Raw genomic sequence first — 56104 nt, 5'->3', positions numbered from 1 at the left:
TTGTGCTTGGTGCCATGCGGTCCGTCTTCGGCATAACCCTGTGCGGCCACCAGCATCGCGATGTGGCCGGCACGTCCGGGCAGCGCGAGCGCATCCTCGTCGAGCCACGGATGATCGATCGCTGTCGCGGCGAGCGGTTTCGCATCGATATGGAGGAAGCGGAGATCGGTGGGCCAATGTGATGGCTGTCTGGCCCGTCGTGACCGGTGGAACGCGCGCCAGGCGACAGTCCAGCGCGAGGTTTCGGCGAGCCGGCCGATATCGCCGCACAAGCGCCAGAAGTCGGGGCGCCCCTGGAGATCGAGCAGACAGTCGGCCGCCGGTGAGGCCGATTGCAGCGAGCAGAAGACATTGTCGCCGCCGCCGCCATCGACCAGCGCATCGCAGCCGAGCGCCGCCGCCTGCTCGAGCGCGAGGCCATAAGCGTGCTGCTCGAAGCTCCGGGCCACCGGGCGAGGCAGGCGTACCGCTGCCAGCCGCACGATATCGGGGAAGCCCTCGGCCATGTCACGCTCGACAAGGTGTCGATTAATCCGTGCGGCAACCGCGCGGGCATAGCCACGCTCGTCGCCGGCCGGGTTGAGGGTTGTCAGGTTGAGACAGGCGAAATCGCGGCCCGCAGCGGCGAGGCTCGCGGCAACGATCGAGGAATCGAGCCCGCCCGACAGCAGGAGCAAGGGCTTTGCCGCTGCATGGGTGCGCCGCGCGACGCAGGCCAGCGCCTGGTCGCGCAGGCGGCGTTCCGCCTCGGCCTGGTCGTCGATCCGCCGCGCCGGCGCCGCGAAGGTCCAGGGCGTCCAGATCCGCTCACGGACGATCGCGCCCTTGGTGACCGTAACCCTGTCGCCGCCGCGCATCTCCTCGATGCCCGTAAGACAGGTCGCGTTGCGGCGCAGGTCGCCGGCGATCAGCTGCCGCGCGATCGCGTCAGTGTCGAGCGAGAAGGGCGGGGCGCCGCCGAGCCGCAGTGCGTCGATGTCCGACGCGGCGATCCATCCGCTCTGCTGTCGAACCAGCAGGCAGGGCAGGCGTCCGAACGGCCCGCGCACGAGGACGACCTCCTCGCCGCGGTGCAGGACCGCGATATAATCGCCCCAATAAGCCTGGATGAGATGCTGGCCCGACGATCCGAGGATCGCCGCGCTGGCGCTGGCGGACACGGTGTCGAGTGCTTGTGGTGTGCCTGGCGCGAACAGCGATCCGATGACGCAGCCACGTTCGGCAAGCCCGATGACGCGGGTGCCGGGCGCGACCGCGATGATCCGGCCCGGTTCGTCGGTGGCGAGCCTAAGGCCCGCGGCCGCTACGCGCTGCCGCAGCCGGCGTTCGCCATCCCCGCCAAAGTCCAGGCCGAGGATGAACCGCGCCCCGGTCACAGCACCAGGATCGGCGTGAACTGACGCACGACCTCAAGCCGCTCGTTGACCAGCGCCTCGCCGCACTGGATCCAGGCATGCGCCCGGAACGGCGCAAGCTTTACGCCAAGCACCAGATCGGGCGCTGCGCCGACGTCGATCAGCCGATGCGCGACGGCAAGTGAGCGCGGCAAGCAGCGGTCATGCGCGCTGACCAGTGCGTTGGCGGCCTCGAACGCCGCGGCCACCCGTGCGACGCGCTCGAAGCACGCGTCGCGGCGCAGACGGTGTTTGCGGCGGCTGATGCGCGCCAATGCCCTTGCCATACCGGCGATGCGGAGCTCGATCCGCGCGAGCGACAGCGATAGCAATGCAGCGGCGCAGCCAGCGACGCGGCGTTCGGCGGTCGGCGCGTCGATCAGGCTGTAGGTAACCGGCGGCGCGGCCGGGCAGGGAGCAATCATGGCGCGGCCGCTGTCGACGATCAGTCCGGCCGCGATCAGCCGGGCGAGACGTGCTTGGTCTGCCGCATCGAGCGGCTCCGCGCGATAGAGCCGGAAAAAAGCCCGTTCGGCCTCGGTGGACAAGCAGAAATAGCGGTCGACGATGAGATCGAGGAACAGCAGCCGTTCCTCAACCCTGCAGAAGCTGAGACCTGCGCGCAACGCATAGCTCATCGGGGGCGTCCGGGAGAAGGGGACGGCGAGGATGCGCGGCCTCAAGACCGCGCATCCCGTGGCGATCAGTCGTCGGCGAGGCCGGCCGGGACCTTGCCAAGCCCGATATCGGGCTCGGGCCCGCGCGGGCCCTTGGTCTCGATGCTGGCGGTGCCGAGATCGATCAGATCATTATCGCGTTCCATGAGGCGTTCCTCGTTGGTGCCGCGGGATTGCGGCAGGAGGAATCTAGGGGCGCGTTCCGGCTATCCGAACTTTATAAGTCGGCAATAGACCGATTGTTGGCGCGCGCGCGATAAAGTGCCCGCACGATGTCCGGCGCCGCCGCGGCCCGGCGGCGGTGATAGGTCCGCAGCAGTTTCAGCAACACCGCCGGCGGGTCATGATCGAAGGCCAGGGCGAGGCCGCGGATTTCGGTTTCGACCGCCGCAAGCGCGCTGCCCTCGGCCGCGCGGGCTGCCGCCAGCCGGTCGCTGCACGCGGCGATCTGCGCGCCATGCTCGGGGTTGGCCGAGCGGGCGCCGATCAGGCCGAACAGCATGGCGGTCGCACGCCCTGCGTCCGCCGCGAGCGTATCGGCGCGGACCGTGCTCGGCGTTTGCCGCCAGCTCTGCACGGCGAGATGAAGCAGCGCGGTGTTCCAGGCATAAAGATCGCGCAGATGCGCCTCGGTCACCAGCGGAAGGTGGAAACCATCGCTCGCCCGGGCTTCGACGAGGCGTTCGCCGGTGAGCCGGTGCAGCGCATCGCGCACCGGCGTGACGCTGCTCGCCAGTTCCTCGGCGAAGCGGGCCGGTTCGAGCCGTTCGCCCGGCAGCAACGCTCCCGACAGCAGCCGGGATTTGAGCGCATCATAGACGCGCTCGGCAGTCACGCCCGAATTCACCGCCGCTGATCGGCGACGAACGCATCGACCAATGCGGTCTGGTCGGGGCGAAGCGCGTCAATCGCGCCGAGCGGGCTATCAGGCGGCCCGTCGAGCAGCACCGAGGGGCATTGTCCCTCATAATTGCCGAGATTGGGGCGATGCTGTCGGTATCCGACCAGGTCGGCGAGCGCGCGGGGAAAGGTTCGCGCCAGCGTCGGAGGGTATGCAAGCCACTGATTCTCGTACGGCTTGAGCCAACCCAGGCAATAGCTGACGATCATGCCGCGACGGACATCGCTGCTGCGGTTGCCGCCCGCGCCGTGCAGGGTCGAACCCAGGAATATCAGCGCGTCGCCCGGCGCCATTTCGGCGACCACCGGCGGCGCCTCGGGCGGCGCTGCCAGCGCGGCCGCGCCGTGGCTGCCGGGCCAGATTAGGGTCGCGCCATTGTCCGCGCGATAGTCGGTCAGCGGCCACATCACGTTGACGAGATACTCGACCTCGCCGATCGTCCCGCGCCACATGTCCTGATCGCGATGCGGCAGTTGCGATGGTGCATCCGGATGGAGCGCGATCGCCTGGCTCAAATTGAGCTGGATCGTGTCGCACCAGGGGGCGAGGATCCGCTCGGCCAGAGCCAGGATCTGGCGATGGCGCACGAAACGATCGGCATCGCGTGATCGCGCCAGCAGGCGTCCGAAGCGCTTGGTCCTTTCGCCATAGAAGCCGCCTTCGCAAAAAGGCGTCTCCGCGAAGGCGGGGGCGAGCGCGCAGTCGAACGCGGCGACCTCCGCCGCGGGCAGCGCGCCGCGCAGGATGCAGTATCCGCGTTCGCTGAGTTCTTCAGCCGGTCCCGCGACGATCCTGTCACGCCGCATCGGATATCTCGCGGGCAAAGACCAATGTGCCGCAGATGCCGGCACGTTCGAGCAGCCGGGGCGTGTCCGCATCAATCGCGATCTCGACGGCGCCCAGGCGGGATCCGCCGATCGTGCGCTGCTGACCAAGCAGGCGTGCGCGCCAGCCAAATCTCAGAATCTGCTCGATCCAGCCGGGCCCGGCGACGCCGGTATAGCGCGTGATGCCATGGGCGGCAGCGAAGCGCGCCAGCGCGCTGATCAGTTCATCGCGCGTCGTGCGTCGATCGCGCGCGGCAAGCCTGCGCTCGAGGCAGAAGCGGGTGATCTCGAATATCGCCGGTCCGCTCGGTGCCGGGCCGTCGCACAGTTCCGCGAACATCGTGTCGAGGATATGCGGGCGCGTCGTGGGCAGCAGCCGCACCGAGGCCCGGTGGCCACCACCAGCGTCGGTGATCACGATATAGAGCGCATCGGGCGTGTCGAACTGGTCGATCTCGTAACGGCCGGCCTGCACCGGCACGTCCCAGCCGAGCAGGTCGACAAAGACACGCTTGCGCGCTTCGAACATGTTGCGCAGCACCGCGTCGTCGAGACGCGGTCGCGTTCCGTCAATCAGATGAAGCATCGCGAACCTCCGGGAAATATCCCGTCAAGGTCGCGGCTTGGAGCGGTGGCCGCTATCCCGGAAAAGGGGGATATCAGCGCCGGGCGATATCGGCGAAGCTGATCGTCCCGTCGAACAAAGCGTGGATGATCAGCGATGTCCGCTTCTGTACGCCGTACCGCTCGCATGCCTGCCTGATATGCTGCGCGACGGTTTCCTCGCTGATCCCGAGGATACGGCTGATCTCCCAGTCGCCCTTGCCGCGCGCCGCCCAGATCAGGCAATCGCGCTGCCGGTCGGTCAGCCGGGCTGCCGTACCGCCTCTGGCCGGGCGCACGCGCCACAGCCGCCGGGCAGCCTCGAACGCGAAGCCGCCGACCAGTTGCGCCAGCGCGAGGTTGCCCACCGGCAGGGGCCTGCCGGCGGCGGTCGCGAACGAGCACGATCCGTTCACTTCGCCCGGCACGTTCGCCGGAATGGTGAATCCCTCGCCGATGCCATGATCGGTTGCAAGCGCGAGAATGCGGCGATCCCCCGACGTCAGCGGGATCATCCCGGGCACGCTGCGCCAAGCGAAGCCGACCACGGTGCGCTGACTGGCGCGATGGATCGGGTCGACAGTGGCGAGCCCGTTCCGGTCGAAATAATCGACCCAGCGCGGCGGGTAGTTGTGCAGCCGGATGGTCGACGATGGCGCGCTGTGCACGTCGGCATGATGGGTCAGCGCGAAAAAGTCACACCCGATCTCGGCGGCGACTCTGCCAAGGGCATCGGTCAGCTCGTCGGGGCCGGTGGCAGCTGTGAGGAACTCGAGGACTCGAGAGAACGCAATACACATGCCCATGGGGCTCACCGGCCCCGAGCGGCGTCTCAAGCTGCCGTTGCTCCCGGACCCGTCCTTTCCTTGACCATACGGCCCGCCACCCGGTCTTCGCACCGGGCTCGGGACGTGGTTGAAAAGCGGAGGCATTCTAGGAATTCTGTCCCAGCAATCAAATCTATTCCGGACCTAATTCGGCGATTCTGGACTTTTTTCCGGCGCGGACGCGAATGACGCGAGACGAAGAAGGACGGTGAAGCTGGCGGGAGGCCGCGCGCTATCGGCGCTTGGCGAGCATCGATCGCGCCGGACTGATGTGGGAATGGCTGCGCCGCGATCCCGAATATGTCGCCTGGCACGCGCGCGCCAGCGCGGTGACGCGCGGTAGTGAGGGGAGCGCTCCCCACGACGCGCGGTTCTGGGGGCTGCATTTTCGCAGAGGATCCCACCATTGCGGCCCCCCAGGCGCGCCTGGTCTGGCACGCCGATCTGGATCCCGGCACCCTGGCGGTCGAGGCGGTGCCGGCAACTGGCCCGGATCCCGACGCGATTGATCCGGCCGGACTCGGCGCCTGGCTGACGGTCGTAGCTGATAGCGATGACCGCGAACATGCTGTGCTCAGTGATGGGTGGCATCATATCCGCCTGGACATAGCGACCGGGACGCTGTCGGGCGGGCCGGTGATCCTGCGCTACCGGCTTGCGGGCAGCGTCTCGGCGCGAGCCAAATTGCTGCCGCTGCGCCGCCTGGTCGACTTCTCGCTTCACCGGCGTTTCGCGCGCTCGCTCTTCCCGGCCGATCCGCGCATCGCACGCTGGTTGTGCGCGCTTCAGATGCATGACGGTCTGGCCGTGGGCGCAAGCCTGCGCGAGATTGGCGAAGTGATCTGCGGCGGCGCGCGCGTCGCCGCCGATTGGGACGGGCCGTCCGACTCGTTGCGGTCGCGCATGCGCCGGCTGGCGCGCGAGGCGCGTCGGCTGTCGCGGGGCGGCTGGCGAGCCCTGATGCGACGGAGCTGACCAGGTTACCTGGGCAAATATCGCTGCCGCGGCGTGATAACCGATCTCGGCAGTGCGCCTGCCGGTTTTTGCGAAACCTCGCATACCCCGGCAGGCCGCGCGGCCCCTGTACCAACTGACCTCGCCGAGCGGGACCGCAAACGGGCGATCAGGCCGCATCTCTCGAGCCGAAGCTGCTGAATGATCATATCCGCCGGGAGGCAGGAAGCGAGAATAATCAGGAGAAGTGGTCAAGCCGACTCAGGTGTCGTGTCAGGTGCGGGCAAAGTTACCTCAGCAAGGGGATTGTCAGCGCCAAAAGAAGCGCAAGATATCCCGCAATAACGAAGAGAACGGTATGCGATCGCTCTGACTTCTGCTTGTTCATACTATCCATCGGCCGTTTTTAGGACGGTCCGCTCGATATCAAAATGATTTCGATCAATTGGCATCAGGTGGTCGCATACCCGAGTTCGCTGCAGCTATAACCATTTTTCCGGCTGAAGCGACATTGTGCATGAAGCCAAATACCGGCGTCAGGCGTCCCGTGTGATCGCTTACGAAGCGCCATGCAGCACGGCAGGATTCCCATGATTGTTCGCAAGGTTGCCATGGCGGATGCATCGTTCGAGCGATCTCCCGGGCAGGACGGGAAGGTGTTCACCGGAAATGTGATCGACCAGCGCGATGGCGGGCCTATCACCATCGGCTACGGCCGCTACGATCCCAATCAGAGCCTCGAGGAAACGCTTGCCGTTGACGACGTCATGATCGTCCTGGAGGGGCGGCTGTCGGTCTCGAGCAATGCCGACACGGGCGCCGCCGGGCCGGGCGAGATCGTCTATAGGCCCAAGGGCGCGCCGGTCATTATCCGCTCGCACGAGCAGGGGGCGGTCACTGCCTATGTCACCTATCCGCATTGGCAGGAAGCGTTCGACTAGCCGCCCCGATTGCATCGTCGGCGCGGTCTATCGAACCGATCGACCTGGACGATGTTCCTGTCATGATTGTTTCCCGGATTGACCAGCAGGCAGCTTGGTTCCGCGATATTCGATGCATGGCAGGATATTGTCGGCTTCCGGCTTTCCCGCGCTTTCGTCGTTCTTGCCAATAGCTGCGCCCGATCGGCGCGTGTCGATAGGATCGAACAGCGTCGATGCGGTGCGACCTGCTCTATGGCTTTGCCGCCGAGCCGCGGTCGACGGTCTCGGCCTGCGGTGACGATCGGCTGGCATGTCTTGGCCGCACCCAAACCGGTCCCGCCAATCGTCCAACAACTCGATCGGACCGGCACTTATGGGGAGCCGTGCTATGAACTCGATTATTATCCCGCTCGCCAAGCTGGTCGTGAGTTGGACATTTGGTCAAGGGGGCTGCCATCTCCACGCAATCTCGCTCGCCATAGTCGTGAATCTTGCTTGATTCGCAAGTTGCGCAGGACTTGAACGACGACCGGTCATTGGACGACAAAGTCACGAGCATTGGGGAGAAATATCTTGAAATGGTCGCTTGCGCTTGCCGTTATGCTCGCGGTCCCTGGGGGCGCATCGCCGGCCAAGGCGCAGATCCGGGCCACGCCCGTCTACAGCGCAGGCGGGACGCTCTCGCCGGGGCAGAAGACCGAAGCCGTCGAGGCGATCATTTCCGCAATCGAGCGCCAATATGTCTTTCCCGATCGCGTGCCCGCGATCGTCCAGGCATTGCGGGCCGGCAATGCCGCGGGACGTTATGACACGAGCGACCCGGCGACCTTCACGACGCGGATCACCGAGGACATCAGCCGCGCGGGCAAGGATACCCACCTCTATCTCGAATATGATCCGCAGCGCTTCGACGCATTGAACCGGGCGCCATCGCGCGAGGCGACACCAGGCGCCGATATTCAAGCGCTGATGACGGCCCGGTACCGCCGAACCCATTATGGACTTGAAGACACCCGCCTCCTTCCGGGCAACATCCGCTACCTTCGCATTTCCGCCTTTGACTGGGTCGAGGACGAGACAGGCCAAGCCTATGACGACGCCATGCGTTTCCTGAAAGGTGGCGATGCCGTCATCATCGACATCAGGGGCAATGGCGGGGGATCGCATGATGCGGTGCGCTATGCGCTCAGCCACTTCCTGCCGTCGGGCCGGCTGCTGATGACGTTCCTGGAAGCCGGCAAGGCCCCGGAACAATCTCACACATTGGCCAACCTTCCCGCCGGCCGGATGATCGACAAACCGCTCTATGTGCTGACCGATGGCAGCACCGCGTCCGCCGCCGAGGATTTCGCGTATAGCGTGCAGCAATTCAAGATCGGCCGACTGATTGGGGAGCTCACCGCGGGGGGCGCCAACAACAACCGGCTCGTGCCGATCCCGCCCGGATTTCTCCTCAGCGTTTCGTTCGGACGACCCATCCATGCGGTCAGCAACGGCAATTGGGAGGGGACAGGGGTGACACCCGATCTCCCGGCCGCCACGGGGAGCGCGCTCGACTACGCCGAGTTGCAGGCACTGGACGGGCTGATCGCCAGCCCCGCCGGCAAAGACCCGGAACGCCGGGCGGAATATGACTGGGCGCGCGTCGCCGTGGAGGCCCGGCTCCGCCCGGTTGCGCTCGCGGTTGCATCGCTTCATCCCCGGGCGGGGCACTATGGCGAAGCGACGGTGGACTATCGGGACGGCGCATTGTGGCTGAGAACACGACCGGGCGCCCCAACGCGGCGGATGTTGCCGCTTACAGCCGACGGGCGTCTCTTTGCGCTTGAAGGGCATGAAATGCTGCGGGCCCGTTTCGATGGCGCAAATCTGGAGACGTTGTGGCGCGGTGTTCCTACCCCGCGCGTCTACCGCCGCCTGCCTTTTAAGTGATCGCGGGAGATCGGCCGGGCACGTCATGCACCGCCTACACCGCGGCAGCCTTACGCGACTGCCTCCCAGACCCTATAGTCGCTATCGTGTCATGAGGGCCATGATCTGCTATCGGCGGCGCCCGGCGCATGGTCCTTGCTTTCGCCGCTGCCATCGCGTCACGCGGAACGCGGTGCGGATGCAGGTCTTGCCGCCGAGACACGACTAAAGTGCCAGTATTGGGGCGTGTCGAGCGGGATGACCTGATCGCCGGGAACGGCGAAGGTGACGCCAGCACCGACCTGCACGCGAAATCGGCTCGCGCGGCGGGTTCCCCGCGACGTAAAATGCGAAAGGCACCGTGATGGCGATAACGACCTAACGATCCTCACGCTTGGCGAAGCGGCCGCGCGAGTACTCCCGCGCGGCTGAGATTGTCAAAAAGGGAAGCCGATGCCGACTGCGCCTTGGTGACGGCCATAACCGCTCTCATCGGGCCGGTGGCACGCCGCCGGCCGGTGATGCGGTCGCCGCGCTCGCGCGCGGCAACGTTGCTGGTGGTCCCTTCCGGAAAGCGGGAGATGGGCGCCGCGCCCTGCTCGGCCCGCCGACAGCCGCGCTTTCAGCAAAAATCCAGGCTCAGCGCAGTGGTGCTTTTGAAACTTTCCAGCACGATGCTGGAACGGACATTGTCGATCTCAGGTGCGACCCGAAGTTTGGCCGAGAGAAATCTATTGTAGGATTCGAGGTCCCTGGTCGAAACGCGGAGCATGAAGTCGGCCTCCCCCGTCAGGCTTTCGCACGACGTGACCTCCGATAGCGAGGCCACACGCTCCAGAAAGGCGTTCTCATTCTCGGGCCCATGCGATCGAAGCTGAACGGCGACATAGGCGGAAAAGCCTAAGTTGAGGTGCTTGGGGCTCAGCAACGCGACAATACGCTCAAGATAATTTTCTTGCTTCAATCGTTGCAAGCGCCGTGAACATTGGGACGGGGACAGGTTGACGATGGCGCTGAGTTCGGTCGAGCCGAGATCGCCGCAATCCTGGAGCGCGGCGAGGATCTTGCGATCGAAGATATCGAGACGATCCCTGTTCATGCGCGACCTACACTATCCTCTTGTTTATACCGGTACCAGACCGCGGTGATCGCATTTCGACCTGATCGACATGGCAGAGCGGCTAGACATGCCACACCGTGCGAAAAAGCCGGTCGAAATTCCCGCCGATGACCTTTTCAATTGTCGAGATCGGGTATTTTGCCTTGTCGAGTTCCGCTGCGATAAGCTCGATTCGTCGCGCACTGTTGAGTTCCGGCACGGTGATCGGGCCGTCTGCCTCGCCGGGCGCACCGATGCCGGCAGCCTTGCGCGCTGCTGCCGTCTTCCTGACCATTGCCATATAGGTCGGCGATATATCGATCGGGGTGATGCTCTGGTCGGTGCCGATACCGACATGATCCTCGCCACAGATATCGATCGCATGCCGAAGATGCCGCATGAACAGTGCCTTTGACGGTGCGATTGGATCGTTGCCGAGGAACGGCATGAGATAGATGCCGACGACGCCGCCCTTTTCGGCAACCGCGCGCAACACGGGATCGGGCAGGTTGCGTTGGCTGTCGAAGACGGCGCGGCAACCGGTGTGAGAGATGGTCACCGGGCCGGAGGACGCGCCGGTCGCATCCAGCGCGGTGGTCGGATTCGCGTGCCCCAGATCGACCAGTATGTTGCGCGCGTTCATGCGTGCCACCGCCTCGCGACCAAGCGCAGACAGGCCCTCCTTCTCAGGCATCGAACTGCCGGCGCCGAGGGCGTTTTTGTCGTTATAGGTAAGTTGCATGATCTTCACCGAATAATCGGCGAACGTATCGATCAGCGTCAGGTCCTCTCCGATCATCCCCATGCCTTGAAAACCGAAGATCACCGCGAGCTTTTTCTGCGCCTTCGCCGCGGCGATATCGGCATGGCGACGGACCAGCAACAGGCGGTCGGGGTGCAGTTCGATCTGCCGCAGCCAGAGGCCGATCTCGCGCACGGTTTCGATCAGCGTGCCGGGCTTTCCCACCGTCAGGTTGATCGCCGTGAGGCCGGATTTGCGGATGTTGTCGAGTTGCTCGGCCGTCAACGGGCCCGGCGCCGGATAGAAGACGTTCCACGTCGAGGGCGATGCGAGCGCGTCGATGACGATCGATCTGTCGTAAAGGGCGCGTATCCGGGGCTGGATCGGCGCAGTCGAGGGGACAGCCCAGGATTCGGCCCGTGCCGCCGGGGCGAACACACTTGCGGCGAGTGCCGCAGCCCCGAGTGAGAAGTGGCGCCGATCGATCAAAGCGTCATTCGTCATGGATATACCCTTGGTCACAGATCTTGATTCGCCGATCACACCGCCGATGACACCCGCGCTGGCCGGCGATCGACGCGTATCGACGTCAGAACGAGGTTCGCAAATTGAGGCCGATCGTACGAGGTGCGGCGCTCGTGACGAACGTTTCGCCGACTTGCAGTCCGCTCGACGTCGCGCGCGTGATCGCCGTGTCGTTCAACAGGTTGGTGGCGAACAGGTACGCGCCCCAACGTCCCTTGTCGCCTTCGATCCCGACGCGGATGTTGACCAGTTCGTAGGAGCCCACCTTGCGCGTGAAGGTGGCGGCTGGGCGGAAGTCCGAGAAGGACGATCCGACGTGATTGACGTCTATCCGGAACAGGCCACCGAGCCGCTCGGAAACGGGCCAGCTATACTGCGCATTGGCGCCCGCCGAAAACTTCGCCACGAAGGGAATGCGGTCGCCCTTCAGGCCGGGCGCGCTCACATTGGCATTGGCCTGGTTCTCGGTAAGCTTGGCGTCGATATACGACCCGTTGACCTGGATCGACAGGCCGCGGAATGGGTGGGCCGTCATCTCCGCCTCCACACCCTTGACCCGAGCGGCACCGGCGTTCGTGATATAGCTGAACGCTCCATTGGGCGTGCGACCCGTCACCTGCATATCCGACCAATCGATCTGGAAGAGGTCGACATTGAGCAGCACCTTGCGAGCGAACATCGCGCTCTTGATGCCGACCTCGTAGTTCCACAGACTGTCCGACAGATACGGCGTCAGCGCCGCGTCGAGGCCGAGCACCTGATTGGCGCCGCCGGGCCGGAAGCCCTGTGCGGCTTCCGCATAGACCATGACGGCGTTGGTGATCTTGTAGGAACCATTGAACTTCAGAACCGTGCCATGCTCTTCGGACTTGACGTGGGTCGGCGGCGTCACGCGCGCGCCGACAAGGATCGAGCCCAGCGTCGTCTCGCCGACGATGCGCTTCTCATAGTTAAAATAGCGTGCGCCAGCGGTCAGATTCAGCTTGTCGGTAATATCCCAGGATACTTCACCAAACGCTGCGAGTTGAGTCAGCCGATCATCGATGAAGCGCACCGTCGACGTCTGTAGCGGGGAGATGATATTCCCCGAAACAGGGTCGGCATTAACCTGTGGATTGGTGACATTTGATTTTCGATGCGAGTAAAAGCCGCCGACGGTCCAGTTGAACGATCGGGCGCCTGAGGAACTCAGGCGGAACTCCCCCGTCAGCGTGTTCATGTCCTGCTGCGGAAACAATGTGCTCGTCGATTGACTGTCCACCAGAGTGTAGAAATCGGCCAATTGGGTCGCGCTGCACGGCGCGCGCCCATTGGCGAGCGCGGCACAAGCGGTCGGCGTTCGGTTGGTTCGAATATAGCGTGACACGTCCGTGGTATTGGACAGTTTGCGGGTCAGATACGAGCCGATCACCGTCGCTTCCACAGGGCCAAGGTCCCAAGCGGCGGTCAGGCTGTAGAGGTTCAGATTGTCGATGATCGGTTGGCGGACGAGCGCGTCGCTATTGTACTTGCCGGCTCGCGGGTTCCAGGAGGGCGTGTCGACCCGCGACCGATTGATATAAGCGGCCGCATCGATCGTCAGATCGGGAGTGGGCGTGAAACGGACCATCCCGCGACCGCCATAGGTCTTCTCGTCGTTGATATTCTTGATGCCGAGCGCGACGTTGTCGATATAGCCGTTCCGGTTGCGATAGAAACCGACGGCCCGGACCGCGATCTTGTCGTCCACGACGGGCGTATTGATGACGCCGTTGAACTCGTAATTGATCCCCCCGTCATGTGTGCTGGAGATCGTCGCATCTGCTGCGCCCGACGTCTCGAACGACGGCTTGGCATAGATGATCCGCAGCGTTCCGCCCATCGAGCCGGAGCCGTACAGCGTCCCCTGTGGGCCGCGCAGCACCTCGACCCGCTCCACATCGAACAATTTGAGTTCGGGCGTAGTGCCGCCGGCATCGTTGGTCGTGCCAATGCTCCCGGTAACCGGAGTCTCATCGTAATAAACGCCAACCGTCGGTTCGCCGACCGCCTGGATGCCACGGATCACCACCCGGCGCTGCGACGGCCCGGCATCGACGAAGCTCAGACTGGGGACGGAGGCGGCAAGATCGGCAACGCTTTGCACGCCGGAATTGGCGAGCGATTCACCCGTTACAGCGGAGATGGAGATCGGCGTTTCCTGCAGGCTGGTATTTCGTTTCAAGGCAGTGACAATGATATCGCCGCCCTGCTCGATCTCGGGGCCTGCCGCATCGCTCGTGACGGCAGCGGGATTCTGTGACGAATTTTCCTGCGCGGTGGCGGGCAGGGCAACGCTGCCCATGACGCTGGCCAGCAGCATAATCCGCAATCGGCAGTTCGACGCCGCGCTCCTAAAACAACCTGCCATGATAATCCCCCCCAATTGGCCCGAGCCGGGCCCTTACAAGCGCGATACGACGAGATCCGTGACCCGGATTTCACGCCGCTGCACCACAAACTGAGACCACGAATGTCTATGGTCAAGACAATTCCGTGAATTTCACGCACGCAAATTGCGCAGCTCGCGAACCCATCGCAACATTAATTCGATAAATGCGGATTCTGTGCACGTTTTATGTAAATCAAAGGTTTCCGTTGCGCCTCTATCGGCATTGCTCCCGCAAAATGCGCTGCACGCGCGTGGCTTATCCCCTAGGGTGAGGCCCTCGACGGTCGACAGCTATGTGTTTCTTGCTGCAACGAGCGATGCACGTCTCCGCGTTCGCTCGGGCGCGCTTGAACGATCAATTTGGCGGATGCCCGCAGCGACCGACATGGACGATGTAATGCCTGGGGAGGGTATATGCCGACAGAAGCCGTGGCGTTCGTAAACACCATATTCGTGCCGATTGGCCTGATGCTGATCATGTTCAGCCTGGGTCTGACCCTTGCCTTGAATGATTTCAGGCTGGTGCTGGCCAGGCCCAAGCTGGTGTTCGCCGGGCTGGGTGGTCAGCTCCTGTTGATGCCGCTGCTGGCGCTTGCCCTCGGTGTGGCGTTCCGTTTGCCCCCCGAACTCGCTCTCGGTTTGTTCATTCTGGGCATCTGTCCGGCCGGGACCACGTCGAACGCCCTAACCTTTGTCGGACGTGGCAACGTGGCGCTTGCGGTCGTACTGACTGCTCTATCCAGCTTCATCACCGTCTTCACCATCCCGCTGGCATTGAGTTGGGCGCTGCAGCATTTCACCATTCCCGGGACGCTCCCCAAACTCTCGATTTTGGGCACTGCGACGCAGCTAGTGCGGATCACCATCCTGCCGATCGCGATCGGCATGCTCGTACGGCGCTTCGCCCCCGCGACCACACCCCGGCTCGTGGTCTGGCTGCGGCCGACCTCGCTCATCGTGATGATCGGGGTGATCGCCTTCTCCGTGCTGGTTAGCTTCGATATGGTCATGATGAACCTCGTCCGCGCCGGACCCGCCATCTGGGCGCTCAACGTCGTTGCGACCTTGGCCGGGCTGTTGATCGCCAAGGGAATAGCGGCCGATGCGCGAGATGCGATGACGCTGGCGATAGAGGTGGGCGTGCACAATGTGACGCTCGCGATTTTCATCACGCTGAGCGTCCTCGACAGCCTGCCACTGGCGGTCATGCAGAACATTTACGGGGTGATCATGCTGTTCAACGCTGGACTGCTTATCCGCTGGTGCCAGTCGAAGATCGCGCGCGAAGTTGCGGTGCGGCGGACGTGACTCTCGCCATGATCTCCGCACAAGATGTGGCACGGGACCTCTCCTACGAGGTGTGCATCCCGCTGATGCGCAAAACGATGATCGCCTTGTCCGAAGGGCGCACCCGCCAGCTGCTTCGTGGCATCATCGATCTGCCGGGCGATCGGGCGTTCGGCGTCATGCCGGGGTTGCTCCTGGAGAGCGGGGCGTTCGGGGCCAAGCTCGTCAGCGTCTATCCTGACAACTTCAGTGCCGGTAAACCGTCGCACCAGGGCGTGATCGTGCTGTTCGATCCGGACAGCGGCGCGCCGGTCTGTATCGTCGATGCCGGCGAGGTGACCGCCATCCGCACCGCCGCTGCGTCCGCGGCCGCGACCGATATTCTGGCAACGCCGGACGCCGGCCACCTCGCGGTCCTGGGCTATGGTGAGCAGGCTTGGCGGCATATCGAAGCGATCCGCCATATACGCAGGCTGGAGCGCGTGACGATCTGGGGTCGCTCTCCCCAACGTGCCGACGCGCTTGTCCGACGCGTCCAGGCAACCGGGATCGATGCCACGGCTGCTTCCGACGTAGCGGCTGCCGTCGCCGATGCCGATATCATCTGCACGGTCACTGCCGCGTCCGAGCCTGTCCTGATGGATCGATGGGTTCGTGCCGGCACGCACATCAATGCGGTTGGATCGAGCCGCGCCGGACCGCGCGAGATCGACGACGCGCTCGTTGCGCGATCCCGCTTCTTTGCGGATCACGGCGTCGGCGTCCTGGCTCAGGGTGCCGAATTCCTGCACGCGAAAGAGGCCGGACTGATCGACGATGATCATCTCCTGGGCGAAATCGGAGAGGTGATGACGGGAGCCACCACGGGTCGGGTCACCGATAACGACATTACCCTATACAAGTCGCTCGGCAGCATCGTGCAGGATCTCGCCTGCGCTTGGCATCTGTACAGCCGTCGGAAGACGCCGGACGGCGTCCCGCTGGAGGATTCGAAATGAAGCTCAGCCATGTTCGCGGCAGCACCGACGTGCCGTTGCTGACCAAGACGATCGGGCAGGCGCTCGATCACGCCACTTCGGTTTGGGGTGACGTGCAGGCGGTTCGATCCTGCGAGCAGGATGTCAGCTTGACCTGGGGCGAGTTGGCTGACCGCAGCCGTGCCTTTGCAGCCGGCCTGTTGGACCTTGGCCTTTGCCCGGGCGATCGGATCGGAATCTGGTCGCTCAATTGCGTCGAATGGACGATCACGCAGTTCGCGGCCGCCCGGGCCGGCCTGATCCTTGTGACGATCAATCCGGCCTATCGCCTGTTCGAACTCGATTATGTGCTGCGCGACGTCGGTTGCGCCGCAATCGTGATCGCGCCGCCGTTCAAGACCAGCGACTATCCCACCATGATGGCGACGCTGGTGCCGGAAATTGCCTCTTCCGTGCCCGGTCACCTGTGTTCGAGTGCGCTTCCGGCACTGAAGCTGGTCGTTCAGATCGGCCAGGTGGTGACGCCGGGCATGATGCCGTTCGACGCGGTGCTGGCAAAAGGTGCCGCCGCCGATCCGCGCGAGCTGGAAGCGGCGGAGGCGGACGTCCGACCGGATCATGCGGCCAACATCCAGTTCACCAGCGGGACGACCGGAAGTCCGAAGGGCGTTACGCTCAGCCATTCGAATATCCTGAACAACGGGTATTTCACCGGCCTGCGCGCGGGCCTGCGCCCGGGCGACCGATTGTGTATTCCGGTGCCGCTATACCATTGCTTCGGGATGGTCATGGGCAACCTGGCGTGTGTCACGCACGGCATGACGATGATCTACCCCGGTGTCGGCTTCGATGCCGCAGCGACACTCCGCGCCATCGAGCAGGAACGCTGCACCGCGCTCTATGGCGTGCCGACGATGTTCATCGGCATGCTGGATCATCCGCGATTCGATGACTTCAGCATGGTGTCGCTGCGCGCGGGCATCATGGCGGGATCGCTGTGCCCCCCTGCTGTGATGCGCCGTGTCCACGACAGGATGAACATGCGCGATGTCACGATATGCTACGGCATGACCGAGACGAGCCCGGTGAGCTATCAGAGCGCCATCGGCGACACGATCGAGCGGCGCGTATCGACCGTGGGCCAGGTTCACCCGCACCTCGAGTCCAAGATCGTCGATCCTGACGGCGTGACGGTACCGCGCGGTGCGCCCGGTGAAATTTGCACGCGGGGCTACGCCGTCATGATCGGCTATTGGAACGATCCGCAGCAAACCGCTGCGGTGATGGACCAGGAGGGCTGGATCCGAACCGGCGATCTTGGTGTGCTGGACGAGGATGGTTACTGCACGATCGTCGGACGACTGAAGGATCTCGTCATCCGGGGCGGCGAGAACCTGTATCCGCGGGAAATCGAGGATTTCCTCCACACCCATCCGGCAATCAAGGACGTGCAGGTCTTCGGCGTCAGCGACGACAAGTTCGGCGAAGAACTCTGCGTGTGGATCGCGTTGATGAATGGGGCATCCTTGAGCGAAGGCGATGTCCGCCAGTTCTGCCACGGCCGGATCGCGCACAATAAGATTCCGCGCTACATCCAGTTCGTCGATACCTTTCCGATGACGATCACCGGAAAGGTTCAGAAATTCGTCATGCGGGAAGAAATGGAAACCGCGCTGAAAAAGTGACAGCGGGGAAACGTCTGTCGTTCGGGCCCGGCCACCGAGCGGTGCCAAGTGAGCGTCAAAATTCGGTCCCTACCTTCCAAAGCTCGGGGAACAATACGGTGTCGGGCATGCGGCGCAAATAGGAGGCGCCGCCAGTTCACCGGGTTCCGGTCTTGATGCTGATGATCCGCTCGACGGTCATAGCGTGATTGAATTGCCGTCTGCGGGAATAGTCTTCGAGATCGACCATTTTTCGGCACATTCGCAAAATGCCCAATATTCCTCGGGCCCGCGGCAGATCGCCGCCCAACTCGCCAGCACTTCTGGGCTTTCCAGCCGTGCGCCACGCCATCCATTTCTCGTCGCATCGGCACCGATGTCGAAACCCCTCCGCGCCAGCAGGCCAAGGGTTTCATCGTACAGGCTCGGCGCCGTTCTAAGGCTGGTGCTGCGTGCTCAGCCGAGCACCAGCCTGAAGCGCCGCCAGCAAGCGGGGCCGTAGCGCAGCGCGAGCAGGAACATTGTCTCCAGAACGACGACGATGACAATGATGCGAAAGCCGACCGTGATCGAATCCTGGCTACCGCCGCGCATCAGATAGCCGGTAATGAGAAAGCCCGCGTTCCACAGCATGGCGCCAAGCAACGTGCCGGTCGCGAAGGGCAGGACGGGCAGGCAGAGCGCGCCGGCCGCGATCGGCAGGTAGTTGCGCACCGTCGGGATGAACTGCGCCAGCAATGATGCCCTAAGATGATTGCGGCGATAGGACTGACAGAGCCGGCGATAGGTTGCGTGACGCAGGAAGACATATTTGCCGAAGCGCACGACGAGCGCATCGGCACGGTCGGGTCCGATTCTCCGGCCCGTCGCGTACCAGAACAAGCAGCCGGTCGTGGAGCCGAGCGTGGTCACCAGCAGCAGCACGCCAAGCGTCGCGTCGTCGGGTGCTGCCGTCATCCCGAGGAACAACAGCAGCACATGCGATGGTGGAACCGGCAGAATCTTTTCGGTGACGGCGAGGCAGAAGACGCCGAACAGACCGAAACCGAGGATGGCCGACAGCGGTCCCGTCATGCGAAACGCCAGTCATCGGCGCTGAGCGTCTTGATCGTCGCGACGCGATAGACCGTCGCCAACCTGGTGCTGGACGGCGCGACAGACGCAACGCGCAGCGGCGCAAGGACCCAAGCCAGGAGAAAAGACAAAGCGTCGCTTGCAGGCATACCCAACCTCGATTCTGCTGCGAGCGAAGCACTCGCCGACAGTCACGGAGCTCTGTTTGCTGCGGCTGAATTACATAGACATGGCAAGATTCCGGGCTTCGCAAAAGAAAGCGATGTCCGCCGCCGGGTTTCAACCTCGCGATGCTCGCGCAGTGCCGGCGCTGTATTCTGGCAGCGGGCCTTTATAAGCCATATTTCTGGCGCCCATCTCATTCCATGGTCGAGCGTCTGCGCCGGGCCGGTGCGCAACGCGCATCTCGACGGGGCCGCCGCAAACTCGAAAGCAGCCCTTCGTTCAGGCTGATCGCGAACCTCCGCTAATGGGCGGATTCTGTTGAAAAACTCGGACTTGAAGTGGTGTTAACGGTCTGATTCACTCTTCGCGAGAAGCGGAGGCGGGTCGATGGGCGAGCGGACGGTGGCGCAGGAAGCGTTGTTCTACAGCTTCAACCTGGAGCGGCATGTGCCGGCGGATCATCTTCTGCGTTCGATCGACCGGTTCGTGGACCTGTCGGATATCCGGTCGTCGGTTTCTGGGGCGCGCCTCTTGATGTTCGGGACCCATCGATTGGTCTTCGCCCATGTCGAACCGTAAGGGCGGCCGTAAAGCAGCCGCGCCAATCGAGTCTGATTGCACAGCGTACGGGGCTGAGCTTCAGCCAGTTGCGCACGCCCGGCGATCAGGAAACTTTCCGCGCGCGGATGACACAGAGGGCGCAGGCATATGTCGAGCGCCTGCCGGAGATGGTCGCCTCCTTGCAGCAGCCCTTCAGAGACCATGACCCGGAAGGGCTGATGGCTTCGACCGCATATTATGGCCTGCAGCGCGGCATGCGCGAGGACGGATCGACCTCCTCCAGTACGAGGGGTTGGAACAGTTTCAGGTCGAGCTTCTGCAGGCGATCATGCTGACCGTACCTGTGAAGGAACCGTACCTGTGAAGGAATGGTCAGTGACGCCATCCGGCCCCTGTAAATTATTGGGACACCGATTCACGGTAGGCGCTGTCGCCGTCTGAGCGGCTCGTTCTTACCGCATAAGCAGACGTGCCGATTTTACGCTGAACTCTCAGGCGTAACCGGAAGATCGATCACATATCGCCATGCGCCGTCTGGCGCCCGCCGGGCCACTTTGGATGATGTTCCACCCATCGCAATCGGTTCGCCAGAAGGAGCCTTGCCAACGAAATGCCATGCCGCATGAAGAAGCGCGATATCGCCCTCACGGACGCAGGAAAGCTGCGTTGCCGTCAACTCACCGTCGAGATCCACCAAGGCGCGCATCTGTCCCCTTATGGCGTCCGAGCCCGTGAGGAATTGTCCAGGCGCCGGAGATAAGGTCGCGTCGCTCTCGTATAGCGCGACAAGGCCCTCCACGTCGCCCACCCGAAACAAATCATTGTAGTGATCGTTCAGTTGCTCGGGATGAGTAACCGCCATAGGACCAACTCCATAAGCCAAAAGGAATGAATAGTCTGTTTGAACCCACCACATGGCGAGACGATGACGCGGTTATTCCTGCGCGATCCAGAAGACGTCCGGTTCGACGAGCATTTCCGGAATCGCGGTGCCACCGAAAATCTGGCGTTCCAGACCGTGCTCGAATGACGCTCATTTGATGAGTTCGTCGCGTTTCGCGATCGGAACATTGGCCTCGCAAAAATAGGCGACCGCGTCGGGAGGGTTGGAGGCCGCGATCGTCGCCAGGTCCGACTTGATCTTGGACGCGAACTTCACCTGAAGTGTGCAGTTAAAGCCGACGCGCCGCGATCCCGAGTTTCGTTCATCCCGGATCGCGCGCATCGCGGGCGCGATTGTGCTTTTGGAGGTCTCGAAATCCCGTCCGGCATCATCTCCCGCGCCGACGGGGCCTGTCGCGGGAAGGATAATGCTGTGTAGCTTGGCGCGCGCATCTCGCCGAGATGACACCGGATCATGTTTCCGGGCTGTGCTTTGTTCATAAGCGGATCCGGCGCGTTCGATTCAGTGCGCTAAAGTCGGATTCCCTTCTCAGGAGCCACCAATCGCCTTCAAATGCGGTAGCATCCTATGCCATAGCCTCTCGTCCCAAACGACTTGGGATTAGAACAATAGCGGAGCATATACCCTTGACGCCAGACCGGGAACGTTGGGCCGAAGCGCTGGCCGTCGAGCGGCAGCACGGCGATCGTGCGCCAGCTTTCATTGCCGAGCGGATCGCCGCGCTCGCCTTGGCTGGCGATATCGCTGGAGTTGCGCGATGGAAGGACATCGCGGCGAGGATCGACCAATTGCGAGGCGCTGATGTGTAACCTCTATAATCTGCGCACCGCGTGCGAAGAATGCCGAATATTTCAAGGTGGCCGGGGACTGGCACAAACAACTCTCCGTCGAGAAGGATTATGCCACGCTGGGGAAGCGGGGTGAGCGAGCCAAGAGCCAGGCCGCCTGGACCACGCATGGGCGCGCGAGTCCGGATCAAGTCCCAGCATCAACGCGATGTTGAAGCACTGTTCAATGAAGCGATGATCGCGCCCATCTATAAGGAGGTGCGAGAGGACGGGGACGTCTCCTATTGGTTCGGCAAGGAGCAGATGCCGGCACTTATTGAATGCCGCGTTCTGGAACGGATTTTGGTGGACCACTGGGTTCACTATGCGGTGTTGGGTTCGCCGTAATGCGCCGGCGACGATCCTAACCCAGGATAATGCGGAACCAAATTTAGTCGTTATGGTTTCGACTCGCTGAAGCGGGAGGCTTGTCGGAGGTCGAGATGTCACCACGGGATGACAGGACATATTTTGCCAGGCGCGCGGAAAAAGAACACCAGATGGCTGAGCGATGCTCAGACCCGGCGATTGCGATCACCCACCGACGATTGGCGTGGGAATATGAACGCCGCGTGCAAAACGGAAATACATTGCAAGACTCGAATGGCTAGTGATCTGGTCAGCACTGACCATGCTCTGCACGGAGGTCAGCAATGCGCGCGGCTATCGGTTATCTGGTATTGACGGTTGTTCTGGGAGCGCTGTTTATTTCAGCGTTCTTCGTCATTCGAGCACAGACGCCGAGCGGGAACCGCCCGTTTCACTATAGGTTTGGCGACGACGACGACGACGACGACGACGACGATCGCGAGAGTTAGCAAGCCAGCTTACTCTTTCGGCAGGCGGAGCAGAGCAATGTCCGGCCAATCGACACCCTATGCCACGTGACCTCGATTCGGCCCCGGAAAGATGCACAGAATCGGCGCGGCTCGCACGTCCTCAGCCGCTCAGTACATCCACCGCAATCCGCCGCCAGGGCGACTGTCACCAAATAACCGATCGACAGGACTCAGCGGCTCGAGGCCGGCTTGGGAGCGCCTGACACTTTCGCGTCCCGCAATTTCTTCAACACATTCTTTGCATCAGGTGGCGCAACCTGCATGAAAAGCGTGAAAAGCGCCTCGTCGCCCAGTTCGTCAATCGCAACGCTTGCGAGAATGGCGACGGGCTGGCGCAGTCGCACACCCGCTTGCGCTTCCAGCACGAGCGTCCGCACCAGCATGCCGGGCGGCGGCGAGCCGATGTCTTCATTGAATTCCATGGCCACCGCATTGCGAATGCGAATACGGCGGTCGGGATTATTCTCGAACCAGGCCGCGTCGCCCAGTGTTGCGAGTTCGATCACCCGTTCGTGGATTGCTCTTACCTCAGCCATATCGAATTCCTGAACGGGCACTCTCTTCAAAAGGCGCAATGATCGACATAGACGCCATCGTTCCGCTCGCGCTTATCTGACCGGACCTATTGGACATCGGGTGGGGGACTGACAAGGTCATGTGGAAGACGCGGCGCACGGGCGCATCGGTGCTGCGCTCGCGCCGCCCTTCGGACGGTGCGAGGCATCGCCCGGCGGGGGCGATGGCTGCGGAGCGCGGGCAGGATGAGCGCGCACTGGCGGTGAGTACCGCCAGAGGTCGCGCGTTGTTCTTGGCCCGCGCATGCCCGCTTGGCTCGGAGCCGGGGGCACGGCGGCGGCTGGCCCACAGGCCCGCGCGCACGCCGCCGCGCCGGCGGCTTTCGCCAAGGGTGCGTAATCTTGTTGGGCGCCTGCGGCGCCCGTGGGTTGAATTGGAGCGCCTATCGGATCCGGTCGCAGGTGCGGCCGATCCGCAGGCCATTGTCCCAGTCGCGCCGGTAGATCGCCTGTCCGGCCTTGAGTTGTGCGCAGGACAGGTCGAGCCCGCCGGCATAGACCACCGCGATGGTCCGGCCGTAGCGATCCGTGCCGACCCGATCGATCCGGACCGGGCCGCGGCTGGCGAGCCGGCGCAGATTGTCGCGGCTGGCGATCGGGTCTCCTGGCGCGCAGTGCCGTCCGGGCTGGCAGCGGCCCATCTCGGGTGCGTCGATACCGAGCAGGCGGATGCGTTCGGGGCCGCAGCGCAGGCTGTCGCCGTCGGTGGCGACACAGCCGGTAATGGCGACGGCGGTCATAATGGCGAGAATCATTTCGGTCAGATCGGATATTTTGTTTGGCTTGACCAGCGGGGCGATCACTGGAGCGAGCGTGATCCGGGCCGATTTGACTGACGCCGAGGGCATGACGCCTCGCGCCGTCGGGCGCGACCGGGCTCTGCGGCCCGCGTCGTCGGGCCGCTTCACGTCCCGGCCTGTCGGTAACGATCCCTGGCGCTGAGTGCGCCGGACGCCGCGCCTTGGGCGCGGCGGCGTTTCTGCGGGGCCTTCCCGCCGTCGCGGTGATGGGCGGCGCGTCCTTCTGGGCGCGGCCCGGCGTCCCGCAAGCCGGCTGCGCCGGCTCCTCCATTGCATTGCGGTCCTGCGGATGCGGGCCGCCTCCTGGCCGCGCCCGGCAGGTCGCAAGTCGCCGCCCACCCCCACTCCGGGGGAAGCCCGTATGGGTTTTTGGGTCGGGCAGGAGGATCGCCATGCGCCAGACCGGCAGCCGCCGCGCGCGTCGTGAGGAGGGAGGGGAAAGCTCCGCCCAGCGCGCCACTCTCTACGATGACGTGACCAGCCGCATCATTTGCGAACTGGAGGCGGGCCGCGTGCCCTGGGTCCAGCCTTGGGGCAGCGTCGGCACCGCCGCGCCGGGTTTGCCGCGAAACGCACTTACCGGCCGCACCTATAGCGGCGTCAACATCCTCATCCTGTGGGGCGCGGTGATCGAATGTGGCTGGCCGTCACAATCATGGCTGACCTTTCGGCAGGCATTGGACGCGGGCGGCAGTGTCCGCAAGGGCGAGCGCGGCGTGACCGTGGTCTATGCCGACCGCTTCACACCCAATGCCGGGAAGGAGCGCGCTCATGCGACGGGCGAGGGCGAAGGGGAACGGGGATCGCGCCGGGGAAGCGATACCCCCCGAGCCAAGGCCATCGCCTTTCTCAAGCGGTTTACCGTGTTCAATGTCGCGCAGTGCGACGGATTGCGCCCCGGCCTTGCGGCCGATCCCGCGCCGCTTGCCGAGCGCGAGGTCGTGTCTGTCGCGGAAAATGTGATTGCCGCGTCGGGCGTGGATTTCCGGATCGGCGGCGATGAGGCCTTTTACGTGCCGTCGCTCGACTATGTGCAGGTGCCGCCGCAACCGGCCTTTTTCGCGCAGATCGATTATTACAGGACCTGCCTTCACGAACTGACCCACGCGACCGGGCATGTGTCGCGGCTCGACCGCAAGCTGATGAACGGTGTCGGCGGCAAACATTATGCCCGCGAAGAGCTGGTCGCCGAGATGGGCAGCGCCTTTCTGTGCGCAGCGCTCGGCATCGTGCCGACCGTCCGCCATGCCGATTATCTCGGCCACTGGCTCGACCTGTTGCGCGAAGACAGTCGCGCCATCTTCCGGGCCGCCAGTCAGGCGAGCAAGGCCGCCGACTGGCTGTTGGTCCGCCATGACGCGGCGAAGACCAGCGAGTACGAACAGGGGAGGGTGGCATGATCCTGCTCACCCCCGAATTGCGCGCCGCGTTGCGCGCGAATGACGTCGCGCGCTGCATCGCCGTGCGCGACAGGCGGCGCGAACCCGACCCGTTGCCGCTGGTCAAATTCTTCAATCCGATGGGTGCGGCGACATGGATCGCGACCGAGCTTTACGATGACGACGATACGCTGTTCGGACTGGCCGACCTTGGCTTCGGATGTCCGGAACTCGGGTCCTTCTCGCTCCGCGAAATCGCCTGCGTGCGCTTGTCCTTCGGCCTGTTCATCGAACGCGACGAGCATTTCATAGCGATGTGCCCGCTGTCGGTCTGGGCCGATGTCGCGCGGCGGACAGGCTCGATCATCAGCGCCGAAGCCGAACTTCGTCGCAGGCCCGAGCCCCCATCCGGCAACGAACTTCCGCCCGCAGGCGGATGACGCGCGGCGCGTTTTCGCCGCCCCCAAACCGGCCCCGCCAAGTGTCCAACGATGGACGGGGCCGGCACTCACAAGGAGTATCCCCATGAAACTCGATTTTATCCCGCTCGACAAGCTTTGCGTGAGCCGCGCCAATATGCGTTCTGCCAAGAAGCCGCCTGATGTGTCGGACCTTCTTCCCAGTGTCCGCAAACGTGGCGTCCTCCAGCCGGTGATCGTTCGGCCGAACTGTGCGCCGGACAGCTTCGAGATCGTCGCCGGGTGGCGGCGCTTCACCGCGGCGATGATCGTTGCCGAGGAGCGCCGCGCGGCGGGCGATGAGTCGGAGCCGATGCCCTGCGCGATCCTCGACACGATCGATGATGCCGATGCAATCGAAGCGTCGCTGATCGAGAATATTGCGCGGCTCGATCCCGACGAGGTCACACAATGGGAAACCTTCACCCGGCTGGTGCGGGAAGGGCGCAAGGTCGAGGACATCGCCGCGACTTTCGCCTTGCCCGATCTGACCGTCAAACGCGTCCTCGCGCTCGGCAATCTGCTGCCGCGCATCCGTGCGATGTATGCGAAGGAAGAGATCGACCGCGCGACGGTCCGTCACCTGACGTTGGCGAGCAAGAGCCAGCAAAAAACATGGCTCGCGCTGGCCGATGACGACACCGCCTCTTGTCCGACCGGTCACCAGTTAAAGGCATGGCTGTTTGGCGGACAGTCGATCCCGGTCCGGCATGCGCTGTTCGATGTCGCGGCCAGCGGCCTTGTCACCATCGCCGATCTGTTCGGCGAGGATCGCTATTTCGCCGACGCCGATGCGTTCTGGACCGCGCAGCATGATGCGATCGAGGCGCGCCGGATCCAATATCTCGAAGCGGGCTGGCCCGACGCGGTGATCGTGCCACCGTCCGGGCAGTTCCACGCATGGGACTATGAGAAGGCGGGCAAGCGCAAGGGCGGGCGCGTCTATATCGATGTCCGATCGAGTGGCGAGGTGAGCTTCCACGAGGGCTATATCGGCAGGCGGGAGGTCGAACGCGCCGCGCGGCGTACCGGCGTGACGGGCGAGACGCCGAAGCGTCCCGAGGTCACCTCGGCGATGCAGACCTATATCGACCTGCACCGTCACGCCGCCGTCCGCGCCGCACTGACCGGCCATCCCGGCGTCGCGCTGCGCCTGACGGTCGCCCATCTGATCGTCGGTTCGCCGCTGTGGACGGTGCGGCGCGAACCACAGGCGTCGTGTGACGATGCGACGCGCGACAGCGTCGCGACCGGCCTTGGCGAAGTGCGGTTCGACGAACGCCGCCGTGCGGTGCTGGCGCTGCTCGATCTGGACCCCGAGCGCGCCACGGTGACCGGCGGCGATCGCGACGACACCATGCTGGTCCGCCTGCTTCTGCGCCTGCTCGACTTGCCCGATACTGGCGTGATGGACGTGATCGCGGTCGCGATGGGCGAGACGCTGGCCTCGGGCAGTGCGGCGGTCGAGGCGGTCGGGCAGACGCTCGGGCTCGACATGGCACGCTGGTGGCAGGCTGATCCCGCCTTCTTCGACCTCATCCGCGACAAGGAGGTGCTGTCGGCGATGGTGGCCGAGGTCGCGGGCGAGACGGTCGCACAGGCCAATCTGGGCGAGAAGGGCAAGACCCTGAAACGGATCGTCACCGACCATCTCGATGGGGCGGGCGGCCGGGCGAAAGTCGAGCGCTGGGTCCCGAAATGGATGGCGTTCCCGCCCGCCACCTATACCGCGCGCGGCGGCGTCGGCACCGTGGCGGCAAGCGCCCGGCTTGCCGCCGCCCGACATGATGACGATCCCGATCCGACCGCGCCGGAGGGCGCGGCGCTGCCGCCGGACCCGGATGAGGGCGGAGAGGAGCATGGCAGTAACGACAATTTCGACAGCCCCGAGGCGCTCGCCGCCTGAGGCGATGGGGCACGCGCGGGGGATCATCCCCCGCGCGGTACCGCGACACGGCTGGCCCCGGTTCGGACCCTTGAAATCCCGCCGCGCGCCCGCGCCCCTGACGGGGCGCGGGCGCGCGGAATTTTTTGCCATGACAGGCGTGGCGTCGCCGCGCCGGTCGCGCTAGCGGTGGCCAATGGACAAGGGGGATTCGCCGCCGTCGGCACTCGATAACCAGACCTGGTTGATCGATGCCGGTCACGACATCATCGAGAAGAAGCGCGCCCATGGGGTCGATGCGCTGGTCCCGCGCGACCGGCTGATCCACGGCTTCCGGGTCGCCGACTATAGCATGCGCAATGCCGGCGATCTGGCGACCGCGCGCGACCTCGATCCGCGTTATCTCGCCGACGCCCGTGCGGCAGCGATGGTGCTGGGCCTGCCCCGCGCGATCGCCGCGTTCGGCTTGAGCGAAGGCGAACTCGAACGCCGCTTCTTCGACTTGTTCGATGGGATCTGCGACGAATTGCGCGGACGCTGAGCGCCGTGCGGGCCGCTTGTTCTACTGACGTCAGGCCATCATGGCATCTCATGCGGGCTTGTTCCGGCAAATTGGGGCAGTCAATTCCGCCGGCCCGTTTTTGATCGCGGTTGGCAAATTTCAATCTGCGATCGTTGCCACCGACGAGAAAACCACCGGTCCAAAACACAGAAACAAGATTGCGTTTGTGTGTCGAAGCCGAAAACTAGGCCAGGCGACGAGGCAAGACTATTTGAAGGCGATCAGTATCCATGTCTGACGACAAAACCCAACTCGACAAGTTCAGGGAAGCCGCGCGCGACCTCGAAACGGACGACGACGAAGCCCGCTTCGATGACAGGCTGCGTAAGATCGTGAAGCACAAGCCGGTCGAGAAGCCGGAATGATGCTTGCATTGCTTCTCGCCGCGATTTCTCCGGCTATGGGCCAAGACGACGCGGCTGATGCGATGCACACTCGCATCGAAGCGGCGCCGCTGGATGTCGCGACGTTTATTGAACGTCGTGCCACTTGCGGGGACATTCAGCGCGATCCCAACCGCGATCCTGCTTTAGCCATGAAGTTGAAAACGCAATTGCGATGCGACACGGTCACTCAGGACGGTAAGGCGATCTACGAAGTGTATCGCGCAAAGCCAGTGATCTTTCAGTTACTCAAAGACACGGAAAACATGCCCGGCTGGTGATCGGGTTTGTGAACTACGTAATCACCAAGGTATAAGCCGCTGGAGAAGCCGGAATGAGCATCGCTGTACGCGCCATCCTCGCGGCCTCGCTTTTCAGCCTGACTGCGGCGAGCGCCCGCCAGATTGATACACTGTACATGTTTTCCGGCACTGGTGGCGCGATGGCATACTCCATCGATCAAACCGGCGCGAACCTACCTCAGCGGTACGCCCCGTGGAAGTTCGTCAAAGCCGTCGCCACCAGCGGATGGACGTTCAAGGGAGGTGCCGACAAAAGGTCGCTCCGTGAGGTGAAAAAGCACGGATACTCAGTCAGCATAATCGAGGTCACGATAGGCCCCGAACGCGACTAGGTTTGTAAACCGCATAATCGTCAAAAAATTCGGCCGGGGCGTCCTCGCGCGCTGACGCGCTGCTCGGACGCGCGGCCGCCAGTACCAAGGCCGAAGTGTGGGGCCGGACAAGATCTCTTGCTATGTGTTCCTGCTTTGTTCTACACTTCCCATCCGCCGGTCAAAACGGCGATTCGAGCCATAAGGGAGAAGAATCGTGCAGCACGATCCGCTGCTGCGCGCGTCGGCGCGTGCGATCTACGATGCCTGTTATCCGAGCGAGGATTGGGCGCCGACCGGCTTCGACGAAGCCGAACGCGTCGGGACGGTCCATTATCGCCAGGCGGTCGATGCGGCGCGTCGCGCGCGGGGCATCTATGCCGCGAGCGGCGAACAGCTCCCGCTCTTCGAGCTCGCCTGATGTTCGGCGTGGAGCGTCCGCATTGGCATCCGTTGCCGGCCGTCGCTCAGGCGATCGCCACGGGCGAGCCCTGGTTGCTCGCCTGGGCCCTGCAGTCGGCGATACCGTACCGCCTGTTGGCGCAAAAAAGCGGGATCAGCGATGCACGCCTCGACGAACTCTATCGGGGCGCGCCTGTGTCGCGCGCTGAGCTCGCGGCACTGGCGGCCACATGGAAGATCGAGGTCGAGCAGGTCATGCTGACCCTGCCGGCGGGAGCGCTCGCCGAGTGACAAGGCCGAGCGACGCGCGCGCGCCGGGAAATGGCCGAGCGACGCGCGCGCGCCGGGAAATGGCCTGGGCCGACGCTCCGCGCCGGCCCATGACGGCGCTCAGAGTGGTTTGGCGCCGGGCGTGCCGCATTTGGCGAACTTGCCGTTGGCGGTCTTGCAGCGCACGACCTTTTTCGGGGTGGGCGCGCATTTGATGAACTTGCCATGGGCGTCACGGCAGCGCGTGCCGGCGGCGGTCACCGGGCTGGCGAGCATCGTGATAGCAGCCAAAGCGAGAGCGAAACGATACATGGGCAACTCCTCTTCAATGAGGACCGCGAGATTGCCTGCGGATCGACGCGACGGCAAGAGCGCGGGACGTCCCTCGGAGCGTCGGCCGAGCCGGATGACGGAGGTCATCGTCCTTCATCCAATGTCAGGAAAATCAGCGTCTGATAGACCCATGCGTCGCAAACCCAATATTTCCCTCGTCCGCCGGTCGGCGCGAAAGCCGACCCTGATGCGGCGCTATGGCCCGGTGACCGCGATCGGCCTTCTGGCGGGGGCGGCCCTCGGGTTGGGGCTGGCCGAGATGCCGGATACCCAGGTCTTGGCCGTCACATCGAGCGAGGATGTCGGCTGCACCGATCCGCGCGTCGTCGATGGCGACACGCTGCGCTGCGGAGCCACGCGAATTCGTCTGCAGGGCTTCGATGCGCCTGAGCTGCCCGACCTTTGCGCGCGGGGCCGCGATTGCAAGCCGCGCGATCCATTCGCCAGCACCGACAATCTCCGAGCGCTGTTCGGTGCGGGGCAGGGATTTGTCCTGCGCGCCGATCAAGGGCGGCTTCGCGGTACGCCGCTACGCGCCGATATCCGGCCGGTAATGATCGGGCGGGAGACCCGCTTTACTGCGATCGGCGCGTCGCCAGCTTCTTGTGATCACAAAGCGCGCAGGTATCGGAACACCGCTCGAACCGGCTGGTGCCGGCGAGTGCATTCGTGGCGATCCTCACCTTCTGTAGGTCGGCAAGCTGCAGACGCTCGGCAATGCAGTCGTCGCACACAGGGTCGGGGGCTAGCCGCTCGATCAGCTTGAGGATGTCGTTGATCATTTTCCAGGCGATGCGCGTGGCATGCGTCGCGGACAAGTCGCGCCGTGGTCCGCTAGAGCGCGTTGCGTAAATAGTCGGGAATGTTTGTGTTGGCCTTCAGCGCAGGTACGAAATCGGGGTCATCGACCGCCGTGATGGGTGCCATCGGCAAGGGCCGGAGCGTCGGCGCGGCTGCCAGGGCCATGGTCTGGAAATGTCTGAAGTCGCCGGGAGTCTCGTCGAGTTCGAAATCGATGCTGATCGCCTCCCGCTCGATCAGGTCGAAGGCGCGCGTGCCGGGAGCGGGCGCCTTGGCGGCGAGATCGGGTAAACGCGCCAGGCCGTCGGTCAACTTGGCGATCGCAGTGGCGAGCGACAGGCCAGCAAGCGGGTCGCTGCCCTGTTCGGTCAGGTCGAGACTATAGTCCTTACCGCCGATGACGATCCGTTCTTGCCGTGTCGCGTCGAAGTCGAGGAACCCCATCCGACCGTGCCGTGGTCGCCCGTCGATCACCACCGCCAGCACGTCGTCTTCCTTGGCGCGGATCAACTGGTCGTATTCGTCGTCGACGGCGCCCTCGAGGACCAGCAGGTCCGCCTTCTTGCCGCGGACCAAGCTGCCCAATTGGTTGTCCCAGCCAAGCATTGCGGCCGGCGTAGAGGTTACCATGCGCGCGAGTTCAACATTGCTGAACAGGCCGCCGGCATGATCGCTCACGATCCGGGCGATCTTGAGTTCGCCGAATAGGTTCTTGCTTCCGCTCGGCGACCAGTCAGATCCGAGCGCGATCTTCATGCCCGCCTTACGGGCTGCGGCGACGTCGGCAGTCGCGCCATAAAGCAGGAGATTGGAGAGCGGCGACCAGACCATGCCCGCGGCAGCGGCGACGCGCTGGAAATCGATTGTTTGTAGTGCGATACAGTGAATGGTGATGAGGTCGCCGTCGATTGCCCAACTGCCGGGCACGTACTCAAGATCGAGATAACGCTGTCGGGCGTCGGCGTCGGTTCCCTCGCTGAGATGGTAGAAGAAGGGGCGATCCTTCTTGAGCGCGGGTACCAGTTCCGATGCAATTTCCGCGGGCCGGTAGTCGAGCGTCTGGCCGCCCGCCGCCGGGAAGATCGGATCGAGCGGCGCCTCGACATTGCGCGTCAGACCCTGATACCATTTCTTGCCGCCGGTCCCGCTCGAACTCAGGCCCTGGGTCGTCGTCGTCCCGCCGAGCAGCGAGCGGCACTCAACGAAGCGCGCGATGCTGCGCGCATAATCGGGATCCGTGTTCGACCCGATAATCCGTGCAGGGATGGCGATGCTTGTCTGATAGTCTGGTTCATGTTCGCGCCATTGGTTCCGGTTGGTGTAGCGCTTGGGCACCGTCCATAGCGGCAGGAAGTTGTAGCTCAGATGGTTGTGGAGCTCGATCAGTCCAGGATAGATCGTGCCCTTGGTCTCGATCGGCGTCACGTTGGAAAAGTCGTCGGGCAGATGCGCCGGATCGGCCACCACCGCCGCGATCCGGTCGCGCTCGATGCAAAGCGCGCCTCGTGGATGAACCGTGCCCGCCGCATCCATCGTGACGATCCGGCCGATCAGCACATACCGGTCGACACCGGCTGCCGTGGCAAACATTCCCATCACGCACCTCCATTTTTCAGAGCGCGTAAGTCAACACTAATTTCGTGTGGCGAGCAATTTACTTTCCGGCGACTTTGGGGTGACGCCGCTTTCCGCACGATGAAAGAGCATTCGTGCGCGATTGCAGGCGAGGTTCGGGAAGATTGAGGAGCTCTCCAATGAACCATTCATTTCGGACATATATCTCGGCGTAAGAGGATGAGAATTAGTTTAAGGGGTATTTCGGTTTGACGAATCTATTCGATTCGCCGCTCTCAGTTGTGCCGTTCTGTGCGCTCAGTGTCTGAGCATCATTCTGGCTGGTCAGGGAGGTGTCGATGCAGAAGAATCCGGGTAGTTTCCCTTTCCAGAAGAGTGTCGATCGTGGTCGCCAGATCGTTGACATCGTGACCTCTCTCGTCGCGACGGTCGAGCGGGGCGGTGCCGGCGCGGCGCCTCTTGTCGCTGCCGGCAAGATCCATGAGGTTGGACGTGAGTTCGCGACAGCGCTCGCGGCTTATGAAGCGGCCGGGGATGCGGCAGAGGCGGTCGTTCGGATCGCGATCGTTCAGTTGAAGATCGGCGAGCCCGTCAAGGCACTTGCGATCATCAAGGCGTTCGTTGGCAAGAATCCAGACTTCCGTTTCAAGGACATCAGCGGGAGGCCGCTCTCCGGGTTGACCGTGCTCGGCGACGCTTATCGCGCCAATGGCGACCTGACGGCGGCGCAGCAGGCCTATGCACAAGCGCTCAAGCTCGAACCGCGCGACGGTCAGTCAGCAGGGCAGCTGGCGCGGATGCACATCTCGAATAACGAGGCCGCCGCAGCGATCGAACTGAGCAGCCGCTTCCTCGACAGGGACGAGATGGCGGCGCTGGAGTCCACGACGCGGCTCTTGGCCAACGATCCCAACCGGCTTCCCGCGCTCGGGGGTCTCGTCAACAGCTTCGCCGCCAAGATTTCAGACGTTCGCTGAGCGGCGTGGGTCCGATGGATGTGGACGCATTCCTCCGCTTCCACCATTCTTCGCGGCAGGCATTGATCGAGGCGATACTAGAGCAGGTCCATCGCGGCCCGGATGACGTGCTGGTGCTCGCGGGGTCGCTCTGCGAGGAGCTCGGCAACCATCGCTCCGATGTCGATATCTACCGAATCTCGGCCGATCGGTTCGCCCTCCAGGGCGGGGATCCGGTGGAAATCTTGGATCTGGGATCCTTCGCCGCCGACGTCGAAACCATTTGCGGGGCGGATCTGGACGAACTGCTCGCCAGGCTGGGCGCGGTCGATAGCGACGGCGAGCGCGATCCGCGCCAGGCGGTCGCCGACTTTTCCGACGCCGAGGTAAAGCTGCTGCACCAGCTCCGCATCGCACAGCCGATCACCGGCACCGGCGCATGGCAGCGTCTCGTGGGCGCGATTGACCGGCGCAAGCTGGGGCGGGTGTTGCTCGATCGTGCTGTTGCCTGGATGGGGGCGCTGCATATCGACATCCTCGGCTTCATTGAAAGCGGCGACGACGACAGTGCGCGCCCGTTGCTGCGCGCCTTTCGGTGGCGACTTGCAGCGGCCTTGCTCGCGGGGCTCGGCGAAACCAATCCGGCCGAGAAATGGCAGACGCGTCAACTCGCGGCGCTCCGGACGGTCCGCGCCGGTACGTGTCTGCCCGGCGGCCTTGATCTGGACCGGATCTACGACGCGTGGCTCGCACTTGACCGCCGCATCGGCGATAGCGCCGCCGAAACCGCCTTTCGCGCGTTGCTCGGCTTGCGCTTCTCGATCGTGCCCTGGGCGCAGCATCGTTTCCTGGCCGGCTATCCGCTGGACAGCGAGAACAATATTTTCCCCGAGGTGCGCCGGGACGGGGCAGGGGGCGGCAGTGTCCTGCCCGCGTTGCGGCTCGACAGCCAGATCCAGCGCGACGCCCGCGGCATCTGGCTCTCGCGTGTGGCGAGCCCGGAGGTCATCTATATTAATCCGCTGGCGCATGAAGTGCTGCTGCACTTCGACGGTACCGCTACCGCAGGCGAGGCAGCGCAGCGGCTGGCCCAGATCAGCCCCGCGACCAGCGCCGAGATCGCAACAGCCATCGACGATGTCCACGCCATGCTCGGCGACAGGGCATTCATCTGACGCAAGGGGAGCCCGAACATGCAGAACACGGCACATTCCGGAACGGGGCCGATGGCGATCATTTCGTCCGATTCGCACATCATTGAGCCGCCAGACCTCTGGACCAGCCGGATCGACCGGGAATATCGCGATCGTGCGCCACAGGTCGCCCGCATCGACGGCAACGACTTTTGGATGTTCGATGGCCAGCGCATCGGCTCGGTCAGCGGGCGGCGGCGGCGCTCCGGCAGCGTCGCGACCAAGCCCGACGTCGTGGCGGCCCGAGGCGCGGTCCTCACCCATTCGACGTTCGAGGATGTCGATCCTGCGGCCTATACGCCGTCGCTCTATCTCGCGGCGAACCGCATCGACGGCGTGGTGGGCGCGGTCATCCGGCCAACCCAGGGGATCACTAATTATTGCATTGCGGAGCCCGACATTTTTGGTGCGATCTGCCGCGCCTACAACGACTGGATCGCCGATTTCTGCGCTGAGGACCGCGATGCGCTGAAGCCGGTCGCCATGCTGAATAATTACGATCCCGACGACGCCGTGCGCGAGATCGAGCGTACCGCTCGCCTCGGCTTTTCCGGGGGCATGATCAGCTGCTATCCGGGCGCGGAGCGCAACTACGGGCACCCCGATTATGAGCGTTTATGGGCCGCCGCTGCGGCGCATCGTTTTCCCCTCTCGCTGCATGTCCTGACCAATTACAACGGCCCGTACGGCGTCAACTTCGCCAAGGTGAACTACAGCTTGAGGGTCAACGCGGACTATTGGGTGCGGATGTCGCTCGCCGACCTGATCTTCGCTGGCGTGTTCGAGCGGCACCCCGAATTGGTCGTCGAAACGAGCGAGCATGAAGGGGGCTGGATTCCCTATTTCCAGTGGCAGATGGACTGGACCTGGAACCAGCGCATTCGCAAGCGCGCGCAGGCGAGCGCAACGCCGCGGCCGCCGAGCGACTATTTCCGACGCAACGTCTATGTCTCGATCATCTACGATCCGTTCGCGGTCGCGGCGCGCCACCAGATCGGCATCGACCGTTTGATGTGGGGGTCGGACTTTCCGCACGAGCAATCGACCCAGCCCAACTCAATCCCCTTCCTGGCCGACCTGCTGGCGGAGGTCCCGGAAGACGAGGCGCACGCCATCGTCTTCGGCAATGCCGCCAGATTGTTCGGATTCGACGCAGACGCCCTGCTCAAGCAGGCGGGACCGGTACCGCTGGCTGTGGCGAGCTAGGCCTCGATGTTCGTCAACATTCTGGGTGGAGACGGCTGCGGCAAATCGACACAGATCGACCGGCTCCTCGCCTGGGCCCGCGACGAAAGGGGCATTCCGGCACGCAGCATGGCGAAGCGGGACATCTTCGATGCCGAGCGGGTCCCCGAATGCGCCTTTTTCGGCGTGCCGTACGAGAACCTGGCCCATGAGTTCCTGCCGCAGATGCGCGACGAGAGCCGTGCGCTCTGGCTGATCTATATGAACGCGGTGCTGATCCGCGCACTCCCGCCGCGGTCAGGGGAACTGCTGCTACACGATGGCTATTGGCAGAAACATTACGCGACCGAGGCCGCGATGGGCCTCGACCCGGCCTGGCTCGGCGCCGTCTGCAGTTTTTTCCCGGAACCCGACCTGACCCTGGTTCTCGACATGGATCCGCGCGCCATCGTCGCGCGCGGGCATGTCCACAGGCCCTATGAATCCGGGTGCGACTGGAGTTGCAGCGATGGGGCCTTCATCAGCCATCAGGATAAGGTGAGGATGCATCTCCGTACGCTGGCCGACGCGCGGGGGTACGACATCATCGACGCTGACAGATCGGCCGATATGGTTTTCCTCGATATCCGACAGCGGCTTGAGCCTCTACTGCATCGCGTGGACACCGAGGCATCGGGGCTTGATCATTAGGGGAATGCTGCGTGGAGCGGCTCGACATCTACGATGCGAACATGCGCGTGTGCGGAACGATGGATCGCGACGAAGCCCATCGCCGGGGCGAGTGGCATCGCACAGTTCACCTCTGGCTGGTGGATCCGCGGGAGGGGGGGCGGCTGCTCTTCCAACTGCGCGGTCCCGATGTTCGCGCAAATCCGGGTAAGCTCGATGCAACCGCCGCCGGGCACATACTTGCGGGGGAAGATGATCTTGCCGCACTCCGCGAGGTGCCCGAGGAGCTTGGCATCGAGATTCCGGCGCCGTTGCACCATCTGGGCTATCGCTGCGAAACGGCGGACATGCCGACAGGGGACCGCAATCGCGAGTTCCAGTCGGTCTTCATGGCCTTGGCGACGCCCGGCCTACGCTTCGCACCCGATCCCGGCGAAGTGCACGGCGTGCTGGCGATCGACATCCAGGCGATTTTCGACTTGTTCGACGGATCGAGACGGGAGGTGACCGGCGCCGGTATCGAATATGATCGCCTAGCCGACCGCTGGCACGACGCGGAGCGGCGGGTCGGCTTGCATGACCTGGTGCCGCGTTTCGAACGCTATTACCTTAACATCGCGATTATGGCGGAGCGGCTGCTTGAAGGGCGCATGCCGCTTGCGATCGGCTGACGGTGCCCTGGATATCGATCCGCTGCCGCGCCGGCCAAGCTCCGGGATTGGCCCGGCGATCGCTGCGACACAGCCGGAGTCGATGACAGGATGCTGGGCTCGCTCTTGACGGAGGCGCTGCCGTACGTTCCCGCTACCGATCGGCGGCGGGGATCTCCTGCCTTCCCCTCGGAATTGCCGGCTCCTTGGGCCTGTGACCTGGGACGGTCGCGATCCGGCCAAACCATCGCCTGCCGACTTATTTCCCCGGCCGCTGGGGGGCCTTCCTCGCGGTCGCTTCGCTCTCAAATAAGCCTTTGGCTCCGATCCTCCGCTGCCGCTTCGGCCCTTCGGGTTCGCCGTTTCGCTGTGCCCGTCCCTCCGGCCTGCCCATCGCCCGGCATTCCGCCGAGGCGAGCAAGAAGGAGAAGTACCATGGCCGCTATCGGTTATGTCACCCGCGACGGCAACGCCTTCAAGGGCGAGCTCAAGACCCTCTCGATCCGGGCCGAGATCCTGATCGTGCCCAACAACCGCAAGTCCGGCGACAGCCAACCCGACTATCGCGTCACCTCGGGCGGTGTCGAGGTCGGCGCCGGCTGGCTGCGTCGCAGCGAAACCTCGGGCAACGACTATGTGTCGCTGAGCTTCGCCGCCCCTGAGTTCGGCCCGCGCCGGCTCTACGCCAATCTCGGCCGCGCCGCCGGCCAGGACGATGACGACACCTTCGCCATCATCTGGAACCCGGCCGACTGAGCCCTGCCCGACCCCGCGCCGCCGCGGCGCGGGGTCGATGCCATTGCTTCGCACGCGAGAAGACCGCTAGGATTCACCTCCGATGAAAACCGACCTCAGCCATCTCCCCGATCGCAAACGCCGCGACCTCGACCGTGTTGTCGAGATCCTGTTCGCCGAGTTCGAGGACGCCGTCAGCCTGTCCACGCAGAAGTGGAAGAAGCAGGGGCGGATCCTCAAGGTCATCCTCTACGGTTCTTATGCGCGCGGCGATTGGGTCGCTGACCCGGTCGGCGGTTATTTCTCCGACTACGACCTACTCGTGGTGGTCAATGACGAGCGGCTGACTGACACGCTCGACTATTGGGCGAAGGCCGGCGACCATTTGCTGCGCGACTATTCGATCGCCAAACGACTCTCGGCGCCAGTCAATTTCATCGTGCACAGCCTCAAGGACGTGAACGACAAGCTGGCGCGGGGATGGCCGTTCTTCGTCGACATCGTGCGCGACGGGATCGCGTTGTACCAGCTTGATGACCATCCGTTCGACGTACCGAAGCCCCTCGATCCCGTGGCCGCCCGCGAGGAGGCGCAGACTCATTTCGATAAGTGGTTCCGGAGCGCCAGCGCGTTCCTGAAGAACGCGGGGTATGCGATCAACGATGGTGAGAACAACTTGGCAGCGTTCCTATTGCATCAGGCGGCGGAGCACTTTTATCACACGACCTTGCTGGTCCTGACGCTCTACAGCCCCAAGTCACACAAGCTCAATTTCCTGCGCGAGCAGGCCGAGGATGTCGCGCGCGATCTCATCCCGGTCTGGCCGCGCGACACCAAATTCGCTCGGCGCTGCTTCGAATTGCTCCAGCAGGCCTATGTCAACGCGCGTTATTCGCCACATTACAAGATCACCGCCGAGGAACTCGACTGGATCGTTTCGCGGATCGAGCTCCTCCAGGCGGAGGTGAAGTCGGTCGCCGAGCGCCGGATCGCGGCGGGCTAGGGTTGGTTGCCGCATCGGCTGCCGCAGCGGCGCGCGCCTTACGCAGGAATTCCTGGCCACGCGCCAGATCCTTGGTGAAGCCGTCGGTGCCGCTGATCAGGACGCTTCCGACATAGCTCTCGGCATTGGGGATGCCGAGTTCGGCCGCCGCGGCCGCGAATGAGCGGAATTCCTCGCGCGCGGCGGGATCGCTTGAGGCGCGATTGCCGCGCAGCGCATAGGCCAGCAGCCAAGCCGCATTGCCGCGTATCGACAGGCCATCGTCCGTCGCGTCGACGGGTGATGCGTAGATCTGACGAAGCAGCGCCACGGCCTTGGCCGGGTCGCGCGGTCGCACGCGGCTGTTCAAGAAGTCGTCGGCGAGTTCGAAACGGAAATGCAGGATCTGCCCGGCATCGACGAACAGCGGCTGTGCGGCGAACGCGCGCTCCAGATAATTGCGGTAAAGTTCCGGATGCGTCGGGAAGCCGGTCAAGTTTCTCGTGGCAATGTCCGCCAGAAGGTAGCCGGCATCGGCGATGCCGTGATCGAGCGCACCTTCCAGATAACGCCTGCCCGTCGCGAAATTGTCTTTGAACGCATCAGGCATCGTCGCAAAATAGGTGCCGTTCTTCATGCTCGGGGCAAGGTTCTTGCCGGCGAGGAACATCGCATAGGGATCGCCGGCATCTGCCGCCATGAAGAGATATTCGAGCGACGTACGCTTAGCCTGGGCAAGATCACCCGAGAACGCGTCGTCGGTCAGTCCGATCACGGACATGCCGTCCTTGAAATAAATGAAGGTCTGCAACGCAGCATGCGCATTGCCCTGCTCCGCGGCGAGCTTGACGGCTTCCTCCAGGCCATCCGAATAATCACCGATCCCGCGGGAACCCTGCATTTCGGGGTGCCGCGCCAGATAGGCACTAGCCCGGTCATGGATGCCGACACATGCGGCTTTCAGTGAGGCCTCGTCGCGCGTGAGAAGCATCATCTTCGCCATCAAGAACTGAACCTCGTGGAGGCCTTTCTTGTCCTCCTCCTCCGGCGGGATGAAGCATAATTTGATGAAATCCATCATGTCGACCGCCCGCGCGAGACGCTCGGGATCGTAGTTAGCCGCGGAACGGACTCGCGGCGCTGACCCGGGCCGCCCGAATATCATTCCGGTAGGCACATCCCCCAATTGCAGCGTTGAATTGCCGAAGCGGTAGCGTGGATTCTGGCTCTTGCTGGACAGAGCGCTCACCATGGCATTGGCTTCGTCGAACACCGTTGCCAGTGCCTGTTGATCGGTCGCGGCGTCGATGGCCCCCAGGAGCGCGTCGGTATAAGCGCTTCGCGCGATCTTGGGATCGACCGGGACCGACACAGGCGCGCCGCGCTCAGCAGCCAGGCCGAGCAATGTGCGATCCCCAAGACTGTCCTGCGCGCCGCTGATCGCTTCGCCCGAGGGGGGACTGTCACGGCACGCGTCGAGCAGGATCATCGTCAGGAGAGGGTCGGCCGCCTTCAGCGCGGTATCAATCTCCTCGACCCCGAGACGGCTCGAATTCTCGCCGAAAAAACCGGGGATCGGGCGGGGCGAATCGATCGGCGCGACCAGTGTCTTGCCCTGAAAGGTGAAGCCGTGACCGGAGATATAGACGAGCACGATCGCGTGTCGTCCGCGCGCGGCTGCCATCAAGGCAGCTAGCGCCTGATCGAGCCCGGCGCGCGTCAAATTCAGCTGCGCCCCGCCGCCGACGAGCTCAAACCCGCGCGTTTGCAGCAGCGCCGCCATCGCCTGTGCGTCGCGCGTCGAGACCGGGAGCGTGTCCCATTGTTGACCAACATAGCTAAGTCGCTGCGGATAGGCCGTTTCGCCCACCACCAGAGCCAGGCGTGGTGCGGACGCAGCGCACACAAGGAAGGTCGCGTGATCGCGAATCCCGTTGGGGGGGCATGTCGCGGGCGTATTGGCGGGCGCTCGATCAAGCGGCCGCGCGTGCACCGTAGAACCGCCGAAATTCCCCGCCAGCAGCGCCAGGGCCAGGGCTAGGCCGAGATGTCTTCCACGAGATTTTGACGTCCAGCCTGCCCCCATGAAGCGAAGATAACGCCCATTTTAGACCAATCAATGGGTTCGGGACGTGCGAGGCGAGTAGCGTTCATTACGAACCCGATTTATGCAGGCATTATGCCTGCCGCCCCCTCGGGATCACCTGCGGTCCATCGCACTTCGATCGCGAGAAAGCTCGCCGTCTCGGTGCTGATGGGTATCGTGGTGGCGACGCTATTGTTCCTGCTATCACTTGCCCTCCACGCGCCGATCACACCGGCAAGCGTTCGGTTGGCGCTGCAAGACCATGCGCAGGAACTTGCCGACTCCCTTTATGGCGGACGTCCTGCGCGGGGCGCGCCGATACGTGTTATCGATATGGCGCCAACGCAGCGAGGCGAGCCCGCGATTTCCCGGGCCGCCGTGGCGCATCTCGTCTCGAAGCTGGATGGAGCGCGCGCTGCCGTCATCGTTCTCGATTTCGACTTGACGAACACCTCTCCGGCGGACGCCGACCTCGCCACTTCGCTCGACAGTCTAAAGCATGCTCAGGTCGTACTGGCGATCCGCCCAACGCCGCGCCCAAGTGGCCAATGCTCGGCGCGGACGACCCCGGGGACGAGGGCTGCGGGAGGCGCGAACCAGATCTATTGGCCGAGTGGCGCTCTTTCCTTGGCCCGGCGCAATGTCTGGTTTGGGTCCATCGAAAGCGAAGCGGATATCGATGGCGTCGCGCGCGCGATCTGCCCGTTCACCACCGCCTGGTCAATCGCGCCGGGCGCCAGACAATCGGAGCAGGTGGCAATTCCGTCGATTGCCTTGCTGGCCGCGATTCTGGCCAAGAATGGCGCCGATGTGCCCGAACGATGGCATCGGGCGATCGGTAGCGCGAACCCCAGGCCAGGCCTTTCGCTTCTCGCCGAAAAATCGCTCGAGGCCGACGACTTCGATGCGCGACGCATCCATTTTATCGCGTCGGACGCGGTCGAGGCTGTGGGCCGCAACGCGCGGGTCGTGGCGGCTCAGGGGGTTAATCGCTTTCCCTACGAACTGGTCACCGATGATGGTGCCGACCTGTCGGACCTCGCCGGGGCGATAGTGGTCGTGGGAGCTGCGGGGCGTGAAACTCCCGACCGCAATTTTACGCCCCTGGGCATGATGTCGGGCCTCATGGTTATGACAAACGCTATTGCCGCCGCCGAACGTGACGATTTCCTGCGTGAGCCACCGTCGCATCTGCTCGATTTCGCGGTTGAACTGGTTTTCGTGATCGGCGGTTGCTGTCTGTTCATTCTGCTCTACGACCTGCCGCTGCGATGGGCACTGCATCGTCGACAGTCGTCGGATATCGTCGCAACCGGTTCGCCTCCAAGTCCGCTATGGTGGCTTGCGCGGCTCGGAGCGGTCGTTTGGTTCTGCGTGGCGACGACTCTGCTGACGGCGATGCTCGTCGGTGCTCAGATGCTCGTCGCGGCCCAAGGAGTCGCGGCGGGAATTGCCGTGGATCCCGCAGCGGGACTGCTGTCGATCCTGGCCGAGCGGATCATCCATGTCGGGGCATCGCTCGATGCGATCCTGCACGGATTTGTCGATCGGATCGCTGACCGTCTGGCCCCGGCACACGCCGTGGTCGACGGGGAGGTCACGGCTCCCGCTTCCGACTCTTCCTTGTTACCACCAGACGGGCCAGATGATGAGTTTTCCTAAGCGATTGCTTGCCCTGTTGGCCCTAGCGCTTCTTTTGCCAGCGGCAGCGCCGGAGCCCGCTGAGGCAGCGTTTGAAACGGTTGGCTATCTCGTCAATTTTTCGCTGCGGGGTGGTGACGTCAAGGTTCAGCGCGGTCGAAACGCGGTCGACGCCGATAGGGGAATGCCGCTGCGCGCTGGCGATCAAATCCTGATCAGCGGGCGCGCGCAGGTATTGCTCTCGTCCAACCGGCCGCAGGAGAACGGAACGTTCACCGCCGAGGATTCTCCGATCACTATCACCGGCCCCCCACCGCCGCCCCGGGGAGTTCTGGAGACCCTGGCGTCGCTGTTCAACTATGCAAAAATTAGGCTGGGAATCGTCGAGCGACCGCCGGCAATCCTGAATTTAACCCCAACCAAAGGCGTTTCGGATTGCGCGGGGGATGCGGAGTATCATGGTGATTTTCGCGCGGCAGCTGCGATGGCGAATGCTGATCAGGTGATATCTGCCCGCGGGCCGCTATTTGTTGCATGGCGGGGAGGCACTCCTCCTTATCGGATCACCTACGGGCGCGCCGGCACCGCGCCAATCGAAATAGCGCAACGTTACTGCACGACGTTCGCGGATGTGGCCCTGCCAGCCCTGACCCCGGAGCCAATCGACCTTGTTGTGCATGACGCAGAGGGGAAGATTGTTCTGTGGCACATTCGCAGCGGCACAGAACCGGGCGTGCCAGGAGGGCTCGCGCCAGACTCGCCGTCCGACCTGCGCCAGTTAGCGACGGCGCTGCAGCAGTTGAATGGGTCAGGCCAGGATCGCGCGGTCGATGCGTTGACACGCCTGCACGCGATTTCAACGGACAATTTTCTGGCGTGGCGGCTGGTGCACGCCGCGATCGATGGTGAAGAAATAGCAGTCGAGAGACCGCAGAATTGAGCGGGGGGTCGAATAAGCCTATGGGCTTTTTCGACCCTCCCCGACGGGTGCCCGCTGCGACAGATGAGGTGCCGCGTGAAGCGGCATGGGGCCGCTTCCGGTGCGGAGCGACCTCCCATGGACAATCCCGACGATATCGATCGCGCGCAGCGTGCAAAACGCGGCTCGCCGTTCCTCAATACCGATCAGGCGGCAGCCTATCTCAAGATCTCCAGCCGCCTGTTGAAGCGCCTGCGCGTGCGCGGGGAAGGCCCCGTCTTCCGTCGCCACAGCCGCTTCGTCCAATATCATATCGACGATCTCGACCTGTGGAGCCGCGAGCATAGCGCGCGGGAGATCAGGCGATGAGTACGCGCCGGAGCTCGACGGGCGACGCGCCGCTGTTCGCCTGGGGCGAACAAATGCGCCGCCTGCGCCGGCGCCGCCGCGCCCTTCGGCTGGTCGCTGGCCTGGCCATCGGTAGCCTTGCGTTGGGGCTGACTATTGTCTGGACGCCGGCCCCGCGGCTGGTTTGGAATGTCAGCGCCAGTGCGCCGATCGGCTTGTATCGGGTGTATCCCGGTGCCTCAGTCAAGGCAGGCGACATGGTGGTCGCGCGCCTGCCAGGACGCTTCCGCGCTCTTGCCGCCGAACGTCATTATCTCCCGGCCAACGTGCCACTGGTGAAGCGTGTGGCGGCCGTCGCGGGCGGGCAGATCTGCGCCGATGGCCGCGCGATTCTGATCGATGGCCGGCCGGTTGCGACGCGGCGGATCGCCGATCCGCACGGTCGGAAGCTACCCTGGTGGGACGGGTGCGTATATCTGCGCGGTCGCGAACTGTTCTTGCTGATGGACGCGCCGGACTCGTTCGACGGTCGCTATGTCGGTATCACCGAGAGTGACGACGTGATTGGCCGCGCGGTGCTGCTGTGGCGGCGCTAATCCGTCTCGCGGCCGCTCTCGCGCTGGTCGGGGCGACGCCAGCGCGCGCCGAAGAGGGCGGGCGCTGGCGGTTCGATATCGATGAAGCCTCGACCCGCTTCGGTATTCCCGTTGTCTGGATCGAGCGCGTCATGCGCGCGGAAAGTGGCGGGCGCACTGAACTTACCGGGCGCTCGATCCGGAGTTCCAAGGGGGCGATTGGCTTGATGCAATTGATGCCCGCGACTTGGATGTCGATGCGTGCAGCATTGGGGCTCGGCGATAATCCGGACGACCCGCGCGACAACATCCTGGCCGGCACTTATTATCTTCGGCTGATGTACGATCGGTTCGGTTATCCGGGCTGTTTCGCTGCCTATAATGCGGGACCGGGGCGTTATGCGGCGTGGCTCGCTGGCACCGCACCGCTGCCGCGCGAGACGGTCGCCTATCTCGGCGCGGTCGTTGCTCGACCGGCCATTCCTACCCGGATCGGCGCTCCATTGCCTCTGCCACCCTCTTTATTCGCGGTGCAGCGTGAGCCGGCGGGAGCGACAGTGGCCGACCCGCCACAGGCGTCGGCGACCATATTGTTCGCCATCCGCAAGGCGTCGCCATGATCGAGAGCGGGGAGGGGGCTCGTCTCGATAATCCGAGCATGGCGGGCGGCGGCGCGACTATCAAGGCCCGCGGGTACCCCCCAATTTGCTGCGCAAATCGGTTCCCCCCACGTCCGCTTCGCGGCGCCTCCGCTGTCGCTCCGGCGGCCCTGACAGCCACGCCGCCGCCCGTCCTTCGACTGTTGTCCTCAATCGGGAGGATGACAGCGAAGGAGCGTATCATGGCCTATCTTCAACCCATCTCGGTCGCATCGGAGCGCGTAATGACGGCGCTGGTCGCGGGGCTTGAACTCGAGTTCGGCCGCGGTGTCGGAGAGGCATTGGCACACAGGTTTCTGGAAGCGGAAGAGGTCGATTTTCACTGGGAAGCGCGACTTGAGGAGCGCTGGATTGGCAGTTACGCGGGCGGTTTCGACGACGAAATCGAGCTCGATCGGGTGCGGGTCGTTGGGCGGCTGGATGGGCGCTGGTTCGTCGCGATGATGATCGTCGATGGCGACGGCAACGCGCACGGGATGATGGGAAAGCGCAGGTTCGGGCGGCGCGGCGAAGCATTCAGGGCATTCGCGGATGCCTGAATACCAACCTTGGTCAGGCCGGGATGCGGTGCCGGACTGGCATCGTGTCCCGGCATTCTTTTTGAGCCGGGGAGGGGGAGGCGAAGGGGAGAAGGGAATGCAAGAGAAAGGCAATGCCTCGCAGGCATTGCTATGTGATTGTCTGCACATCGTTTTTCCGAGAGACATGGTTCGCTCCCAGCGAGGCGCGCCCGGGCAGAATGGCGGAAATCCGCCATTTATAGCCCGGCGTTACGAGACTCCCGATCTTGGTCGTGTGTCATGAACGACGATGATGATTTTACACCCCGGCTTGGCAAGCAACGCAGCCTTGGCGGCGGCAAACGCGCGCGCCGCTATCTCGCAACGGTGGTCGCCGCAGCCGCTCGTTCGGCGGAGAAGGGAGCGATCCGTAATCGCCGGTTCGATGGCAGTCGCGTCGGTCGCGGCGCGAGCGTCGGCCGGCTGCTCTCCAACCGCGATCGTCTGGCTGCCTTTCGCGCGCGGCGCACGGTGGTCAAGACCAGACTGATCCGGCTCGGCGCGAAAGGGCTCCCGGCGGCGCGTGCGCATTTGCGCTATATCCAGCGCGACGGCGTCACCCGCGAGGGCGCGCCAGGCGAGTTGTATTCCGCCGAGCATGACACGACGGACGGCAAGGCATTCCTTCAGCGCTGCGACGGTGACCGTCACCAGTTCCGTTTCATCGTCTCGGCGGAGGATGGTTCCGAATATCCCGACCTCAAGCCTTACATCCGCCGGTTGATGACGCAGATGGAAGCCGATCTGGGGACGAAGCTCGACTGGGTTGCGGTCGACCATTTCAACACCGCGCACCCCCACAGCCATATCATGCTGCGCGGCGTCGATGATCGTGGTCAGAATTTGATCATCGCGCGGGAATATATTTCGCACGGAATCCGCGAGCGCGCGGCAGAGTTGGTGACGCTAGATCTCGGGCCGCGAACTGACCAGGAAATCGAGGCGCGCCTGCGTCACGATATTGGCGAGGAGCGGCTGACCGTGATTGATCGCCGACTGGTCCGTTCGATGGACGAGGACCGCATCGTCAATTCGGTCGATCACGATCCATTCCAGCAGTCGCTGCGCGCCGGGCGCCTGCAGAAGTTGGCGAACATGGGTCTCGCCGAGAATGTCGGCGGCGGGAATTGGCAACTTGCAGACGATCTTGAGGAGACGCTTCGTCGGATCGGCGAGCGCGGTGACATCATCCGCACGATGCAGCGCGAGTTGACCGCGCGTAAGCTCGAACGCCCGTGGATCGGACGGAGCCTGTTCGGCGCTGGCGAGTCCGATCCGGAACCAGTCGTCGGGCGGGTCATCATGCGTGGGCTCGCCGACGAACATAATGACCGCCACTTTCTGCTGATCGACGGCGTCGACGGGCACGCCCATTATGTCGACATCGGCAGGGGCGACACGATCGACCCGATCCCTGAAGAGGCCATCATCCGCGTGACAGCGCGTATGCTTGCCATCCGCGACGCTGATCGGGTGGTGGCTGAGGTCGCCGCCGCCAACTCTGGATGCTATTCAGTCGATCTGCATCTGCGGCACGATCCATCTGCGACCCAAGCGTTCGCCGAGGCGCACGTTCGACGGCTTGAAGCGATGCGGCGCGCAGGCGCCGGTATTGAGCGCGCGCCTGACGGGGGCTGGACGATCGCGGATGATCACTCGGACCGCACTGCTGCCTACGAGGCGCGGCGGCATCGCGACCAGCCCGTCGAGGTTGAGACGCTATCGGCGGTGTCCCTCGACCAGCTGCGCGGCGCCAATGCCGCCACTTGGCTCGACCGCGAGCTGGTGTCGAATGATCCTGCGCCGATCCGCGACGCCGGCTTCGGGCGCGAGGTGCGCGGCGCGTTGGCTGCGCGCCGGCAATGGCTGGTCGAGCAGCAGCTTGCCGAGGGCGGGGAGGCAGGCTTCAGCTTGCAGTCGGCTGCGATCGCGCTGTTGCAGCGGCGCGAGTTACTGCGCGTTGCCGGGCAGCTTTCGGGCGAGCTTGGCAAGAGCTTCCGTGAGACCCATAGCGGCGACCCGATCGACGGCCGGCTGGTGCGGCGGATCGATCTCGTCAGCGGCCGCTTCGCGCTAGTCGAGAAGAGCCGTGAGTTCACGCTCGTGCCATGGCGGTCGGTCCTGGAGAGGCAGTTGGGAAATCAGGTCGCCGGAATCGCGTGCGCCGATGGCATCAATTGGCGGTTTGGGCGAGGTCGGGCTGGACCAGAGATTTCATGACTGCGAATGGTGGAAAGCGGAATGGCCGCTTCGGAGCGATTGTCCTAGGTAATCGGACACTCGTTCTTACACCTTAGACCGCGTCCCCGAATCAAACTATTCATCCTCAAGCGGCCTTGATGTCAGACGACATCAGCGGTCGCCCACGCGGTTGAAAAGCGGCGGTGCCAGCGAAAACGGCCGCGTCGGTTGGACCGAAGGGCGCAAGGCCGCCCTCAAGGACACGTGGCTGCGCGGCGCGATGGTAAGCAAAATAGCGACTAAGGTCGGTGCCGTCATGCGTTGCACTTGCGTCCGGCGCCGCCCACAACTGCTCGGTGCCACTGACAAGAGACAATCACTTCGTTCCGCGCTGGTATCAGAAGGGGTTCTTCGAACCCGGTCGCTCCACGCTCGCTTACTTGGACTTGGATCCGCCGAGCAGGACGCTTGACGACGGCCGCGTCATCACCGAACGGCCCCTTTTCGCTGCCCCGACGAAACGCTGTTTCTTCCAGACCGACCTCTATTCGACATTCTTCGGAAGGTCCGTAGATGACGAGATCGAGCGTCTCTTGTTCGGGACGATCGACACGAGCGGGGCGCATGCCGTCCGCGCGTTTCTCGGAGACGATATCGCCCAGTGGCACGAACATTTCCGCACGCTCTTCGAATATATCGACATCCAGAAGATCCGTACCCCGAAGGGTTTGGATTGGCTAAAGGCCCAATACCCGGCGCTCGATCAGAACGAATTGATGATGGAGATGCAGGGTGTGCGGATGCTGCACTTCACGATCTGGACCGAAGGCGTCCGTGAGATCGTGTCGGCGCAAGACGCGGACACCAAGTTCATCGTCACCGATCACCCGGTGACGATCTACAACCATGCCGTCCCGCCGACCGCGGCGATGTGCGCCTATCCGAACGATCCCAGCATCACGCTCAAGGCGTCGCAGACGATCTTCCCGCTCAATCGCGATTTCTGCCTGATCCTTACCAATCTCGAATATGCGCAGGATCCGGCCGCCCCGCCGCTCGAGAAGCGCACCTTTGCCCGCCACTATCGCCAATCGATGGTCCGCACCGATAAATTCATTCGAACGCGCAAGCTGGACGGCAACGAGGTGCGGGGGATCAACCTGATCCTCAAAGCACGTGCGCGACGTCACATCGCCGCCGGCAAGGAGGAGTGGCTGTGCCCGGAAAAGACGGTCGCCACGCCATGGGCGGGACTGCGCGAGACCCTGCTACCCCCGCGCGGCGAACTTTTTGGCTTCGGTGGCGAGATGTTCGCCAGGTTCGAGGACGGGGACGTTCACTATCAGGATGCGTTCGGGAGGACCGAAAAGGAGCGCGAATACCTCAAGAAGGAATCCCCGGGTCGCGAGCTTCGTGCCGGCGACCCTTGCGGCTGCGGCTCCGGCGCGCCGTATCGCGTCTGCTGCAAGACGCGTCCTTTGGCGTTGCGGCCAAGCTGGTCGGACCGAAGCATCCGCGAGCGCAACCTGCTGCTCCACCGTGCGATCGTCACCATCCTGGGCCTGGACCAGGGCAAGGACTGGGTGGCTGTCCGCCGCGACCTGACGGACGATCAGATCAAGGAGGTTTATTTCCTCTACGAGTCGCTCTGGCCGCTCGAGACGGATCTGCTGGCGCTCTTGCCAAAGCCGGACGGACGGCCGCGCGCCATCTATACCGGGTCGCTTCACCCCCAGTCGATCATCGAGTTCGGGCTTGGCGCGACGCTATATTTCGGCGAGCTCATCGTCCAGCATCCCTTCGTCCATGCAGGGACGGTCACCAAGAAATACAGCCCGGTCGAGCATCCGCGGACCTATCATATGGAGTTCCTGAAGGACGTCCTTTTCTTCCTGACCGTCACCCCCCTCATCGACGCCGGGCTGATCAATCTGATCCCGGATCCCTGCAATTTCGACGTCCATCTGCGGGATCAGATGCTGCACATGGCCGAGGCGCGGTCGGCGGGGATGTCGTTTGATCCAGCCGGCGATCCTCGGCTGAAGCAGCTCCTCGATCTCGATCGCGAACGGGATATGTTGCTCCTACCCCGCGATGCCCAGTTGCGCCGCGCCCGCAAGCTTTTCCCCGATGTCGACGAGGCTGATCTTGAAACGGTGATGGGGGAGATCGACCAGCACAAGGTCGACGATCCGCTGGCAGCACTCCAGGACAACCTGTTGGAAGGCGGCGAGGGTGGCGGGCAAAGTCGGTTTATGAAGCTGTCGCCGAACTTCGAGATGGCGATGTACTTGGCCCAGGCAACGGGCGCCGCCATCGTCACGGACAGCGTGTTCCGCTGGCAGGAAATCCTGCGCGCCTCGCAGCGCCGCGCCGGCGCGGCGCCTGCGCGCCTGCGCGGCGTGGCACATCACATCGCCAATGCGACCTACCTGTTTCCGTTCGAGTCGGACGCCATCATCGATCTCGCGCGCAATCGGACGCCTGCGGCATATCCCGCCATCTTTGGCGGCATCTTCCGCTATCTATCGTCCGCAGCCGGGCGCGCACCCAAGCCAAACTGGGAAGCCCATGTCGAGGCGCGCATCGCGAGAGATCACCTGACCATCCAAACGCGATTCTCCAGAGCCGGGATCGTTGGCACCGCAGGGCGCATCTCGAGCGTGTTTCCGCCAAGCGGCATCCAGGACAATACGATCAATCGCCTCCTGCTGATGTCGAGTTCGGAACATCATCTGCCCAGTGTGCCAATGGCTTTTTACATCGAGCGGGTTCCGGATGCGGACTGAGCGTCAAATGGGCTTCATTCTTGCCACAGCGCTCGGTGATCGCCCCTCCCGGTGCGCAAACCCGAGCGACGGATCGTCGCTTGCGACGCGCTCGCGCCTATCGAGGGTCGTTGGGGGAGGGGGCCCTTTCCTGCTGCTGTATCAGAAGTCCTGCAGCGCGAAGATCGCGCGCCATCCCTGACAACGGCCAGTTGTGGTTGGTGGTAAAATCGACCAGCTCCTTGTCCACTCCGATTACTATCAGCAAATGCAAATGATAGAGCGCCGCCAGCGCATCGGATTTGCGGTTCAGATCGAGCATGATATCGCTGTAGCGCTCATCCCTTTGACGCTGGCCGCCAAAATGGGAAATGTCGTTTCGCCGTGCCCGGCACTCCTCGCAGAAGGCCTTCAACGCGGCGAGGTCGAACGGCAGCGGCAGAGCGGAGAAGATCGAATATAGTCGGTCTCCCAGACTGGGTTCCGCGGCTTTCTCGAGATGCTTGCTAAGCCATTTGCGGTCCTTGCCCTCGGGGATCAGGCTTATGATCCGGGCGATTTTGTCGGCGAATGCTTGCGTTGCCTGTGCCTTGCCGCGCCCGGATCTGTCGAATGCCTCCAAGCCCCAGATGAGGTTTACGAAACGATGTTCGACGAGCATCGTCATTCCCCGGCGCGTGGCAAGATAGAGATAGAGGCCGGGTCCATATTGCTCGCGCTTTTCGACGAGGGTCGCGAACAGGTCTCCGAAGGAATCCGCAATCCCGGGGAAACTGATCAGGCATTCATGCGCGGCCGGAGCTTTTGCTCCGGATCGGTATCTCATGAAATAGAGCTTGGCGTGCTGCTTGTGACCCCGCGGCACGACCGTCGGCCAATCGAGATTATGGTCTGACGAGGTGAGCAGGATGAGAAGCTCTTCGACGCGTTGATAAAAATCCTGGCAGCCTTCCACCGAGGCCCTCTCATTCAAGATGATCTTGGTCCGCGCGCACTCGACGAGTTTAAGCTCATGCTGCCTGCTCCTGCCGGGAAACGGTCCGGACAGGTCATATTCAATGGAGATTCGGCCGAACGGAACAGCATAATGGCGATCTTTCTCCGCCCGGTATTTTGCGATGAGTTTGTTTCTGTGCCTGTTGACCTCGATTGAGCCCAACCGAAGCCAATCTTCAAATCCGGCAAGATCGACCGTCAGGGCACTGAAACTTAGCGGGGTCCTGCCGTCACCCTTGAACGCACCCTCGCTTACCAGGCACTGCCTTGCCAGATATCTTTCCTGAGAAACATTGTGGGTGCGCACCGTGCCGCCACGCCGCAATAGATTGAGCAGAAGAACATGCTTCCCGTTGGTGAGAAGGCCCTGGACGTTCTTCGCAACGGACTGGCCCGAATCCGCCAGCGCCTCGAAAGGATGCCGGTCGCCTGGCATCATCTCGTCCAGATCGAGGCGGATAGCGCCGCTATCTTCTATCGTGAGCTTGCCGCCGGCATTGGCGTCCGGGGCGAAATGCGTCTTGGGGACAACTTCGTCGTTCCACCAGAAAATCCCCCGCTCCTCCAGGATTGCCATTGCCACCTCACCAATCGTCTCAGGTACCTCGGAGGCGAAGTCCTACCACATTGAACGCTGCGGACTCACTCAGCCAACGTGAACGGATATATAAACCTGAGTACGATAGTGCAGCGCTTGGATGTCCTCTTATGGGTCGAGGCCTTCTAGCAAGGAGGAAAAACTTGCCGGAACGCTTCGCGGATGATTACTTCGGACAATCAAGTCCCAGACCCGTCCAGACAATGGTGCAGAGGGTTTCTTGGTGGGTGGACGCTCGATGAGCGCTAAGAGTTTGCCGCCTGCTTTTCCTGTTGAAGACGGTGAGGCTTTGCTCGGTACCTACCAACTACCTTCGCTCGATCTCCTCAAGCCAGCGATGCTTGAACCGGTCGACAAGGCGGCGCTGGAGCGCAATGCCCGGCTGCTCGAATCGGTGCTCGACGATTTCCACGTGAAGGGATCGATCATCAACGTCCGCCCCGGCCCGGTGGTGACGATGTACGAGCTCGAGCCGGCCTCGGGCATCAAGGCCAGCCGCGTCGTGTCGCTGGCCGATGACATTGCGCGCAACATGTCGGCGGTGTCGGCACGCGTCGCGACGATCCCTGGGCGCACCGTGATCGGCATCGAGCTGCCCAATGCGCGGCGCGAGATGGTCAATCTGCACGAGCTGATCGGCTCGCAGAGCTTCGAGGACCAGAGCGCTGCGCTATCCTTGGTGCTAGGCAAGAACATCGCCGGCGATCCTGTCATCGCCGATCTAGCGCCGATGCCGCATCTGCTCATCGCCGGCACCACCGGCTCGGGCAAGTCGGTCGGGCTCAACTGCATGATCCTGTCGCTGCTCTATCGGCTGCGGCCCGACCAGTGCCGGATGATCATGATCGACCCGAAGATGCTCGAACTGAGCATGTACGAGAACATCCCGCATTTGCTGGCCCCGGTGGTGACCGACCCGGCCAAGGCGGTGCGCGCGCTGAAATGGGCGGTCGAGCAGATGGAGGACCGCTACCGGCAGATGTCGTCGGTCGGCGCGCGCAGCCTGGCGAGCTTCAACGAGAAGGTCCGCGCCGCGCGCGCCAAGGGGCAGCCGATGGGCCGCAAGGTGCAGACCGGTTGTCACCCCGACACCGGCCAGCCGGTCTATGAGGAGGAGCAGCTCGACTATCAGCCGCTGCCGCAGATCGTCATCGTCGTCGACGAGCTGGCCGAAATTATCGACGGACTTGCCGACGAAGCTTTTGACCTGAGCGAAATCTTGCGACGCATAGCCGAGCAAGGGCGTGCAGTTGGCTTTCATCTGATACTCACGTCAAATCGTTGGGCTGTCGAAGATCTTGACGGGTTCGCGGGGGCTCGATCCGCAGCACACCTCGCGTATCATTTGGTTTCGCTCGGCGAGTCCGAACAGTTTCTGGGGCTTGCGGGCGCAGAAGCCATCGACCCTCCTGATTCGCTTTTTAAGTCCGGCAATGGGGCCGTTGTGCGTGTGCACGGCCCGTTCGTCAGCGACGAGGAGGTGCGCGCGGTGGCTGATCACTGGCGCGCCCAGGGGCAGCCCGACTACTTCCAGCCGATCACCGAGGAGCCCGACGACGGCCTCATGCTCGACAGCGCACCGAGGGCTGAGGATTCGACCGAGGATCAGCAGTATCGCGCAGCGATCCAGCTCGTCGTCGAGAGCCAGAAGGCCTCGACCTCGTGGCTGCAGCGCCAGATGTGCGTCGGCTACAATTCGGCCGCGCGATTGATTGAGCGAATGGAGAAGGACGGCATCGTCAGCGAGCCTGACGCTGTTGGGCGCCGGGACGTATTACGCGACCGCGATGGAAATCTGGTGCGATATCAGCATGTCCCCCGACAGTCGCGGAGACGGGGCTGTCTTGCGTGGATGTTCGGCTAAACAACCGCCCCCAGCTGCCATTCGGCTCACGGCCCTCCTCCAGCCACCGAGCGCCACCTGAATGAGTGTCCGGTTTCGGTTCGGCAGAGGAACGCGTGAATGACCGGTCCTGGGTCTAGCCCGCCCCCAAAAGCAACGGCAGCTACGCTCGGCATTGTTCCTGATAACTGCCGGTCGGTAATCGCCCAATTGTGACTATTCGGCAGCGCAGGGCCGGTCGCCGTAAGCCGCCGATCCTGCACTTGCGAACCGTGCTGCATCTTTATGTTTTCATCCGGCTCGACGCGCGACAAAGTTCACGAAAGCCACACCAAGACGCGGAAGCCCGGACGATCCGAGGTCATCGAGCGCTTGTGACACGGTGGACAGCCAAGGGGGATCGAACGGCGTATTTGGCGGTGCGTTGACGAATCTAAGTTCGAGGCCGGTTACGCTGAATCCGGGTCCGAGCACGTCCTCGCAATTTGCCAACTCAATGCGTCGTATGGGTCTGGCGTTGGCCGGGTCCACAACGACGATGGTAGGGTAGCGGGCACCGGCAGAAGGCGTCTCTCGCCGACGCATAACTGTTACATCGACATTTATAATGGGCCGCTTCGCCTTGAGGTGTGGCCAGATCCCGCCGGTAGGCTTGCGGCGCCTCCAGTCCCTGACGGCCGGCAAGACGTTGGTATCTTGGGCAGCGAGTTCAGGAAGCGAAACATTGGCGGAACCCCCAAGCAAGGCAAAGACGAGCCGCCCGTCCGGTAGCTCGACCGCGGGCGCGTTGCCCGTGACCCTATGGTGGATACCGTTGTCGCCCCAGAATGGCACTGATCGTTCGATAGTGGCCTGAATCACCGAAGATCCGCGTCGGATTCCATCCGGCGTCCGGACCTTGATCGTCAGCTCATATCGGATGCGCCGGTTCCGAAGGAGAAAATTGCCCACGACAAAATAGGTGATCAGCAGAAGCCCGGCGGGCACAAATGCAATTTGACGCATTCTCAAGCGGAGTGTCGAAAACGCCATGCTTGCCTCTCGAGAACGCTAAATAGAGGCTGGCGACGGGGGGACAAAAAGGTTCAGGAGGCTACAGCCGGTTCCCATGATGAAGGCGAACAAGATTATGGCCTGTTGCGCTCCCTTCCACCCACTTGGAAGCGGCGCGCTGATTAGCCAGGCCGCGCCGGCAATCAGGAATGGGTAGAGGAGCGCTCCCGCAAACGGTGACATGTTGCGGGCAACGAGCAACGACAGGGGCAGGGCGATCACAAACGCGAACAGCAGCATGGGTAGCCCGACCACGAGTCCGATCCCAAGGACGCCGTCCCATGTTGACAACGACGCACCGCGTCCGCTTTGTAGACCGCCAATGATCGTCATGACCACGATTGCGAGCAGCCAGGCGACGGACATCTTTGTGAGCCAGATCATCATGACGGTCTCCAGCACGCCGCTTACCTGCAATACGTTTCGCAACCGCTAATCGGTTGTGCGCCCGAAACCGGCTGTGACCAGTTTAGGGAACGGCACAGCAGCCTCGAATGACCGAATGTGGGTCCTTGCTGAAGCGGCTGAAGATCTTCGGCACAGGCTGATTACCGGGAGGTAGCACGAGGACCAGCAACTTCGGCCGCCACGGCCGTCTTTATCCTCGAGTGCATTGGGCGACGCTTGATCCACGGTCTTCCGTATCCTGTCCGCGAAACGACTTCGAGGTGTGGCCGCCCTCGGCTGAAGCATACCGGCGCTCACACCTTCATGTCGAACCAGACGCCATAGAGCATCAAAGCCGATCCGAAACACCACATCATCGTGCCGAACATTTTCAGCTGGCGCTCATAGCCGATAAGGAAACTGATCGGAAAGCGGTGCAGGTTTGCGGCATTGTAGCGCTTGTGGAACGCGATCTGCGCGTTAACCATTCCATGAAAGACAAAGTTCATGATGTTGAGCATTGCGGCGACGACGGCCGTGAACAGCAGCTGGAACAGAGCCGTCGTGAAGGCGTGCGACGGCTGCACTTTTAGCCCACGCAACGCGAGGGCAATCATCACAACCAGGACTGTTCCGCCGATGATCGCGCCTACCGAACATTTGATGACGAGCCCGGTGCCAAATCGCGGAGCGACGATCAGCAAAGCGACACACACAGCAACAGAAATCAGCCACGCGATGGCCTGCATACGGGAAATCCTTGGGTTAGGTCCGCGACTTAGCTTCGGTCGAAAGCTATTTGTCGAGCCCAGATTAACGAACGTCCGGAGTAGGGAGGCATTAGGTGGCCGCTGAATGGCGGCTTGTGGGTCTTAGCGCCGAATCGCCGTATCGAATACAGGTGCTGAGTCTTCGGAAATTGGTTTTTTGCTATGACAAGTGAGCGACGCGAACACCCTGTCGAACCGGTTCAGTTGCCGACCGATTTGGCAG

General features: G+C 63.3%; 59 protein-coding genes and 2 pseudogenes (1 of these 61 cut by a window edge). 36 read left to right on the top strand and 25 right to left on the bottom strand.

Annotated elements, in window-relative coordinates; translation table 11 throughout:
* The 7 genes from OO12_RS25345 to OO12_RS25320 form a co-directional block, all read right to left on the bottom strand.
* Nucleotides 1-1376, bottom strand: partial view of an asparagine synthase-related protein gene (locus tag OO12_RS25345; RefSeq protein WP_034161479.1) — the 5' portion only. Its footprint begins 382 nt before the window's first position; 1376 of the gene's 1758 nt are visible here — the first part of the coding sequence; it begins with the start codon at nucleotides 1374-1376; its stop codon lies beyond the left edge, outside the window.
* Nucleotides 1373-2032: a lasso peptide biosynthesis B2 protein gene (locus tag OO12_RS25340; protein WP_034161478.1), complete on the bottom strand. Its 660-nt coding sequence runs from the start codon at nucleotides 2030-2032 to the stop codon at nucleotides 1373-1375. Before OO12_RS25340 ends, OO12_RS25345 begins: the two co-directional genes overlap by 4 nt.
* Nucleotides 2033-2097: 65 nt before the next feature.
* A complete protein-coding gene (locus OO12_RS28365; RefSeq protein WP_152616663.1) occupies nucleotides 2098-2217 on the bottom strand; it encodes a benenodin family lasso peptide in 120 nt (39 codons plus the stop codon).
* Between the two features lie 71 nt (nucleotides 2218-2288).
* Nucleotides 2289-2906, bottom strand: coding sequence for a GntR family transcriptional regulator (locus tag OO12_RS27290; RefSeq protein ID WP_160296913.1), 618 nt, complete (start codon nucleotides 2904-2906; stop codon nucleotides 2289-2291).
* An 8-nt stretch (nucleotides 2907-2914) separates the two neighbouring features.
* A complete protein-coding gene (locus OO12_RS25330) occupies nucleotides 2915-3778 on the bottom strand; it encodes a phytanoyl-CoA dioxygenase family protein (RefSeq protein ID WP_034161477.1) in 864 nt (287 codons plus the stop codon).
* Nucleotides 3768-4385: an acyl-homoserine-lactone synthase gene (locus OO12_RS25325; RefSeq protein WP_034161476.1), complete on the bottom strand. Its 618-nt coding sequence runs from the start codon at nucleotides 4383-4385 to the stop codon at nucleotides 3768-3770. Before OO12_RS25325 ends, OO12_RS25330 begins: the two co-directional genes overlap by 11 nt.
* Nucleotides 4386-4458: 73 nt before the next feature.
* Nucleotides 4459-5202 (bottom strand): LuxR family transcriptional regulator, encoded by a 744-nt coding sequence (locus tag OO12_RS25320; protein ID WP_034161475.1) that lies wholly within the window; start codon nucleotides 5200-5202, stop codon nucleotides 4459-4461.
* A 296-nt stretch (nucleotides 5203-5498) separates the two neighbouring features.
* Between OO12_RS25320 and OO12_RS29485 the strand changes: the two are divergent.
* From OO12_RS29485 to OO12_RS25305, 4 genes and pseudogenes are all read left to right on the top strand, one after another.
* A pseudogene (locus OO12_RS29485) lies at nucleotides 5499-5561 on the top strand (transcriptional regulator domain-containing protein); the annotation flags it as partial.
* A 10-nt stretch (nucleotides 5562-5571) separates the two neighbouring features.
* Nucleotides 5572-6204, top strand: a complete 633-nt coding sequence (locus OO12_RS25315) for a DNA -binding domain-containing protein (RefSeq protein WP_082006785.1) — start codon at nucleotides 5572-5574, stop codon at nucleotides 6202-6204.
* Between the two features lie 569 nt (nucleotides 6205-6773).
* The gene (locus OO12_RS25310; protein WP_034161473.1) at nucleotides 6774-7124 is read left to right on the top strand and encodes an ethanolamine utilization protein; all 351 of its coding nucleotides are present in this window, start codon (nucleotides 6774-6776) and stop codon (nucleotides 7122-7124) included.
* 555 nt (nucleotides 7125-7679) lie between these two features.
* On the top strand, nucleotides 7680-9038 hold the full coding sequence (locus OO12_RS25305; protein WP_200887563.1) for a S41 family peptidase: 1359 nt from the start codon (nucleotides 7680-7682) through the stop codon (nucleotides 9036-9038).
* Nucleotides 9039-9639: 601 nt separating this feature from the next.
* On the opposite strand, the gene OO12_RS25300 is transcribed toward OO12_RS25305, so the two are convergent.
* The 3 genes from OO12_RS25300 to OO12_RS25290 form a co-directional block, all read right to left on the bottom strand.
* Nucleotides 9640-10116 (bottom strand): Lrp/AsnC family transcriptional regulator, encoded by a 477-nt coding sequence (locus tag OO12_RS25300; protein WP_034161471.1) that lies wholly within the window; start codon nucleotides 10114-10116, stop codon nucleotides 9640-9642.
* 82 nt (nucleotides 10117-10198) lie between these two features.
* Nucleotides 10199-11362, bottom strand: a complete 1164-nt coding sequence (locus OO12_RS25295) for a dipeptidase (RefSeq protein WP_034161470.1) — start codon at nucleotides 11360-11362, stop codon at nucleotides 10199-10201.
* Nucleotides 11363-11447: 85 nt separating this feature from the next.
* Nucleotides 11448-13724 (bottom strand): TonB-dependent receptor, encoded by a 2277-nt coding sequence (locus tag OO12_RS25290; RefSeq protein ID WP_235365012.1) that lies wholly within the window; start codon nucleotides 13722-13724, stop codon nucleotides 11448-11450.
* Between the two features lie 429 nt (nucleotides 13725-14153).
* Here OO12_RS25290 and OO12_RS25285 point away from each other — a divergent pair, with 429 nt between their 5' ends.
* From OO12_RS25285 to OO12_RS25275, 3 genes are read left to right on the top strand one after another with little or no spacing between them, the layout of a single operon-like run.
* A complete protein-coding gene (locus OO12_RS25285; protein WP_160296912.1) occupies nucleotides 14154-15101 on the top strand; it encodes a bile acid:sodium symporter family protein in 948 nt (315 codons plus the stop codon).
* Nucleotides 15102-15109: 8 nt separating this feature from the next.
* Nucleotides 15110-16078: an ornithine cyclodeaminase family protein gene (locus tag OO12_RS25280; RefSeq protein WP_034161490.1), complete on the top strand. Its 969-nt coding sequence runs from the start codon at nucleotides 15110-15112 to the stop codon at nucleotides 16076-16078.
* Entirely contained in the window at nucleotides 16075-17742 is a 1668-nt protein-coding gene (locus OO12_RS25275) for an AMP-binding protein (RefSeq protein WP_034161467.1), read from the top strand. The genes OO12_RS25280 and OO12_RS25275 overlap by 4 nt, the downstream gene beginning before the upstream one ends.
* 435 nt (nucleotides 17743-18177) lie before the next feature.
* Here OO12_RS25275 and OO12_RS25265 read toward each other — a convergent pair whose 3' ends face one another.
* Entirely contained in the window at nucleotides 18178-18795 is a 618-nt protein-coding gene (locus tag OO12_RS25265; RefSeq protein WP_034161466.1) for a DedA family protein, read from the bottom strand.
* A complete protein-coding gene (locus OO12_RS28810) occupies nucleotides 18792-18944 on the bottom strand; it encodes a hypothetical protein (RefSeq protein ID WP_160296911.1) in 153 nt (50 codons plus the stop codon). Before OO12_RS28810 ends, OO12_RS25265 begins: the two co-directional genes overlap by 4 nt.
* Nucleotides 18945-19347: 403 nt before the next feature.
* On the opposite strand from OO12_RS28810, the gene OO12_RS29480 reads away from it, so the two are divergent.
* Entirely contained in the window at nucleotides 19348-19539 is a 192-nt protein-coding gene (locus OO12_RS29480) for a hypothetical protein (RefSeq protein ID WP_034161465.1), read from the top strand.
* Between the two features lie 460 nt (nucleotides 19540-19999).
* Here OO12_RS29480 and OO12_RS25250 read toward each other — a convergent pair whose 3' ends face one another.
* Together OO12_RS25250 and OO12_RS25245 are read right to left on the bottom strand one after the other, a co-directional pair.
* Nucleotides 20000-20383, bottom strand: coding sequence for a YybH family protein (locus tag OO12_RS25250; protein ID WP_052216262.1), 384 nt, complete (start codon nucleotides 20381-20383; stop codon nucleotides 20000-20002).
* Nucleotides 20384-20554: 171 nt separating this feature from the next.
* Nucleotides 20555-20746, bottom strand: coding sequence for a hypothetical protein (locus tag OO12_RS25245; protein WP_034161463.1), 192 nt, complete (start codon nucleotides 20744-20746; stop codon nucleotides 20555-20557).
* A gap of 305 nt (nucleotides 20747-21051) precedes the next feature.
* Here OO12_RS25245 and OO12_RS27795 point away from each other — a divergent pair, with 305 nt between their 5' ends.
* The 3 genes from OO12_RS27795 (at nucleotide 21052) to OO12_RS28805 (ending at nucleotide 22070) form a co-directional block, all read left to right on the top strand.
* Entirely contained in the window at nucleotides 21052-21234 is a 183-nt protein-coding gene (locus OO12_RS27795; protein ID WP_152616661.1) for a DUF6961 family protein, read from the top strand.
* 147 nt (nucleotides 21235-21381) lie between these two features.
* Nucleotides 21382-21600 (top strand): hypothetical protein, encoded by a 219-nt coding sequence (locus tag OO12_RS25235; protein WP_034161461.1) that lies wholly within the window; start codon nucleotides 21382-21384, stop codon nucleotides 21598-21600.
* A gap of 305 nt (nucleotides 21601-21905) precedes the next feature.
* The gene (locus OO12_RS28805) at nucleotides 21906-22070 is read left to right on the top strand and encodes a hypothetical protein (RefSeq protein WP_160296910.1); all 165 of its coding nucleotides are present in this window, start codon (nucleotides 21906-21908) and stop codon (nucleotides 22068-22070) included.
* A 191-nt stretch (nucleotides 22071-22261) separates the two neighbouring features.
* On the opposite strand, the gene OO12_RS25230 is transcribed toward OO12_RS28805, so the two are convergent.
* Together OO12_RS25230 and OO12_RS25225 are read right to left on the bottom strand one after the other, a co-directional pair.
* Entirely contained in the window at nucleotides 22262-22648 is a 387-nt protein-coding gene (locus tag OO12_RS25230; protein WP_152616660.1) for a hypothetical protein, read from the bottom strand.
* A gap of 401 nt (nucleotides 22649-23049) precedes the next feature.
* The gene (locus OO12_RS25225) at nucleotides 23050-23406 is read right to left on the bottom strand and encodes a thermonuclease family protein (RefSeq protein ID WP_034161488.1); all 357 of its coding nucleotides are present in this window, start codon (nucleotides 23404-23406) and stop codon (nucleotides 23050-23052) included.
* A 452-nt stretch (nucleotides 23407-23858) separates the two neighbouring features.
* Here OO12_RS25225 and OO12_RS25220 point away from each other — a divergent pair, with 452 nt between their 5' ends.
* The 9 genes from OO12_RS25220 to OO12_RS25185 all read left to right on the top strand — a co-directional run bounded on the left by OO12_RS25220 (nucleotide 23859) and on the right by OO12_RS25185 (nucleotide 29439).
* A complete protein-coding gene (locus tag OO12_RS25220; RefSeq protein ID WP_034161459.1) occupies nucleotides 23859-24866 on the top strand; it encodes an ArdC family protein in 1008 nt (335 codons plus the stop codon).
* Complete coding sequence (locus OO12_RS25215; RefSeq protein WP_034161458.1) at nucleotides 24863-25285, top strand: DUF2958 domain-containing protein; 423 nt, start codon at nucleotides 24863-24865, stop codon at nucleotides 25283-25285. The genes OO12_RS25220 and OO12_RS25215 overlap by 4 nt, the downstream gene beginning before the upstream one ends.
* Nucleotides 25286-25370: 85 nt before the next feature.
* A complete protein-coding gene (locus tag OO12_RS25210) occupies nucleotides 25371-27209 on the top strand; it encodes a ParB/RepB/Spo0J family partition protein (RefSeq protein ID WP_034161457.1) in 1839 nt (612 codons plus the stop codon).
* Between the two features lie 175 nt (nucleotides 27210-27384).
* Entirely contained in the window at nucleotides 27385-27729 is a 345-nt protein-coding gene (locus tag OO12_RS25205) for a hypothetical protein (RefSeq protein ID WP_034161456.1), read from the top strand.
* A 251-nt stretch (nucleotides 27730-27980) separates the two neighbouring features.
* On the top strand, nucleotides 27981-28115 hold the full coding sequence (locus OO12_RS29345; protein ID WP_268747937.1) for a hypothetical protein: 135 nt from the start codon (nucleotides 27981-27983) through the stop codon (nucleotides 28113-28115).
* On the top strand, nucleotides 28115-28414 hold the full coding sequence (locus OO12_RS25200) for a hypothetical protein (protein ID WP_160296909.1): 300 nt from the start codon (nucleotides 28115-28117) through the stop codon (nucleotides 28412-28414). Before OO12_RS29345 ends, OO12_RS25200 begins: the two co-directional genes overlap by 1 nt.
* A 53-nt stretch (nucleotides 28415-28467) precedes the next feature.
* Nucleotides 28468-28767 carry a hypothetical protein gene (locus tag OO12_RS25195; RefSeq protein WP_034161454.1) on the top strand — a complete coding sequence of 100 codons (300 nt, stop codon included), beginning with the start codon at nucleotides 28468-28470 and terminating at the stop codon, nucleotides 28765-28767.
* Nucleotides 28768-28963: 196 nt separating this feature from the next.
* Nucleotides 28964-29167 (top strand): hypothetical protein, encoded by a 204-nt coding sequence (locus OO12_RS25190; RefSeq protein WP_034161453.1) that lies wholly within the window; start codon nucleotides 28964-28966, stop codon nucleotides 29165-29167.
* Nucleotides 29167-29439 carry a hypothetical protein gene (locus OO12_RS25185; RefSeq protein WP_034161452.1) on the top strand — a complete coding sequence of 91 codons (273 nt, stop codon included), beginning with the start codon at nucleotides 29167-29169 and terminating at the stop codon, nucleotides 29437-29439. The genes OO12_RS25190 and OO12_RS25185 overlap by 1 nt, the downstream gene beginning before the upstream one ends.
* Before the next feature lie 99 nt (nucleotides 29440-29538).
* Here OO12_RS25185 and OO12_RS25180 read toward each other — a convergent pair whose 3' ends face one another.
* The 4 genes from OO12_RS25180 to OO12_RS25165 form a co-directional block, all read right to left on the bottom strand.
* On the bottom strand, nucleotides 29539-29730 hold the full coding sequence (locus OO12_RS25180; protein WP_034161451.1) for a hypothetical protein: 192 nt from the start codon (nucleotides 29728-29730) through the stop codon (nucleotides 29539-29541).
* A gap of 133 nt (nucleotides 29731-29863) precedes the next feature.
* The gene (locus tag OO12_RS25175; protein ID WP_034161450.1) at nucleotides 29864-30259 is read right to left on the bottom strand and encodes a hypothetical protein; all 396 of its coding nucleotides are present in this window, start codon (nucleotides 30257-30259) and stop codon (nucleotides 29864-29866) included.
* 67 nt (nucleotides 30260-30326) lie between these two features.
* On the bottom strand, nucleotides 30327-30533 hold the full coding sequence (locus tag OO12_RS25170) for a hypothetical protein (protein ID WP_034161487.1): 207 nt from the start codon (nucleotides 30531-30533) through the stop codon (nucleotides 30327-30329).
* Between the two features lie 52 nt (nucleotides 30534-30585).
* Entirely contained in the window at nucleotides 30586-32148 is a 1563-nt protein-coding gene (locus OO12_RS25165; RefSeq protein WP_052216260.1) for an amidohydrolase family protein, read from the bottom strand.
* A gap of 317 nt (nucleotides 32149-32465) precedes the next feature.
* Here OO12_RS25165 and OO12_RS25160 point away from each other — a divergent pair, with 317 nt between their 5' ends.
* From OO12_RS25160 to OO12_RS25130, 7 genes are all read left to right on the top strand, one after another.
* Nucleotides 32466-33104 carry a tetratricopeptide repeat protein gene (locus OO12_RS25160; protein ID WP_034161448.1) on the top strand — a complete coding sequence of 213 codons (639 nt, stop codon included), beginning with the start codon at nucleotides 32466-32468 and terminating at the stop codon, nucleotides 33102-33104.
* 62 nt (nucleotides 33105-33166) lie between these two features.
* Entirely contained in the window at nucleotides 33167-34258 is a 1092-nt protein-coding gene (locus OO12_RS25155; RefSeq protein ID WP_160296908.1) for a hypothetical protein, read from the top strand.
* An 18-nt stretch (nucleotides 34259-34276) separates the two neighbouring features.
* Entirely contained in the window at nucleotides 34277-35482 is a 1206-nt protein-coding gene (locus tag OO12_RS25150; protein WP_082006783.1) for an amidohydrolase family protein, read from the top strand.
* A gap of 6 nt (nucleotides 35483-35488) precedes the next feature.
* The gene (locus OO12_RS27285) at nucleotides 35489-36151 is read left to right on the top strand and encodes a dTMP kinase (RefSeq protein ID WP_052216259.1); all 663 of its coding nucleotides are present in this window, start codon (nucleotides 35489-35491) and stop codon (nucleotides 36149-36151) included.
* 11 nt (nucleotides 36152-36162) lie between these two features.
* On the top strand, nucleotides 36163-36801 hold the full coding sequence (locus OO12_RS25140) for an NUDIX hydrolase (RefSeq protein WP_034161445.1): 639 nt from the start codon (nucleotides 36163-36165) through the stop codon (nucleotides 36799-36801).
* Nucleotides 36802-37215: 414 nt separating this feature from the next.
* The gene (locus OO12_RS25135) at nucleotides 37216-37536 is read left to right on the top strand and encodes a DUF736 domain-containing protein (RefSeq protein WP_034161444.1); all 321 of its coding nucleotides are present in this window, start codon (nucleotides 37216-37218) and stop codon (nucleotides 37534-37536) included.
* An 82-nt stretch (nucleotides 37537-37618) separates the two neighbouring features.
* Complete coding sequence (locus tag OO12_RS25130; protein WP_034161443.1) at nucleotides 37619-38518, top strand: nucleotidyltransferase and HEPN domain-containing protein; 900 nt, start codon at nucleotides 37619-37621, stop codon at nucleotides 38516-38518.
* Here the strand turns inward: OO12_RS25130 and OO12_RS25125 are convergent.
* Nucleotides 38424-40370, bottom strand: coding sequence for a caspase family protein (locus tag OO12_RS25125; protein ID WP_034161442.1), 1947 nt, complete (start codon nucleotides 40368-40370; stop codon nucleotides 38424-38426). The two genes, OO12_RS25130 and OO12_RS25125, sit on opposite strands and share 95 nt — an antisense overlap.
* A 246-nt stretch (nucleotides 40371-40616) precedes the next feature.
* On the opposite strand from OO12_RS25125, the gene OO12_RS25120 reads away from it, so the two are divergent.
* From OO12_RS25120 to OO12_RS25080, 8 genes are all read left to right on the top strand, one after another.
* Entirely contained in the window at nucleotides 40617-42245 is a 1629-nt protein-coding gene (locus OO12_RS25120) for a CHASE2 domain-containing protein (RefSeq protein WP_082006781.1), read from the top strand.
* Nucleotides 42232-43164: a hypothetical protein gene (locus OO12_RS25115; protein ID WP_160296907.1), complete on the top strand. Its 933-nt coding sequence runs from the start codon at nucleotides 42232-42234 to the stop codon at nucleotides 43162-43164. Before OO12_RS25120 ends, OO12_RS25115 begins: the two co-directional genes overlap by 14 nt.
* A 117-nt stretch (nucleotides 43165-43281) precedes the next feature.
* Entirely contained in the window at nucleotides 43282-43512 is a 231-nt protein-coding gene (locus OO12_RS25110) for a helix-turn-helix domain-containing protein (RefSeq protein WP_034161439.1), read from the top strand.
* On the top strand, nucleotides 43509-44087 hold the full coding sequence (locus OO12_RS25105) for a S26 family signal peptidase (protein ID WP_034161438.1): 579 nt from the start codon (nucleotides 43509-43511) through the stop codon (nucleotides 44085-44087). The genes OO12_RS25110 and OO12_RS25105 overlap by 4 nt, the downstream gene beginning before the upstream one ends.
* A complete protein-coding gene (locus OO12_RS25100; protein ID WP_034161437.1) occupies nucleotides 44075-44686 on the top strand; it encodes a lytic transglycosylase domain-containing protein in 612 nt (203 codons plus the stop codon). Before OO12_RS25105 ends, OO12_RS25100 begins: the two co-directional genes overlap by 13 nt.
* A 221-nt stretch (nucleotides 44687-44907) precedes the next feature.
* Complete coding sequence (locus OO12_RS25095) at nucleotides 44908-45264, top strand: hypothetical protein (RefSeq protein ID WP_200887562.1); 357 nt, start codon at nucleotides 44908-44910, stop codon at nucleotides 45262-45264.
* A 261-nt stretch (nucleotides 45265-45525) separates the two neighbouring features.
* Nucleotides 45526-47505, top strand: coding sequence for a relaxase/mobilization nuclease RlxS (gene rlxS / locus OO12_RS25090; RefSeq protein ID WP_034161436.1), 1980 nt, complete (start codon nucleotides 45526-45528; stop codon nucleotides 47503-47505).
* A 269-nt stretch (nucleotides 47506-47774) separates the two neighbouring features.
* Entirely contained in the window at nucleotides 47775-50255 is a 2481-nt protein-coding gene (locus OO12_RS25080) for a DUF4238 domain-containing protein (RefSeq protein ID WP_327196048.1), read from the top strand.
* 97 nt (nucleotides 50256-50352) lie between these two features.
* On the opposite strand, the gene OO12_RS25075 is transcribed toward OO12_RS25080, so the two are convergent.
* The gene (locus tag OO12_RS25075; protein WP_034161433.1) at nucleotides 50353-51807 is read right to left on the bottom strand and encodes a HEPN domain-containing protein; all 1455 of its coding nucleotides are present in this window, start codon (nucleotides 51805-51807) and stop codon (nucleotides 50353-50355) included.
* 319 nt (nucleotides 51808-52126) lie between these two features.
* Between OO12_RS25075 and OO12_RS25070 the strand changes: the two are divergent.
* A pseudogene (locus tag OO12_RS25070) lies at nucleotides 52127-53692 on the top strand (DNA translocase FtsK); the annotation flags it as partial.
* Between the two features lie 270 nt (nucleotides 53693-53962).
* Here OO12_RS25070 and OO12_RS25065 read toward each other — a convergent pair.
* The 3 genes from OO12_RS25065 to OO12_RS25055 all read right to left on the bottom strand — a co-directional run bounded on the left by OO12_RS25065 (nucleotide 53963) and on the right by OO12_RS25055 (nucleotide 55860).
* Complete coding sequence (locus OO12_RS25065; RefSeq protein WP_034161432.1) at nucleotides 53963-54703, bottom strand: hypothetical protein; 741 nt, start codon at nucleotides 54701-54703, stop codon at nucleotides 53963-53965.
* Between the two features lie 18 nt (nucleotides 54704-54721).
* Complete coding sequence (locus OO12_RS25060) at nucleotides 54722-55111, bottom strand: hypothetical protein (RefSeq protein ID WP_152616657.1); 390 nt, start codon at nucleotides 55109-55111, stop codon at nucleotides 54722-54724.
* Nucleotides 55112-55425: 314 nt separating this feature from the next.
* On the bottom strand, nucleotides 55426-55860 hold the full coding sequence (locus OO12_RS25055; protein WP_034161430.1) for a hypothetical protein: 435 nt from the start codon (nucleotides 55858-55860) through the stop codon (nucleotides 55426-55428).
* Nucleotides 55861-56104: the final 244 nt, after the last annotated feature.

It is taken from the genome of Sphingomonas sp. ERG5 (assembly GCF_000803065.1).
GTDB lineage: Bacteria > Pseudomonadota > Alphaproteobacteria > Sphingomonadales > Sphingomonadaceae > Sphingomonas.
The sequence above is the reverse complement of the archived record's forward strand: the minus strand, read 5'-3'. Positions and strand labels throughout refer to the sequence as shown.

Bases quoted from the DNA above. Each gene is read 5' to 3' on its own strand.
- OO12_RS25340 (WP_034161478.1), bottom strand. From the start codon at position 2,032: ATGAGCTATGCGTTGCGCGCAGGTCTCAGCTTCTGCAGGGTTGAGGAA.
- OO12_RS28365 (WP_152616663.1), bottom strand. From the start codon at position 2,217: ATGGAACGCGATAATGATCTGATCGATCTCGGCACCGCCAGCATCGAG.
- OO12_RS25330 (WP_034161477.1), bottom strand. From the start codon at position 3,778: ATGCGGCGTGACAGGATCGTCGCGGGACCGGCTGAAGAACTCAGCGAA.
- OO12_RS25325 (WP_034161476.1), bottom strand. From the start codon at position 4,385: ATGCTTCATCTGATTGACGGAACGCGACCGCGTCTCGACGACGCGGTG.
- OO12_RS25320 (WP_034161475.1), bottom strand. From the start codon at position 5,202: ATGTGTATTGCGTTCTCTCGAGTCCTCGAGTTCCTCACAGCTGCCACC.
- OO12_RS25310 (WP_034161473.1), top strand. From the start codon at position 6,774: ATGATTGTTCGCAAGGTTGCCATGGCGGATGCATCGTTCGAGCGATCT.
- OO12_RS25300 (WP_034161471.1), bottom strand. From the start codon at position 10,116: ATGAACAGGGATCGTCTCGATATCTTCGATCGCAAGATCCTCGCCGCG.
- OO12_RS25295 (WP_034161470.1), bottom strand. From the start codon at position 11,362: ATGACGAATGACGCTTTGATCGATCGGCGCCACTTCTCACTCGGGGCT.
- OO12_RS25290 (WP_235365012.1), bottom strand. From the start codon at position 13,724: ATGCTGCTGGCCAGCGTCATGGGCAGCGTTGCCCTGCCCGCCACCGCG.
- OO12_RS25280 (WP_034161490.1), top strand. From the start codon at position 15,110: ATGATCTCCGCACAAGATGTGGCACGGGACCTCTCCTACGAGGTGTGC.
- OO12_RS25275 (WP_034161467.1), top strand. From the start codon at position 16,075: ATGAAGCTCAGCCATGTTCGCGGCAGCACCGACGTGCCGTTGCTGACC.
- OO12_RS25265 (WP_034161466.1), bottom strand. From the start codon at position 18,795: ATGACGGGACCGCTGTCGGCCATCCTCGGTTTCGGTCTGTTCGGCGTC.
- OO12_RS28810 (WP_160296911.1), bottom strand. From the start codon at position 18,944: ATGCCTGCAAGCGACGCTTTGTCTTTTCTCCTGGCTTGGGTCCTTGCG.
- OO12_RS29480 (WP_034161465.1), top strand. From the start codon at position 19,348: ATGGGCGAGCGGACGGTGGCGCAGGAAGCGTTGTTCTACAGCTTCAAC.
- OO12_RS25250 (WP_052216262.1), bottom strand. From the start codon at position 20,383: ATGGCGGTTACTCATCCCGAGCAACTGAACGATCACTACAATGATTTG.
- OO12_RS25245 (WP_034161463.1), bottom strand. From the start codon at position 20,746: ATGCGCGCGATCCGGGATGAACGAAACTCGGGATCGCGGCGCGTCGGC.
- OO12_RS25235 (WP_034161461.1), top strand. From the start codon at position 21,382: ATGGGCGCGCGAGTCCGGATCAAGTCCCAGCATCAACGCGATGTTGAA.
- OO12_RS28805 (WP_160296910.1), top strand. From the start codon at position 21,906: ATGCGCGCGGCTATCGGTTATCTGGTATTGACGGTTGTTCTGGGAGCG.
- OO12_RS25225 (WP_034161488.1), bottom strand. From the start codon at position 23,406: ATGACCGCCGTCGCCATTACCGGCTGTGTCGCCACCGACGGCGACAGC.
- OO12_RS25220 (WP_034161459.1), top strand. From the start codon at position 23,859: ATGCGCCAGACCGGCAGCCGCCGCGCGCGTCGTGAGGAGGGAGGGGAA.
- OO12_RS25215 (WP_034161458.1), top strand. From the start codon at position 24,863: ATGATCCTGCTCACCCCCGAATTGCGCGCCGCGTTGCGCGCGAATGAC.
- OO12_RS25210 (WP_034161457.1), top strand. From the start codon at position 25,371: ATGAAACTCGATTTTATCCCGCTCGACAAGCTTTGCGTGAGCCGCGCC.
- OO12_RS25205 (WP_034161456.1), top strand. From the start codon at position 27,385: ATGGACAAGGGGGATTCGCCGCCGTCGGCACTCGATAACCAGACCTGG.
- OO12_RS29345 (WP_268747937.1), top strand. From the start codon at position 27,981: ATGTCTGACGACAAAACCCAACTCGACAAGTTCAGGGAAGCCGCGCGC.
- OO12_RS25200 (WP_160296909.1), top strand. From the start codon at position 28,115: ATGCTTGCATTGCTTCTCGCCGCGATTTCTCCGGCTATGGGCCAAGAC.
- OO12_RS25195 (WP_034161454.1), top strand. From the start codon at position 28,468: ATGAGCATCGCTGTACGCGCCATCCTCGCGGCCTCGCTTTTCAGCCTG.
- OO12_RS25185 (WP_034161452.1), top strand. From the start codon at position 29,167: ATGTTCGGCGTGGAGCGTCCGCATTGGCATCCGTTGCCGGCCGTCGCT.
- OO12_RS25180 (WP_034161451.1), bottom strand. From the start codon at position 29,730: ATGTATCGTTTCGCTCTCGCTTTGGCTGCTATCACGATGCTCGCCAGC.
- OO12_RS25170 (WP_034161487.1), bottom strand. From the start codon at position 30,533: ATGATCAACGACATCCTCAAGCTGATCGAGCGGCTAGCCCCCGACCCT.
- OO12_RS25165 (WP_052216260.1), bottom strand. From the start codon at position 32,148: ATGGGAATGTTTGCCACGGCAGCCGGTGTCGACCGGTATGTGCTGATC.
- OO12_RS25160 (WP_034161448.1), top strand. From the start codon at position 32,466: ATGCAGAAGAATCCGGGTAGTTTCCCTTTCCAGAAGAGTGTCGATCGT.
- OO12_RS25150 (WP_082006783.1), top strand. From the start codon at position 34,277: ATGCAGAACACGGCACATTCCGGAACGGGGCCGATGGCGATCATTTCG.
- OO12_RS27285 (WP_052216259.1), top strand. From the start codon at position 35,489: ATGTTCGTCAACATTCTGGGTGGAGACGGCTGCGGCAAATCGACACAG.
- OO12_RS25135 (WP_034161444.1), top strand. From the start codon at position 37,216: ATGGCCGCTATCGGTTATGTCACCCGCGACGGCAACGCCTTCAAGGGC.
- OO12_RS25130 (WP_034161443.1), top strand. From the start codon at position 37,619: ATGAAAACCGACCTCAGCCATCTCCCCGATCGCAAACGCCGCGACCTC.
- OO12_RS25120 (WP_082006781.1), top strand. From the start codon at position 40,617: ATGGGTTCGGGACGTGCGAGGCGAGTAGCGTTCATTACGAACCCGATT.
- OO12_RS25115 (WP_160296907.1), top strand. From the start codon at position 42,232: ATGAGTTTTCCTAAGCGATTGCTTGCCCTGTTGGCCCTAGCGCTTCTT.
- OO12_RS25110 (WP_034161439.1), top strand. From the start codon at position 43,282: ATGGACAATCCCGACGATATCGATCGCGCGCAGCGTGCAAAACGCGGC.
- OO12_RS25105 (WP_034161438.1), top strand. From the start codon at position 43,509: ATGAGTACGCGCCGGAGCTCGACGGGCGACGCGCCGCTGTTCGCCTGG.
- OO12_RS25095 (WP_200887562.1), top strand. From the start codon at position 44,908: ATGGCCTATCTTCAACCCATCTCGGTCGCATCGGAGCGCGTAATGACG.
- rlxS (WP_034161436.1), top strand. From the start codon at position 45,526: ATGAACGACGATGATGATTTTACACCCCGGCTTGGCAAGCAACGCAGC.
- OO12_RS25075 (WP_034161433.1), bottom strand. From the start codon at position 51,807: ATGGCAATCCTGGAGGAGCGGGGGATTTTCTGGTGGAACGACGAAGTT.
- OO12_RS25065 (WP_034161432.1), bottom strand. From the start codon at position 54,703: ATGGCGTTTTCGACACTCCGCTTGAGAATGCGTCAAATTGCATTTGTG.
- OO12_RS25060 (WP_152616657.1), bottom strand. From the start codon at position 55,111: ATGATGATCTGGCTCACAAAGATGTCCGTCGCCTGGCTGCTCGCAATC.
- OO12_RS25055 (WP_034161430.1), bottom strand. From the start codon at position 55,860: ATGCAGGCCATCGCGTGGCTGATTTCTGTTGCTGTGTGTGTCGCTTTG.